At 59.7% G+C, this 54,537-nt stretch carries 59 protein-coding genes (2 of these 59 running past the window's edge); 23 read left to right on the plus strand and 36 right to left on the minus strand.

The features are described from left to right. From ACQZ5Y_RS01415 to ACQZ5Y_RS01430, 4 genes are all read right to left on the minus strand, one after another. A protein-coding gene (locus tag ACQZ5Y_RS01415) for a Dabb family protein (RefSeq protein WP_236762836.1) crosses the window boundary here: on the minus strand, nucleotides 1–67 show its beginning. It extends 257 nt beyond the left edge of the window; only the first 67 of its 324 coding nucleotides appear in the window; it begins with the start codon at nucleotides 65–67; its stop codon lies beyond the left edge, outside the window. A 43-nt stretch (nucleotides 68–110) separates the two neighbouring features. Next, the gene (locus ACQZ5Y_RS01420; protein ID WP_113157955.1) at nucleotides 111–749 is read right to left on the minus strand and encodes a hypothetical protein; all 639 of its coding nucleotides are present in this window, start codon (nucleotides 747–749) and stop codon (nucleotides 111–113) included. Nucleotides 750–1,199: 450 nt separating this feature from the next. Then, nucleotides 1,200–2,459, minus strand: coding sequence for a DNA-packaging protein (locus ACQZ5Y_RS01425; RefSeq protein ID WP_162760775.1), 1,260 nt, complete (start codon nucleotides 2,457–2,459; stop codon nucleotides 1,200–1,202). Further along, on the minus strand, nucleotides 2,456–2,983 hold the full coding sequence (locus ACQZ5Y_RS01430; RefSeq protein ID WP_038490345.1) for a hypothetical protein: 528 nt from the start codon (nucleotides 2,981–2,983) through the stop codon (nucleotides 2,456–2,458). The genes ACQZ5Y_RS01425 and ACQZ5Y_RS01430 overlap by 4 nt, the downstream gene beginning before the upstream one ends. A gap of 253 nt (nucleotides 2,984–3,236) precedes the next feature. On the opposite strand from ACQZ5Y_RS01430, the gene ACQZ5Y_RS01435 reads away from it, so the two are divergent. Further along, a complete protein-coding gene (locus ACQZ5Y_RS01435) occupies nucleotides 3,237–4,877 on the plus strand; it encodes an alpha/beta hydrolase (protein ID WP_174049366.1) in 1,641 nt (546 codons plus the stop codon). Between the two features lie 26 nt (nucleotides 4,878–4,903). Here ACQZ5Y_RS01435 and ACQZ5Y_RS01440 read toward each other — a convergent pair whose 3' ends face one another. Next, on the minus strand, nucleotides 4,904–5,743 hold the full coding sequence (locus tag ACQZ5Y_RS01440) for an SDR family oxidoreductase (RefSeq protein ID WP_065688129.1): 840 nt from the start codon (nucleotides 5,741–5,743) through the stop codon (nucleotides 4,904–4,906). A gap of 143 nt (nucleotides 5,744–5,886) precedes the next feature. On the opposite strand from ACQZ5Y_RS01440, the gene ACQZ5Y_RS01445 reads away from it, so the two are divergent. Next, the gene (locus ACQZ5Y_RS01445; protein WP_019564087.1) at nucleotides 5,887–6,258 is read left to right on the plus strand and encodes a winged helix-turn-helix transcriptional regulator; all 372 of its coding nucleotides are present in this window, start codon (nucleotides 5,887–5,889) and stop codon (nucleotides 6,256–6,258) included. Nucleotides 6,259–6,361: 103 nt separating this feature from the next. Here the strand turns inward: ACQZ5Y_RS01445 and ACQZ5Y_RS01450 are convergent, their stop codons facing one another. Further along, on the minus strand, nucleotides 6,362–6,793 hold the full coding sequence (locus tag ACQZ5Y_RS01450) for an Lrp/AsnC family transcriptional regulator (protein WP_003512084.1): 432 nt from the start codon (nucleotides 6,791–6,793) through the stop codon (nucleotides 6,362–6,364). 147 nt (nucleotides 6,794–6,940) lie between these two features. Between ACQZ5Y_RS01450 and ACQZ5Y_RS01455 the strand changes: the two genes are divergently transcribed. After that, entirely contained in the window at nucleotides 6,941–8,041 is a 1,101-nt protein-coding gene (locus ACQZ5Y_RS01455) for a saccharopine dehydrogenase family protein (RefSeq protein WP_003512083.1), read from the plus strand. Between the two features lie 137 nt (nucleotides 8,042–8,178). Here the strand turns inward: ACQZ5Y_RS01455 and ACQZ5Y_RS01460 are convergent, their stop codons facing one another. After that, complete coding sequence (locus ACQZ5Y_RS01460) at nucleotides 8,179–9,639, minus strand: protein adenylyltransferase SelO (RefSeq protein WP_174049365.1); 1,461 nt, start codon at nucleotides 9,637–9,639, stop codon at nucleotides 8,179–8,181. Nucleotides 9,640–9,816: 177 nt separating this feature from the next. Here ACQZ5Y_RS01460 and ACQZ5Y_RS01465 point away from each other — a divergent pair, with 177 nt between their 5' ends. From ACQZ5Y_RS01465 to ACQZ5Y_RS01475, 3 genes are all read left to right on the plus strand, one after another. Beyond that, complete coding sequence (locus ACQZ5Y_RS01465) at nucleotides 9,817–10,887, plus strand: sensor histidine kinase (protein WP_233283638.1); 1,071 nt, start codon at nucleotides 9,817–9,819, stop codon at nucleotides 10,885–10,887. Nucleotides 10,888–10,950: 63 nt separating this feature from the next. After that, nucleotides 10,951–12,669, plus strand: coding sequence for a glycoside hydrolase family 32 protein (locus ACQZ5Y_RS01470; RefSeq protein WP_038490330.1), 1,719 nt, complete (start codon nucleotides 10,951–10,953; stop codon nucleotides 12,667–12,669). Between the two features lie 57 nt (nucleotides 12,670–12,726). Beyond that, a complete protein-coding gene (locus ACQZ5Y_RS01475) occupies nucleotides 12,727–12,900 on the plus strand; it encodes a hypothetical protein (RefSeq protein WP_003512077.1) in 174 nt (57 codons plus the stop codon). Between the two features lie 22 nt (nucleotides 12,901–12,922). On the opposite strand, the gene ACQZ5Y_RS01480 is transcribed toward ACQZ5Y_RS01475, so the two are convergent. Beyond that, nucleotides 12,923–14,311: an MFS transporter gene (locus ACQZ5Y_RS01480; RefSeq protein ID WP_174049364.1), complete on the minus strand. Its 1,389-nt coding sequence runs from the start codon at nucleotides 14,309–14,311 to the stop codon at nucleotides 12,923–12,925. Nucleotides 14,312–14,486: 175 nt separating this feature from the next. On the opposite strand from ACQZ5Y_RS01480, the gene ACQZ5Y_RS01485 reads away from it, so the two are divergent. After that, nucleotides 14,487–14,735 carry a hypothetical protein gene (locus ACQZ5Y_RS01485; protein ID WP_003512073.1) on the plus strand — a complete coding sequence of 83 codons (249 nt, stop codon included), beginning with the start codon at nucleotides 14,487–14,489 and terminating at the stop codon, nucleotides 14,733–14,735. A gap of 28 nt (nucleotides 14,736–14,763) precedes the next feature. On the opposite strand, the gene cueR is transcribed toward ACQZ5Y_RS01485, so the two are convergent. From cueR to ACQZ5Y_RS01505, 4 genes are all read right to left on the minus strand, one after another. Beyond that, nucleotides 14,764–15,189, minus strand: coding sequence for a Cu(I)-responsive transcriptional regulator (cueR, locus tag ACQZ5Y_RS01490; RefSeq protein ID WP_003512071.1), 426 nt, complete (start codon nucleotides 15,187–15,189; stop codon nucleotides 14,764–14,766). 138 nt (nucleotides 15,190–15,327) lie between these two features. Beyond that, nucleotides 15,328–15,936 carry a class I SAM-dependent DNA methyltransferase gene (locus ACQZ5Y_RS01495; RefSeq protein WP_115063899.1) on the minus strand — a complete coding sequence of 203 codons (609 nt, stop codon included), beginning with the start codon at nucleotides 15,934–15,936 and terminating at the stop codon, nucleotides 15,328–15,330. Between the two features lie 34 nt (nucleotides 15,937–15,970). Continuing rightward, nucleotides 15,971–16,792, minus strand: a complete 822-nt coding sequence (gene blaOXA / locus ACQZ5Y_RS01500) for a class D beta-lactamase (protein WP_111798936.1) — start codon at nucleotides 16,790–16,792, stop codon at nucleotides 15,971–15,973. Between the two features lie 150 nt (nucleotides 16,793–16,942). After that, on the minus strand, nucleotides 16,943–17,422 hold the full coding sequence (locus tag ACQZ5Y_RS01505; RefSeq protein ID WP_019564095.1) for a YcgN family cysteine cluster protein: 480 nt from the start codon (nucleotides 17,420–17,422) through the stop codon (nucleotides 16,943–16,945). A gap of 255 nt (nucleotides 17,423–17,677) precedes the next feature. Here ACQZ5Y_RS01505 and ACQZ5Y_RS01510 point away from each other — a divergent pair, with 255 nt between their 5' ends. Beyond that, nucleotides 17,678–19,873 carry a transglycosylase domain-containing protein gene (locus ACQZ5Y_RS01510; protein WP_013635720.1) on the plus strand — a complete coding sequence of 732 codons (2,196 nt, stop codon included), beginning with the start codon at nucleotides 17,678–17,680 and terminating at the stop codon, nucleotides 19,871–19,873. Nucleotides 19,874–20,054: 181 nt separating this feature from the next. Continuing rightward, entirely contained in the window at nucleotides 20,055–20,513 is a 459-nt protein-coding gene (locus ACQZ5Y_RS01515) for a VOC family protein (RefSeq protein ID WP_097101941.1), read from the plus strand. A 6-nt stretch (nucleotides 20,514–20,519) separates the two neighbouring features. Here the strand turns inward: ACQZ5Y_RS01515 and ACQZ5Y_RS01520 are convergent, their stop codons facing one another. Next, complete coding sequence (locus ACQZ5Y_RS01520; protein ID WP_174049272.1) at nucleotides 20,520–21,419, minus strand: LysR family transcriptional regulator ArgP; 900 nt, start codon at nucleotides 21,417–21,419, stop codon at nucleotides 20,520–20,522. Between the two features lie 294 nt (nucleotides 21,420–21,713). Here ACQZ5Y_RS01520 and ACQZ5Y_RS01525 point away from each other — a divergent pair, with 294 nt between their 5' ends. Further along, nucleotides 21,714–22,322, plus strand: a complete 609-nt coding sequence (locus tag ACQZ5Y_RS01525; RefSeq protein ID WP_003512058.1) for a LysE/ArgO family amino acid transporter — start codon at nucleotides 21,714–21,716, stop codon at nucleotides 22,320–22,322. On the opposite strand, the gene ACQZ5Y_RS01530 is transcribed toward ACQZ5Y_RS01525, so the two are convergent. Then, nucleotides 22,319–23,707 carry a M20 family metallopeptidase gene (locus ACQZ5Y_RS01530; RefSeq protein ID WP_174049270.1) on the minus strand — a complete coding sequence of 463 codons (1,389 nt, stop codon included), beginning with the start codon at nucleotides 23,705–23,707 and terminating at the stop codon, nucleotides 22,319–22,321. The genes ACQZ5Y_RS01525 and ACQZ5Y_RS01530 overlap by 4 nt on opposite strands. 108 nt (nucleotides 23,708–23,815) lie before the next feature. Here ACQZ5Y_RS01530 and ACQZ5Y_RS01535 point away from each other — a divergent pair, with 108 nt between their 5' ends. Both ACQZ5Y_RS01535 and ACQZ5Y_RS01540 read left to right on the plus strand, forming a co-directional pair. Continuing rightward, on the plus strand, nucleotides 23,816–24,403 hold the full coding sequence (locus ACQZ5Y_RS01535; RefSeq protein ID WP_003512054.1) for a DUF1214 domain-containing protein: 588 nt from the start codon (nucleotides 23,816–23,818) through the stop codon (nucleotides 24,401–24,403). Then, complete coding sequence (locus tag ACQZ5Y_RS01540) at nucleotides 24,396–24,944, plus strand: DUF1254 domain-containing protein (protein WP_013635715.1); 549 nt, start codon at nucleotides 24,396–24,398, stop codon at nucleotides 24,942–24,944. Before ACQZ5Y_RS01535 ends, ACQZ5Y_RS01540 begins: the two co-directional genes overlap by 8 nt. A gap of 20 nt (nucleotides 24,945–24,964) precedes the next feature. On the opposite strand, the gene ACQZ5Y_RS01545 is transcribed toward ACQZ5Y_RS01540, so the two are convergent. Further along, nucleotides 24,965–25,153 (minus strand): hypothetical protein, encoded by a 189-nt coding sequence (locus ACQZ5Y_RS01545; RefSeq protein WP_013635714.1) that lies wholly within the window; start codon nucleotides 25,151–25,153, stop codon nucleotides 24,965–24,967. Between the two features lie 555 nt (nucleotides 25,154–25,708). Here ACQZ5Y_RS01545 and ACQZ5Y_RS01550 point away from each other — a divergent pair. Further along, the gene (locus tag ACQZ5Y_RS01550) at nucleotides 25,709–26,617 is read left to right on the plus strand and encodes a DUF2336 domain-containing protein (protein ID WP_174049269.1); all 909 of its coding nucleotides are present in this window, start codon (nucleotides 25,709–25,711) and stop codon (nucleotides 26,615–26,617) included. A gap of 58 nt (nucleotides 26,618–26,675) precedes the next feature. On the opposite strand, the gene ACQZ5Y_RS01555 is transcribed toward ACQZ5Y_RS01550, so the two are convergent. The 3 genes from ACQZ5Y_RS01555 to ACQZ5Y_RS01565 form a co-directional block, all read right to left on the minus strand. After that, nucleotides 26,676–27,029, minus strand: coding sequence for a DUF1491 family protein (locus ACQZ5Y_RS01555; protein ID WP_003512046.1), 354 nt, complete (start codon nucleotides 27,027–27,029; stop codon nucleotides 26,676–26,678). A 112-nt stretch (nucleotides 27,030–27,141) separates the two neighbouring features. Further along, entirely contained in the window at nucleotides 27,142–28,065 is a 924-nt protein-coding gene (locus ACQZ5Y_RS01560) for a peptidoglycan-binding domain-containing protein (protein WP_174049268.1), read from the minus strand. Further along, the gene (locus ACQZ5Y_RS01565; RefSeq protein WP_003512044.1) at nucleotides 28,037–29,566 is read right to left on the minus strand and encodes a sensor histidine kinase; all 1,530 of its coding nucleotides are present in this window, start codon (nucleotides 29,564–29,566) and stop codon (nucleotides 28,037–28,039) included. Before ACQZ5Y_RS01565 ends, ACQZ5Y_RS01560 begins: the two co-directional genes overlap by 29 nt. Before the next feature lie 485 nt (nucleotides 29,567–30,051). Between ACQZ5Y_RS01565 and ACQZ5Y_RS01570 the strand changes: the two genes are divergently transcribed. Then, nucleotides 30,052–30,477 (plus strand): DUF5330 domain-containing protein, encoded by a 426-nt coding sequence (locus tag ACQZ5Y_RS01570; protein WP_174049363.1) that lies wholly within the window; start codon nucleotides 30,052–30,054, stop codon nucleotides 30,475–30,477. Nucleotides 30,478–30,673: 196 nt separating this feature from the next. Then, nucleotides 30,674–31,090, plus strand: a complete 417-nt coding sequence (locus ACQZ5Y_RS01575; RefSeq protein WP_025592801.1) for a SufE family protein — start codon at nucleotides 30,674–30,676, stop codon at nucleotides 31,088–31,090. Between the two features lie 4 nt (nucleotides 31,091–31,094). Here the strand turns inward: ACQZ5Y_RS01575 and ACQZ5Y_RS01580 are convergent, their stop codons facing one another. The 10 genes from ACQZ5Y_RS01580 to ACQZ5Y_RS01625 all read right to left on the minus strand — a co-directional run bounded on the left by ACQZ5Y_RS01580 (nucleotide 31,095) and on the right by ACQZ5Y_RS01625 (nucleotide 39,567). Then, a complete protein-coding gene (locus ACQZ5Y_RS01580) occupies nucleotides 31,095–31,952 on the minus strand; it encodes a DUF6456 domain-containing protein (protein WP_174049267.1) in 858 nt (285 codons plus the stop codon). Next, nucleotides 31,945–32,367, minus strand: coding sequence for a helix-turn-helix domain-containing protein (locus ACQZ5Y_RS01585; RefSeq protein ID WP_003512040.1), 423 nt, complete (start codon nucleotides 32,365–32,367; stop codon nucleotides 31,945–31,947). The genes ACQZ5Y_RS01580 and ACQZ5Y_RS01585 overlap by 8 nt, the downstream gene beginning before the upstream one ends. A 391-nt stretch (nucleotides 32,368–32,758) precedes the next feature. Beyond that, nucleotides 32,759–33,187 (minus strand): MucR family transcriptional regulator Ros, encoded by a 429-nt coding sequence (gene ros, locus ACQZ5Y_RS01590; RefSeq protein WP_003512037.1) that lies wholly within the window; start codon nucleotides 33,185–33,187, stop codon nucleotides 32,759–32,761. A 431-nt stretch (nucleotides 33,188–33,618) separates the two neighbouring features. After that, nucleotides 33,619–33,951, minus strand: coding sequence for a monovalent cation/H(+) antiporter subunit G (gene mnhG, locus ACQZ5Y_RS01595; protein ID WP_003512029.1), 333 nt, complete (start codon nucleotides 33,949–33,951; stop codon nucleotides 33,619–33,621). Then, nucleotides 33,948–34,334 carry a cation:proton antiporter gene (locus ACQZ5Y_RS01600; RefSeq protein ID WP_003512027.1) on the minus strand — a complete coding sequence of 129 codons (387 nt, stop codon included), beginning with the start codon at nucleotides 34,332–34,334 and terminating at the stop codon, nucleotides 33,948–33,950. The genes mnhG and ACQZ5Y_RS01600 overlap by 4 nt, the downstream gene beginning before the upstream one ends. Beyond that, on the minus strand, nucleotides 34,331–34,810 hold the full coding sequence (locus tag ACQZ5Y_RS01605; protein WP_112681502.1) for a Na+/H+ antiporter subunit E: 480 nt from the start codon (nucleotides 34,808–34,810) through the stop codon (nucleotides 34,331–34,333). Before ACQZ5Y_RS01605 ends, ACQZ5Y_RS01600 begins: the two co-directional genes overlap by 4 nt. Further along, nucleotides 34,807–36,384: a Na+/H+ antiporter subunit D gene (locus ACQZ5Y_RS01610; RefSeq protein ID WP_174049266.1), complete on the minus strand. Its 1,578-nt coding sequence runs from the start codon at nucleotides 36,382–36,384 to the stop codon at nucleotides 34,807–34,809. The genes ACQZ5Y_RS01605 and ACQZ5Y_RS01610 overlap by 4 nt, the downstream gene beginning before the upstream one ends. Nucleotides 36,385–36,404: 20 nt before the next feature. Beyond that, entirely contained in the window at nucleotides 36,405–36,782 is a 378-nt protein-coding gene (locus tag ACQZ5Y_RS01615; protein ID WP_003509263.1) for a Na+/H+ antiporter subunit C, read from the minus strand. Beyond that, nucleotides 36,782–37,201 (minus strand): Na(+)/H(+) antiporter subunit B, encoded by a 420-nt coding sequence (locus ACQZ5Y_RS01620; protein WP_003512013.1) that lies wholly within the window; start codon nucleotides 37,199–37,201, stop codon nucleotides 36,782–36,784. The genes ACQZ5Y_RS01615 and ACQZ5Y_RS01620 overlap by 1 nt, the downstream gene beginning before the upstream one ends. Beyond that, on the minus strand, nucleotides 37,198–39,567 hold the full coding sequence (locus tag ACQZ5Y_RS01625; protein ID WP_080799103.1) for a putative monovalent cation/H+ antiporter subunit A: 2,370 nt from the start codon (nucleotides 39,565–39,567) through the stop codon (nucleotides 37,198–37,200). The genes ACQZ5Y_RS01620 and ACQZ5Y_RS01625 overlap by 4 nt, the downstream gene beginning before the upstream one ends. A 205-nt stretch (nucleotides 39,568–39,772) precedes the next feature. Between ACQZ5Y_RS01625 and msrB the strand changes: the two genes are divergently transcribed. Then, on the plus strand, nucleotides 39,773–40,180 hold the full coding sequence (msrB, locus tag ACQZ5Y_RS01630; RefSeq protein ID WP_003512009.1) for a peptide-methionine (R)-S-oxide reductase MsrB: 408 nt from the start codon (nucleotides 39,773–39,775) through the stop codon (nucleotides 40,178–40,180). Nucleotides 40,181–40,296: 116 nt separating this feature from the next. Continuing rightward, the gene (locus tag ACQZ5Y_RS01635; RefSeq protein WP_019564107.1) at nucleotides 40,297–40,923 is read left to right on the plus strand and encodes a LysE family translocator; all 627 of its coding nucleotides are present in this window, start codon (nucleotides 40,297–40,299) and stop codon (nucleotides 40,921–40,923) included. 20 nt (nucleotides 40,924–40,943) lie between these two features. Here the strand turns inward: ACQZ5Y_RS01635 and ACQZ5Y_RS01640 are convergent, their stop codons facing one another. The 4 genes from ACQZ5Y_RS01640 to ACQZ5Y_RS01655 form a co-directional block, all read right to left on the minus strand. After that, entirely contained in the window at nucleotides 40,944–41,441 is a 498-nt protein-coding gene (locus ACQZ5Y_RS01640) for a GNAT family N-acetyltransferase (RefSeq protein WP_003512007.1), read from the minus strand. A 107-nt stretch (nucleotides 41,442–41,548) separates the two neighbouring features. Beyond that, nucleotides 41,549–42,217, minus strand: a complete 669-nt coding sequence (trhA, locus tag ACQZ5Y_RS01645; protein WP_174049265.1) for a PAQR family membrane homeostasis protein TrhA — start codon at nucleotides 42,215–42,217, stop codon at nucleotides 41,549–41,551. A 188-nt stretch (nucleotides 42,218–42,405) separates the two neighbouring features. Beyond that, nucleotides 42,406–42,726 carry a TraR/DksA family transcriptional regulator gene (locus tag ACQZ5Y_RS01650; protein ID WP_003512004.1) on the minus strand — a complete coding sequence of 107 codons (321 nt, stop codon included), beginning with the start codon at nucleotides 42,724–42,726 and terminating at the stop codon, nucleotides 42,406–42,408. A gap of 61 nt (nucleotides 42,727–42,787) precedes the next feature. After that, entirely contained in the window at nucleotides 42,788–43,198 is a 411-nt protein-coding gene (locus ACQZ5Y_RS01655; protein ID WP_174049264.1) for a universal stress protein, read from the minus strand. Between the two features lie 272 nt (nucleotides 43,199–43,470). Between ACQZ5Y_RS01655 and ACQZ5Y_RS01660 the strand changes: the two genes are divergently transcribed. Both ACQZ5Y_RS01660 and ACQZ5Y_RS01665 read left to right on the plus strand, forming a co-directional pair. Then, nucleotides 43,471–44,331 (plus strand): VOC family protein, encoded by an 861-nt coding sequence (locus ACQZ5Y_RS01660; protein ID WP_174049263.1) that lies wholly within the window; start codon nucleotides 43,471–43,473, stop codon nucleotides 44,329–44,331. Between the two features lie 83 nt (nucleotides 44,332–44,414). Then, on the plus strand, nucleotides 44,415–45,599 hold the full coding sequence (locus ACQZ5Y_RS01665) for an AI-2E family transporter (RefSeq protein WP_035197996.1): 1,185 nt from the start codon (nucleotides 44,415–44,417) through the stop codon (nucleotides 45,597–45,599). A 7-nt stretch (nucleotides 45,600–45,606) separates the two neighbouring features. Here the strand turns inward: ACQZ5Y_RS01665 and ACQZ5Y_RS01670 are convergent, their stop codons facing one another. The 4 genes from ACQZ5Y_RS01670 to ACQZ5Y_RS01685 form a co-directional block, all read right to left on the minus strand. Further along, entirely contained in the window at nucleotides 45,607–46,683 is a 1,077-nt protein-coding gene (locus tag ACQZ5Y_RS01670) for a bifunctional transcriptional activator/DNA repair enzyme AdaA (protein WP_174049262.1), read from the minus strand. Between the two features lie 116 nt (nucleotides 46,684–46,799). After that, entirely contained in the window at nucleotides 46,800–47,525 is a 726-nt protein-coding gene (locus ACQZ5Y_RS01675) for a polysaccharide deacetylase family protein (protein WP_013635693.1), read from the minus strand. Between the two features lie 52 nt (nucleotides 47,526–47,577). After that, nucleotides 47,578–48,486 carry a dihydrodipicolinate synthase family protein gene (locus tag ACQZ5Y_RS01680; protein ID WP_174049261.1) on the minus strand — a complete coding sequence of 303 codons (909 nt, stop codon included), beginning with the start codon at nucleotides 48,484–48,486 and terminating at the stop codon, nucleotides 47,578–47,580. Nucleotides 48,487–48,591: 105 nt separating this feature from the next. After that, on the minus strand, nucleotides 48,592–48,993 hold the full coding sequence (locus ACQZ5Y_RS01685) for a DUF930 domain-containing protein (RefSeq protein WP_003511997.1): 402 nt from the start codon (nucleotides 48,991–48,993) through the stop codon (nucleotides 48,592–48,594). Between the two features lie 223 nt (nucleotides 48,994–49,216). Between ACQZ5Y_RS01685 and ACQZ5Y_RS01690 the strand changes: the two genes are divergently transcribed. The 4 genes from ACQZ5Y_RS01690 to ACQZ5Y_RS01705 form a co-directional block, all read left to right on the plus strand. After that, nucleotides 49,217–51,316: a S9 family peptidase gene (locus tag ACQZ5Y_RS01690; protein ID WP_174049260.1), complete on the plus strand. Its 2,100-nt coding sequence runs from the start codon at nucleotides 49,217–49,219 to the stop codon at nucleotides 51,314–51,316. Between the two features lie 495 nt (nucleotides 51,317–51,811). Next, nucleotides 51,812–52,822, plus strand: a complete 1,011-nt coding sequence (locus ACQZ5Y_RS01695; protein WP_019564115.1) for an ABC transporter substrate-binding protein — start codon at nucleotides 51,812–51,814, stop codon at nucleotides 52,820–52,822. 263 nt (nucleotides 52,823–53,085) lie between these two features. Further along, complete coding sequence (locus tag ACQZ5Y_RS01700; protein ID WP_003511991.1) at nucleotides 53,086–53,994, plus strand: ABC transporter permease; 909 nt, start codon at nucleotides 53,086–53,088, stop codon at nucleotides 53,992–53,994. Next, nucleotides 53,987–54,537, plus strand: the 5' end (the start) of a protein-coding gene (locus ACQZ5Y_RS01705) for a quaternary amine ABC transporter ATP-binding protein (RefSeq protein WP_174049259.1). 556 nt of this gene lie beyond the right edge of the window; the window shows 551 of its 1,107 coding nt (coding positions 1–551); the start codon lies at nucleotides 53,987–53,989; the stop codon falls past the right edge of the window. Before ACQZ5Y_RS01700 ends, ACQZ5Y_RS01705 begins: the two co-directional genes overlap by 8 nt.

Consider the following 54,537-nt stretch of genomic DNA (forward strand, 5'->3'; position numbering starts at 1 on the left):
CGGCGTCGCGGTTTTCCTCGGGAACGGTGAAAAAAACGATATGGCGGATCACGGTGTCACCTGTCATGCAAAATTCGAATATGGCCCTTGCGGCGCTTGCTAACGGGTTATCATCTGGCCCGCGCCGGTTCAATCCGCGCCGCCAAAAGTGCGCGATGAAATGCCCGGCCGTAGTCCCCTACAAGCCGCGCCCGGTCGCGGCCATTGATGATGGCGCGCGCACCCTCCCAATCCTCACGCTTACCCTCGAAGACATCGGCAAGCTTCCGGCCGGTAAAGCTGCCGGCTACCATGCCGTGGATCAGGATCGCGGTTGCCACATCCGGTTCCATGGCGCGTTCTGGGCGCGCCAGAAGGTCCACACCGGTCAGCTGCGACATGGCCTCGTAATTGCGGCGATGCGTCAGTTGCACGAAACCGCGCCCGAGCCAGCTTTTGCCCTCGGCGTCTGGCCGCCAATAGGGTTTGCGCACCATGGGCAGCCTGCCTGCCGCAAAGGCCCGGTCCAGCCTTGCGATCGCCTCGGCATCGTTTGCCGCCAATGTCTCGCGCACCGGCTGCATGGTCGCAGCCGTCTCGTGAAAAGTCGTGGCCAGCATGTAGGCGAGCCAGCGGGGATCACCGCCCGGCAGGGCCTTGCCGAAGCCGGCCAGGATCGTCTTCGTCCCGTCAAGCTGTGTAGCTCGCAGGCGACCACCGTAGATGGAAATTCGCACCGACGCGAAGAATCGCGCCTCGTCATAGGCCACAGCCGGCTCCTGAAAATCGGGGGCGATATCACCCTTTGTTTTTTCCACATGACGGCCATCAGAACTAAATCGATTTGAAAAAATCCTAATCGATTTTAATCCGCTGACCGGGGTTTTGAGGTAAAAAATTCCTTGAGTTGCGGAACCTTAGCGCGCTAACTCCATTCACCGCGCACTTCCGCAGCGTTGACCATTCAAGGAGGAATGCCACCATGACAGCGACAATCCCCCAGACCGTTTATGACCGGCTCGAAAACGAGTGGCGCCAGATGCGCGAAACCGGTTCTCAGCCGAAACCCGCGCAGTCTCCGAAGAAGTAGGATCTGCCAGACGTCCGATTTTGGGCGTTAACGGCGACCCGGATTTCTTCTCCCCGCCGGGGAGAAGAACCAATATGCATCGGCTAGATAGGCAATTGGCTCTCATTCATGGGGCCAATTAGCGCCTATATCACATCCCGCGCACCCTCGGCTCACTCGCAACACTCGTCGTCAACGCCGTTATTGCCCAGACCAGCGCATCCAGCCGGTCGGGCGAGCGTCGGGATGAAAGACCGTCGGGTCCGAAATCCGCCATCTGGTCGGTTAGTTTTTCAAACCGTGCGGCGTGGCGTACCCTGCCCTGTTCGTACAGTGCCGCCACCGGCTCGGCGCGGGTGAACTTGCCCCGGCTTGCCCGCACCAGGGTCAGCGGCAGATTGGCGTCTATGCTCTGCAACATTGCCCGCACCATCTCGCCGCCCTGATTGACTTCCGCCACCACCCGGTCGGCCTCATGACGGCGAACGGCAGCGACAACGGCCCGCGCCCAGCCGGCCGGTGTTTCACCTTCCACCGAACAATCCGCAAGCACGACCAACTTGCCTGATATGCCAAGCCCGGCCGCCACGATGCCGCAGCAGGAATTTTCACCGATACCGGCGGGCGGGTCTACCGCGACCACGATCCGCGCCAGCGGCTCATGGTCGGTTTCCACAATTGCTTCCAGATCGGCACGTTTCCACAGCGCGCCTTCGCGCTCATCAATCAGTTCGCCGCCGATTTCCTGACGCCCCAGCCGCGTGCCGCCGTAACGGTCGTGCATGGCTTTCAGGAAACCGGGTGAGAGATTTAGCGCATTCATCGCCGTCGGCATTTTGGCCACCCGGCTCGAAGGGTCGGCGAGAAGCGCCTTCAGGAGCGGAATGGGCCGTGGCGTCGTCGTCACCAATTGCCGTGGGGCCTCACCCAGACGCAGGCCAAATTGCAGCATGTCCCAGGTTTCCTGCGGATATTTCCATTTTCCAAGTTCATCGGCCCAAGCCATGTGAAATTGCGGGCCGCGCAGGCTTTCTGGGTCTTCCGAGGAAAACACCTGCGCCATGGCCCCGTTTGGCCAGATGAGCCGGCGGCGCGATACCTCGAAGGCGGGGCGGCAACGGCGGGCGATACGGCAGATGCCGGAAATGCCGTCGATCATCACCTCACGGGCATCCCCCAGGGTTTCCGCAACAAGCGCGATGCGCAGATCAGATTGCTTGCCGGCGGACGCAATCCTGTGCACCCATTCGGCCCCGGCGCGGGTCTTGCCGGATCCGCGCCCGCCGATCAGAAGCCACGTCCGCCAGTCACCCTCGGGCGGCTGTTGCGGCAGGTTGCCGATGAAACGCCAGTCGCGCAGAAGGGTGAAGACCTGCTTTTGCAGTTGGGGTTCGCTCGAAACATCCGTCATGTGTCAGCTTCTGTAGATGCACTACGAGCCAGATCGGCCTCCAGCCTCGCGTGGCATTTCTGTTCCGCCAGTTCGTCGATGCGTTTGAGGAAATGCGCCACCGCCATTTCGTAATCTTCGGTATCGGCTTCGTCCTCGCCGGCAAGAGCCTGCCTCTCTTCTGCCAGCACCCGTTGCAGGGCATCGATCCGTTCCAGTGTGCGCACAATCAGCGAAAGCTGATCCGTTGCGGCCTTCACGTCGGCGCGCGCCTGTTTGCCCGAGGCATCCTCCACCGTTGATAAAAATGCCGCTTCGCTTGTCTGCCGCAGGTTGCGGTACATGCAGAACTGTTCGCGCATCTCCACCGTCAGCTCGTTCAGCAATTGCCGCAGATTGCCATTGCGCGCCGCATCTTCGGCAGCCAGCTTGTCGGCCCGCGATTTTATCTCGGGTGCGGCCTCCAGCCTGCCCTCGCCGCCATAGGCGCAGCTTTCCTGCCAGACGCCGTGGAGCGCCAGATCGCAATTGCAGATATTTGCCATGAGGTGGACCTGCGAGAGAAATGACGTGTCGCGGAAAGAGCATCGGCTAAACCGACCTTTGCCGCTCAGCCGCAAATCTCCGACTGTGACCTAAACCTATCAAACCACCGTCACGCTGTAAAGGATTATTTTCCTATGATTGTGATTTTTATCCTTCGAACAGGGTTTGCACCCTCGCCGGCCGCATACTACACTCGTGCCAGACGGCGGGAAAAAGGGGCAAGTCAAGTTGTTGAAACAATGGGTTGGGCGGTTGTTTGCGGGTCTTTCGGCAACCGGCATCGTCTTTGGCACTATTCTGTTCTGCGCTTCGCTCACGCCGTCTCTTCTGCCGCGCACATGGCTGATGCAGGGTGTGCTGTGCGGATTTTCCTTTGCCATCGGTTATCTGATCGGCGTGGCGCTCACCGCCATCTGGACCTATCTGGAATTGCCCCACCCCTCGCGCCATAACCGGCGCAGCATCCGCTTTCTCATCGCCCTTGCCAGCGCGATAACGGCGATCGCGTTTCTTTGGCAGGCGAAAGACTGGCAGAATTCCATCCGTATCCTGATGGAGCTAGATCCGTTGCCCAGCGCCCACCCCACCAAGACCGGCGGCGTTGCGGTGCTGGTCTCCGCCCTCCTCATCGGCGCTGGACGGCTTTTCCAGCTCATCCGGCGATTCTTCTCGGTGCGCAGCCGTCACTTCCTGCCGCGCCGCCTCGCCAATGTGCTCGGTATAGCCGCCGCCATCGTGCTGTCATGGATGCTGCTGAACGGTCTGATCTTCGATATCGGCCTGAAGTTTGCCGATTCCTCGCTGAAACAGGTGGATGCGCTGATCGAGCCGGATGTACCGCGCCCTTCCGATGCGCTCAAAACCGGCAGCAGCGCTTCCCTGATGACATGGGAATCGCTTGGCCGCAGAGGCCGCGAATTCGTGGCCGGCGGGCCGGAGGCACAAGAGATTTCCGCCTTCACCCACCGCTCGGCCAGGGAACCGCTCAGGGTCTATGCAGGCCTGAATTCTGCGGCAACGCCCGAGGAAAGGGCAGCACTTGCGCTGGAGGAGCTGAAGCGGGTTGGCGGGTTCGAGCGCAAGGTGTTGCTGGTCGTCATTCCCACCGGCACCGGCTGGATCGATCCGGAAGCGCTTGATACGGTCGAATATCTGCATGACGGCGATATCGCCAGCGTTGCCGTGCAATATTCCTATCTTTCCAGCTGGATCGCGCTTCTGACCGAACCGGATTACGGTGTGGAAACGGCGCGCGCGCTGTTTCAGGCCGTCTACGGTTACTGGACCACCCTGCCGAAGGAGACGCGCCCGAAACTCTATCTGCACGGGCTGAGCCTCGGTTCGCTGAACTCGCAGAAATCATCCGATCTTTACGACGTGCTCTCGGACCCGTTCCAGGGTGCGCTGTGGAGCGGTCCGCCCTTTTCCAGCCCCACATGGCGTATGGCCACCAATGGGCGCGTGGCGGGTACGCCGGAATGGCTGCCGCGTTTCCGCGATTCCTCGGTCATCCGCTTCGCCAACCAATATACCACTGCGCATATGCCTGATGCGAAGTGGGGGCCGATGCGCATCGTCTATCTGCAATATGCCAGCGACCCGATCACCTTCTTCGAGGCCGCATCGCTTTACCGGCGACCGCAATGGATGGTTCATCACGGCCCTGACGTCTCCACATCCTTCCGTTGGTTCCCCGTCGTGACCCTGCTGCAGCTCGGTCTTGATGTTGCCGCCGCCACCACGGCGCCGATCGGTTACGGCCATGTCTACGCGCCGGAGCACTATATCGATGCGTGGATGGAGGTAACCGCACCGCAGGGCTGGAATGCGGATGATATCCAGCGGCTCAAGATGTTGTTCAAGGCCCGCCGCGGCTCCACCGATCCGGCGTGACGCGACGGGCGTGTCGTTTCTGAGCGTCAGTCCTTCAGCGCGGCCACATGGTCGGCCACATAGGTTTCCAGCGAGCGCGGTGCGTGGCCGGTCAAAGTCTCGACATCACCGGTGACCGCCGACGTCCAGCCTTCGCGCACCGGATAGAAGATCGACGCGAGGAAGGCGGCGTAATCCTTCGGAACGCCAGCGCCGGTCAGAATGCCGATGAAAACATCGTCCGAAACCGCGCTATAGCCGACCGGCTTGCCGATGGCCTGCGAGATGATCGCGGCCGCCTCGCCGTAACTCAAAGCCTTCGGCCCGGTCAGGTTGAACGCCTTATTGTCGAAAGCCGTCGAGGTCAGCGCTGCCGCTGCACTGTCGGCGATATCGCGCACGTCGATGAAGCTCGACTTGCCTTCGCCTGCCGGAACGGCGATCTGGCCGTGTTCGATGCCGGCCTTCCAGTAGGTGTGGAAATTATCGGCAAACCAGTTGGGGCGCAGAATGACGTAAGGCGCGCCGGAAGCGATGATCTTCAGTTCCACCTGGCGATAGGGAATGGAATCGTCGGCATCGACGCCGAAGACGCTGAGGAACACGATCTTCACATTGCGGCGGGCAGCTTCCTCGACAACCGGCGTCAGCGCGTCGATTGCATCCAGACGCCCGCCAGCCAGGATCAGAAACAGACGATCGACGCCATCGAAGGCATCCGTGTAGGTCGAGGCATCGGTATAATCGAAGCGCACCCCTTCCGCGCCTTCGGCTGCCTTGCCGGTGCGCGAGGCCGCTTTCACGCTTTCGCCCCTGGCCAGAAGCGCTTTTACCAGCGGCGTGCCGATGGTGCCGGTGGAGCCGATTACGAGTATCTTGCCAGTCATCTCAAATCTCCGTAGTATCTAGTAGAAACCATGTTTCGAAAACATACGTACTGCGTATTCGAAATCAGGAAAAGAGAGCACTTTCCGGTTATCTGGTATCCTCAAGGAAACCGACCCGGGCTTTTCAGAGCGGGATGAGACCCATGGAACATGTCTATGACGTTTACGAGGATCGCTGCCCCACACGCATGGTGCTGGACAGGATCGCTGACAAATGGGCGCTGCTGATCCTCGACAAGCTTCGGGTGGACGCGGTGCGCTTCAACCTGCTGCGGCGGGAAATCAAGGGCATTTCGCAGAAGGTTCTGTCTCAGACGCTGAAAAAGCTCGAGCGCGACGGCCTGATTTCGCGGCAGGCCTTTCCGACTGTGCCGGTCACGGTCGAATATTCCCTGACGCCGCTCGGGCGCACGCTGACCGACACGGTTGCGGCACTGGCCCACTGGGCGGAGGGCAACATGGACGCGGTGCTGGCGGCGCAGAAGGCTTATGACGAGAGGGGTGGGTTAGGGTAAGGCAGACCCCCGCCTTCCTGATTTCTGTGCTTGTCAAAGGGATGAGGGAGACGAGAGCATTGCGCGCACTCGTCCACCTTTTACCTGCCAAACCCTCCAACACCTACCGAGAAATCCGCGTGGAAAGAATGATCGACGATAGCGTGCGTTCCACGCCGTCCAGCGCGCCGATCCTGTCGATCAACCGGTCAAGGTCGAGAATGGAAGGTGCTGCCAGAATGGCGATCAGGTCGAAAGTGCCGCTGACCGAATGCAGCGTTGTCACCTCCTTGATGGCGGTGAGCGCCGCCGTCACGCCGGGCAGCGCCTTTGGCCCGATGGTGATCAGCACATGGGCGCGCACCAGCCCGGAAAGATAGCTTTCCGAAAGTCTCAGGCCATAACCGGCGATCACCCCTTCGGCCTCGAGCCGCTCGATGCGAGCCTGCACGGTGGTGCGCGAAAGGCCGAGTTTGCGGGCCAGTTCCGCCACCGGCATGCGGGCGTTTTCGGAAAGCAGGGCGAGCAGCGCCCGGTCCTTGTCGGCAATCGTCATAGTGACCAATCCTGTCGTCTAATTGTCCAATATTAACCCACTATCCGCACATAGTGAAGCTGCGAATCGTCCAAAAAAGCTGGCATTCTGTCTATGAAGCGCATCCGGTGCGCAGAGGCATATAAATTTACTGCGGGGAACAAAAACATGAAAAACATCGTCGTCATCGGCGCGGGCAATATCGGTTCAGCCATCGCCTGGATGCTGGCTGTCACCGGCGATTATCGCATCACGGTTGCCGATCGCTCGGCAGACCAGCTGACGAATGTGCCGGCGCATGAGCGTGTCGACACTGAAATCGTCGACATTGGCGACCGTCCGGCGCTGGAAGCGCTGTTGAAAGGCAAGTTTGCCGTGCTTTCCGCTGCCCCCTTCCACCTGACGGCGGGCATTGCGGAAGCTGCGGTTACAGTCGGCACGCATTATCTCGATCTGACTGAAGACGTCGAATCCACCCGCAAGGTCAAGGCACTGGCGGAAACGGCTGAGACCGCGCTCATTCCACAATGCGGCCTTGCCCCCGGTTTCATCTCCATCGTCGCCGCAGATCTTGCCGCCCGGTTCGACAAGCTGGACAGCGTGCGCATGCGTGTCGGCGCGCTGCCGCAATATCCGTCCAATGCGCTCAACTACAACCTTACCTGGAGCACGGACGGGCTGATCAACGAGTATATCGAGCCCTGCGAAGCCATCGTCGAAGGCCGCCTCACCGCCGTTCCGGCGCTGGAAGAGCGCGAAGAGTTCTCGCTCGACGGCGTGACTTATGAGGCCTTCAATACCTCGGGCGGCCTCGGCACGCTATGTGCGACGCTGGAAGGCAAGGTGCGGACGATGAATTACCGCACCATCCGTTATCCCGGCCATGTCGCAATCATGAAGGCGCTTTTGAACGACCTCAACCTGCGCAACCGCCGCGATGTGCTGAAGGACCTGTTCGAAAACGCCCTGCCCGGCACCATGCAGGACGTGGTCATTGTCTTCGTCACCGTCTGCGGCACCCGCAACGGCCGTTTCCTGCAGGAAACCTATGCCAACAAGGTCTATGCCGGCCCCGTTTCCGGCCGGATGATGAGCGCAATCCAGATCACCACCGCAGCCGGTATCTGCACGGTTCTCGACCTGCTTGCGGAAGGCGCCCTGCCTCAGAAGGGGTTTGTCCGGCAGGAAGAAGTGGCCCTGCCGAAATTCCTGGAAAACCGGTTTGGAAGATATTACGGCGCGCATGAGCCGCTGGCCCGGGTTGGGTGAGTTAAGGGGAGCAATCGGCCCCGACACTGTCATCCTCGGGCTTGTCCCGAGGATCTAACGTCTCACGAAATCGATAGGTCGCAGATGCTCGGGACAGGCCCGAGCATGACGACGAGCGGCGGAATGCCTATCCCAAATCACGTCCCGCAAAAGGTCCGAAACACCTTCTCATCGCTCATCGGCGGCTGCATGTAGACGAAATTGTCCGGCCGTTCCTCAAATGGCGTGGCAATCGCCGCCAGCATGGCGTGGAACGGTTCGAAATCGCCGTCTTCCACCGCCGCCTCGATCAGTTCCTCGATGCGGTGGTTGCGGGGAATGATGGCCGGGTTGACGGCGAGCATCGCCCGCGACCTCTCGGAGGCAGAAACTTCTTCCCGCCCGGCCCGCTCCTGCCAGCGCGCCAGCCATGCATCCGCCGCCGCGATATCGATGAACATGCCGCGAAACGGCTCGGCATCGACCTCTACCGCGTGAGAAAGACGCCGGAAGGTCAGCGTATAATCGGCTTCCGATGCCTGCATCAGCGAAAGAAGCGCCTGCACCAGCTCGATATCGCCCTCCTCTTCGCCCGTCAGCCCAAGCTTTTCGCGCATGCCGGCAAGCCAGCGCTTGGGAAACGCGGCGGCGAAATCAGCGAGCACGGCGTTTGCGAGTTCGGCTGCTTTCTCCACTTGAGGGTCAAGCAGCGGCAACAGGCATTCCGCCAGCCTTGCAATGTTCCATTGGGCGATGCCCGGCTGGTTATTGAAGGCGTAGCGCCCCTGTGCGTCGATGGAGGAGAACACCTTGTTCGAATTGTATTCGTCAAGGAAGGCGCATGGACCGAAGTCTATCGTCTCGCCGGAGATCGCCATATTGTCGGTATTCATCACGCCGTGGATGAAGCCAACCATCATCCAGCGGGCGATGAGTTCGCACTGCCTCTGAGCGATGCCCTGCAACAGGGCGAGATAGGGATTGTCCGCGTTTTTCACTTCGGGATAGTGGCGGTCGATCACATAATCCGCGAGATTTCTGATCCCCTCATCATCCTCGCGCGCGGCGAAGAACTGGAAGGTGCCGACCCTGATATGGCTTGCCGCAACACGGGTGAAAACCCCGCCCGGCAGCCCCACCTCGCGCTGCACCCTGTCACCGGACAGGACGGCGGCGAGCGCCCTTGTCGCGGGAACGCCGAGCGCGAACATTGCCTCGGAGACGATATATTCGCGTAGCACCGGGCCGAGCGCCGCGCGCCCGTCGCCCCTTCGCGAAAACGGCGTCGGGCCGGAACCCTTCAGCTGGATATCCCGACGTTTGCCGTGTTTGTCGATGACTTCACCGAGAAGAATGGCACGACCATCGCCGAGCTGCGGCACGAAACCGCCGAACTGGTGGCCGGCATAGGCCATCGCCAGCGGCTCGGCCCCTTGCGGTACCACATTGCCGGAAAAGATCGCCGCCAGCCTGTCGTCGTCGAGGCCTGAGACGTCGAGAAGAAGCTCGTCTGCCAGCGCCCGATTGAAGGCGATGAGGCGTGGCGCCTTCACCGGCGTTGGCAAGACGGCGGCGCTGAACCTTTCCGGCAGGCGGGCATAGGAATTGTCGAATCTGATCACGGGTAAACTCCCTGCTTTTACCTGATATGGCCCTTTTTCCGCCCGGTTGCGAGGGGTGAATAGCCACAATTACGGGAAGCCGCAGCGGAGTTTGGAAAAATCAATTTGAACTTCAGGTATATTTGAACATACAAACATCCAATGAATGAGCCGCAATGCAAGCAGGATAAATTCGTGCCAGAGTTCCCCTATGACGACAGTGAAATGGGCGAGGCCATCCGCCGCTTCGACTGGGCGTCGACAAGCACGGGGCCGATAGAGACATGGCCGGTATCACTCAAAACCACCGTGCAGATGATCCTCAAGCAAGGCCATGCAATCTGTCTGTTCTGGGGGCCTGACCTCAACATCGTCTACAACGACGCCTACCGCCCGTTTCTTGGGCTGAAGGAAGAGGGTGCGCTCGGCAAGCCGTTTCACATCATCTGGTCCGATGTCTGGAACGATGTGAAACCCTTCGTTGATCAGGCACTCTCCGGCAAGGGCACGTTCGCCGAGGACATGCATCTCGTCATGGACCGCAACGGCTACCCCGAAGACACCTACTGGACCTTTTCCTACAGCCCGCTTTACGACGACCAGGGCAAGATCGCAGGGCTGATAGACATAGCCGTCGACACGACCGGAGCGGTGCAGAGCCGCAGCCGGGAGGATCTTCTGCGGCGCGAACTCGTCCACCGGGTCAAGAATACGATGGCGATCACCACGGCGGTCGTCAGCGCCACCCTCCGCCATTCGCAGACGCTTGAGGATGCGCGCGACACCATCAAAAGACGTATCGCAGCACTCGGCAACGCCCAGAACCTCATTCATGCTTCGGGAAAGGGTGCCAGCATCTCTGCGCTTGTCCGCGAGTCCGTTTATCCGCATCTCGACGACAAGGCGCGCGTAACGATTTCCGGACCGGACATGGAAATCGCGCCGCAACAGGCGCTGGGCCTGTCTCTGGCCATTTATGAACTGGCCACCAACGCGATGAAATATGGCGCACTTTCCAACGAGAGCGGCAAAATCGAAATCTTTTGGACGCTGGACGAGGATGACCGCTTCGAACTGCGCTGGCGCGAGACGGACGGACCTGCGGTCAGGACGCCGACGCGTACGGGTTTCGGCTCGCGGCTGACCAACCAGATCGTTGCGGCTTACTTCTCCGGCGAAGGCCGCACCTTCTATCATCCAGACGGGCTGCTGTTCGAGCTGGATGGCAAATACGAGGCTGGCGACGGCGAAACCTCTGGCGGTTGAACTTTCTTTCGTCCCATTCGTTGCGTTTCCTGAACCAAAGTAGCCGCAACGAAAGGAACGGGAATGACCGTCGTTGAAGCCGTAGCCGCCGAGCCGGAAAGCGCAATCCGCATCCTGCACACCGATCTGCCTGTTAACGCCACTTTCCATGTATGGCTGAAGGCGAAAAAACCGGCGGAACCCGGCGCCGTCTCCTTTTCCAATGCGAATGGAAAATTCGCTGAGGTTTCAAGCCTCAACACGGAAGAGTTCGGATTTAGAATCTATCAGGTCTTCGGCGGCGGCCATGTGGAACTGAGCTACGATACTGTCACGACCGCCGTTTCCGTCATCTACTGGTTCACCGCCGCCGACGTGCTGGAAACCGGCATAACCGTCGTCCATACCAAGCCGGACAATGCCGCACCGGAACTGCCTGACAGCTACCACTTCCGCCCGCCCTTCGGCTGGATGAACGATCCGAACGGCTTTGGCCGGTTCGAAGGACGGCCGCATCTGTTCTACCAGCATTATTCACACGGGCTGCGCTGGAACACCATGCATTGGGGCCACGCGGTTTCCTCCGATTACCTGCGCTGGAGACATCTGCCGATCTTCCTCTTCCCTTCCGAGGACCTGACGACGCGGCCGGACAAGCGCGGCGGCGCTTATTCCGGCTCGACAATTCCTTTGGTCGAAGGTTCGGGCATCCGCGTGTTCTTCACCGAGCAGGTGCAGGATCGCATTCCTGAACAGCAGATCCAGCTCACCGCCACTTCTTCCGATCTCATCATGGCCGGACAGGCCGAAGTCATTCTCGGCCATCGCCCGGACGGACAGGGGCTGACGCCGGACTTCCGCGATCCTTACGTCTTTCGCGGCCCGGATGGACTTTGGAAAATGCTGCTCGGAAGTCAGAGCGACGGTGGCGGCGTCATCCTGCTTTACGAGACGCTGGACCCGACGGCGGCGTCAGGCTGGACCTATGTGGGCAAGCTTTGGGTGGAAACGCGCTACAAGACCACTGCCATTGAATGCCCCTGCCTTCTGCCGCTCGACGGCCCGGCCAATGCCCGATCCACGCGCTGGGTTCTGGTCTATGGGCTGATGCATTCCGAAGACCCTGAAACCGGCCGCAAGAACCTGACCATGGCTGATGTCGGCTGGTTCGACGGCAAGGTCTTCACCAAGGAATTCGGGCAGGAGCTGGATTTCGGCACCGACAATTACGCCTTCCAGGCGTTTCTGGATGGCGACAGCATCATCGGCATCGGCTGGCTCGCCAATTGGGCGGATGCCAATCCGGAGATCGATTTCCCGACATCCATGACGCTGCCGCGCCGGATCCACTATTCGAACGGCGAGCTACTGACCCCGCCCATCGGTGCGGCGGAAAGCCTGCGAAGCCATATTGTCGATCGCACGCGGCTGGCGGCCGGGGAGCGCGTCACTTTCATCAACGGTGCGGTGGAGATGCTGATCGAGCTTGCTTCGCCCGGCACACCGTTCGAGTTGGTGCTCGATCATCCCGTGGTCACACTGGGCCTCATCGCCGATGAAACGGGCCTGTGGATCCGCCATGATGACGGGCGCGATGGCCCCTCGCCGCACTATATCGCCAGAGGAGCAAGGGCCTCGCACATCCGCGTCTTTCTGGACTACGGATCCATCGAAGTGTTCGCCAACCGGGGCCGGTATGTGGGGACAAAACGCATAGAGGGTTTCGAGCCCGTGCGTTCAGCGCTCCTCAAGGCAGCGCCGGGGGCTGTAGTGCACGCCACCAGCTGGGCGCTGCGTCCGTGAGGAACCTTTTGGCGGATCTGCTGTTGATAAGCAGCAACCGCTCAAAGGAGAAACGGCATGACAAAAATCAGCGATTCCCGCGATCCCATCCTGTTTCCGACAGAAGCCAACGAAAACAAGACCGAGAAAAAACGCGCGGGCAAGGGTGTCGTCATCATTATTGGCGCAGTCGCGATCATGGCTTTCGTGGTGTATCTGGCGGCGATCACCATCGCCACCACGCAGTCTTAACCGCACACACGCCGCAGAGGCGTCAGCGCTGTCCGCTTCGCAACCCGCGGGTTGTCAGGATCGCCAGAAGCGAGACGATGACACCCAGCCCATAGAGATAGAGCATCGGCATCGTCACATCCGCACGATCGATCTGCAGAACTAGATCGCTCGCGGCAGCGACGGTGCCGCTTGCACCCGCACCGGCGGCGGCACCCAGCGTCGCGACCGTAGGCAGCAGCGCGCCCGTCATCTTGCGTTCCTCTTCCGGCGCGGCTTCCATGGCTGCCTGGCTGATGCCTGCCCAGGACATGCCGAAAGCTGAACCGATCAATATCTGCCCGATCAGCATTTCCGGCCAGTTCCCCGTCGCCAGCCCAAGCCCGAGCAGCGCACAGCCCGGCACCATCTGGTAGGGTCCGTAATGCAGGCAAACCTGCCGCAGGCGGCCCGAACGCAGGCTGCCAATAAGCATTGCCACGAAGCTCCAGGCAAGCGGCATCGTCACGACGATAAAACCGGCGAAGGTCGGCTCATGGTGCCAGAGATTGATGGCGACATAAGCGAGATAGACGCTGCCGAGTGCATGGGCATAGGACATCAGGAACAGCACCCAGAAACCGCTGCCAAGTACCGTTTTCAACCGGAAGGAATCCCTGGGGAACAGGCCGGTGGAAGGCCGGATGCCCGCCTTCAGCGACGCCCACAACAGTGCCGCACCAACCAGCAGCGACATGATGCGCAGACCGGCATCCTCAAAGGCGGAGGGTGCGGAGAAAGCCAATGCGCCAACAAGGCAAAGGAGCAGCGGCACCATCGGCTTGCGCGAGGTCGCGACCGACCGTTCTGCCGAGACCGCAATCGCCGTATAGGCCAGCAGCAGCACGATCAGCGGCGCAGACAAGAGGAATGTGGCGCGCCAGGAGATGTGCTCCGTGGCAAAACCGCCGGTGAGCGGCCCAACGAAGGACGCTACCGCCCAGATGGCCGCCTCAATGGCAAAGACCTTCGGCAGTAGAGCCGAGCGAAAGCCGGCAGGTATGAGGCTGTAACACACGGCCACGATCAGGCCATCGGCAAGTCCCTGCAATGCCCGGCCGATGACGACCCATAAAAAGCTGTCGGCGAGCGCCGACATGACGGAGCCGAAGGAAAAGATAAGGCAGCACAGGAATAGAACGCTGCGTGCGCCAAAACGCTCGCGAAACAGAACGGCGGTGACACCGCCTGCCACGGAACCGACGAAATAGAGGCTGTAGGCCCAGCTATAGAAGGCCGCGCCGCCAATCTCGCGCACCGCGACCGGCAGGGCCGTGACTACTGCAAACTGGTTGAAGGCATGCAGGCCGATACCGGAGGAAATGACGGTCAGAAGCGAGAGGTTCGCCCCACCAAGCAATTCCGACCAGCTATTTTTCTCCGTCATTTCCATACTCGTCAAAGCCGTATCCTTTCCATTCTTGCGATACGGCGGGCAAACTAGAACCTCAAGCACCATTGAGGTCAAGGCGCCTTTTCACCTATTCCGCTCGAGCGAACTTGCAGGCATCAGGAACCCTCTGCCCCCCCGGTCGTTTGCGCAATGACCAGACAGAAAGGATACCACCATGGACCGCAAGAAAATCACACCTCTCAACGAAGACGCCATGGACGAGGAACTGCTCGATCTCGATATCGACGCCCTTCCGGCAAAGGGAGAAATTCCGCAGTCCATCGAACATGAAATCGAGGAAGAAGAGGCCGAGAGCGAGGACGACCCCTATCAGGAAAGCGACGAGGCCCTTCCCGATGACGCGGAAGAGCGCGTGATCGACCGCAATCCCTCGCGCGAAGGCGGTGCGTTCGACGAGGTTTAGGGACTGGCGGCGGGGCGGGATGCGGCCGTCAGTGGGCCTTCGCAGGCTTGTGGGCGGCCTTTTCGACGCCTGCCGCTAGATCATCGAGGATCGGGCAATCCGGCCGGTGGTCGCCGCCGCAGCAATGGGCAAGGTGGGACAGCGTCTTCACCATGCCCTTCATCTCGGCAATCTTCTGTTCGAGATCGGCGATATGGCCGAGCGCAATGTCCTTCACCGCCGAACTCTCGCGGCTCTTGTCCTGCCAGAGTTTCAGGAGCGTTTCCGTCTCCTCCAGCGAGAAGCCAAGCGTGCGCGCCCGCTTGATAAAGCGAAGATTATGCACGTCCTGCTCGCCATAGACCCGGTAGTTGTTGCCGGTGCGGGCGGCGGGGGTGATGAGGCCGATCTGTTCGTAATAACGGATCATCTTGGCGGAAACGCCGGATGCATCCGAAGCCTGTCCGATATTCATAATGCCACTTCCCTCGGGGCGACTTTCGCCCGTTATGGCTACTATGTAAGGATTCCCATCATGGGAAGGTCAAGGGATAAGGACATTTTTTATCGCACACACAATCGTGAGTGCCTGGCAGGGCTCTGAATTCGATGGTTACGCCGCCACACGTCTGGCGAGATAAATCGTCGCCCCACCGCAATCGGGATCGTTGACGATGTGGTCGAGAAGTCGAAACCCGTGCGTGGCAAGCAGGCTTTCATATTCTTCGCGAGCGAGGCTGGCATGGTAAAGCGGCTTTCCCTGAAGGGTCCCCGTCGCTTCCCCGTGTCCCGGCCCGGCCGTGAACATCAGTGCGGCGCCGTCATTGGCGTGCTGCCGGAAAATACCGAACATGCGGCGCTGATCGTCGGCCTTCAGATGGAAAAAACTATGCCAGGCAATCAACCCGTCGAAGCGGCAACTCAACACGAGTTCACGCATATCGGCGACCACCCAGCGCTTTTCCGGAAATCTGGTGCGGCAAATTTCTATCAGGGGATATGACGTATCGATGCCGGTCACGTCATATCCGTTGCCGATGAAGTAGCCGGCGATCGGCTCGCCTGAACCGCAGCCGATATCGAGGATGGATCCGCCCTGCGGCAAAAGCGACGTGAACCGATCCAGCCAGGGTTTTTCGGCGAGGGAGCGACCGCGCAGCCTGTCGAAATCGGCCCCATGGTCGGTGTAGAGCTTGATCACATCGTTGGAGGCATCCGCCATGTCCGCTTTTCCTTGGGGCTGGCCGGCTGTGTAATCATCTGTGCACCGCCAGCCGGGCAATATCGCGCAGGAAGGCGTCGCGCACTGCGGGGCCGAGCGGTTCATTCGACGGCTTGTCGGCAACGCGAAGCCTTGCGAAGACGATGTGCTGGCCTTCGCGCTCCGCCCAGCCAACGAACCAGCCGAAGGGGCGGCTGCGGTCGGGGTTGCCTTTTTCGTCGCGCATGAAGCCCGTGCCCGTCTTGCCGTGCACGCTCCAGCTCTCCGGCGCATCGAACACCGGCACGATCGCCCGCGTCTTTGCCTGCGCGTCGCGCGAAACCGGCAGATTTCCGGCCAGAAGGCGGCGGATGAAGCCCACCTGCTCGACCGGGGAAACGGTCAGGGAAGCGCCGAGCCAGGAATGGGTGAGACCGTTATTCTTGCCGGGCTCACCGGAGACATCGGCATTACCGTAACCCAGACGTTTGACATAGGCGGCGAATTTTTCCGGGCCGAGGCGGCGGGTGAGTTCGCGCGAATACCACAGCACCGAATCCTGCTCCCATATGGTCGGATCAACCGTCTTGCGGTCCTGCGCGCGGGCCTCCGTGCCGGGTTTCCAGTCCCATGCGGGGGTCTTGTCATCCAGCAGGATGCCGGCGTCATAACCGATCAGCGCCAACGGCACCTTGAAGGTGGAGGCCGGCGCCACGCGCTGATCGCAGGCGCCCTGCTGGTTGATGACAGCGCCGGTCTCGATGGAGGTGACCAGCGTGCATTCAAAAGCCTGCGATTGCTGGGCGGAGGCGGAAAGCGGCAGAATACCCTGAAGGGCAATGCACGAAAGAACGATGGCGGGCAGCCGATAGCGCATGCGTTTTGATGTCCCTCGTCCGCATTCTGCGGATCATATGCCGGAATGGATGAACGGCGGCCCTTGTTTCAGGCATGCCGTGCTTCCGAAACATGCCTTAAGAAAACGATGGGGCAGGAATAGGACCAACACGAAAATTGGCGACTTCCGTCAGCTATTCTCTTTTTCGCCCGCCGTCTCACCCACTGTGAGCGGCCAGTCCACCACATAATCCTCGAAATCGTCAACCTCCACATCCAGCTCGTTGACGGTGCGGCCGCGCGCGGAAATGCCGGCCTGATGCACCGTGTTCACGTCGCCGGAGACGAGATAGTGCCACCAGTACAGATCCTTGCCATCGCGCACCAGCGCGTAGGCACAGGTGGGCGGCAGCCAGCCGATTTCGTGCACCTTTTTCAAATCCAGCTGGATACAGTCCGGCACGGTTGCGCGGCGGTTCTCATAGTCGGAGCACCGACAGCTTTCACCGTCAAGCAGCTGACAGCGGACCGACGTGAACACCACTTCGCCGGTGTCCCAATCTTCCAGCTTGTTCAGACAGCACAGGCCGCAGCCGTCGCACAGGCTTTCCCATTCCTGGCCACTCATCTCTTCCAGTGATTTGGTTTTCCAGAACGGCGCGTCATTCATCGTTAACATTTCCGTTCCATTTTGATCTCTTGGAGGGCAAGGTTTAACCGATCCCTAATCCTTAATATCGTATCGCCAAGGGCTGGTTTGTACGATATTTTAGCATTTTGGCGAGTGGCAAAGGGTCATTGACCCGCGAGAGGCCGCCGCGTCAAGCAATTCCAGCAGAACCATGTCATGGTTTTGCGTCCGGAATTGGATGAAGCGCAGAAACATCGACAATCCGCGTTGCGTTGAACAGGAAAACATCGCCAGGTGCAGGAAGAAAAAGACGATAAAAACGGTCGCAAAAAGCGGCACATCCTGCTGAGAATCGATAGCTTTATCGACTCCGGCCTGTGGACGGCTGCGGCAAGGCTGGTGGATTTCTGGGAAGACGTCACCATTGCCTCGCGCAAACTGCATGTGCGCGGCTGGAAGAAGCTTCTCGTCAACCTGACATGCGACGCGCTGACTTTCGGAACGGCCGGCTGTGTCGTTCTTCTGGCGCTTGCCATGCCCGCCTTCGAGGAGACCAAGAAGGACTGGCGTTATCGCGGTGATTTTGCCGTGACCTTCCTTGACCGTTACGGCAACACCATCGGCCATCGCGGCATCATCCATGAGGATTCCGTCCCGATCGACCAGATGCCGGATCATTTCATCAAGGCGGTTCTGGCCACCGAAGACAGGCGCTTCTTCGACCATTTCGGCATCGATTTCATTGGCCTTGCACGCGCCATGAGCGAGAATGCCCGCGCCGGCGGCGTGGTGCAGGGCGGCTCGACGCTGACGCAGCAGCTTGCCAAGAACCTGTTCCTTACCAATGAGCGCTCGCTGGAGCGCAAGATCAAGGAAGCCTTTCTCGCGCTGTGGCTCGAGGCCAACATGTCGAAGAAGGAAATCCTCAGCCTTTATCTCGACCGCGCCTATATGGGCGGCGGCACGTTCGGGGCGGCAGCGGCGGCGCAATTTTACTTCGGCAAGAACCTGACCGATGTCACGCTTGCCGAATCCGCCATCCTCGCCGGCCTGTTCAAGGCGCCGGCCAAATACGCACCGCATGTCAACCTGCCCGCCGCACGTGCGCGCGCCAACACCGTGCTTTCCAACCTGGTGCAGAGCGGGCTGATGACCGAGGGTCAGGTGATCGGCGCGCGGCGCAATCCGGCCACCGTCATTGACCGCGCCGATGTGAAGGCCCCGGATTATTTCCTCGACTGGGCGTTTGACGAGGTACAGCGGCTGGCGGCGCAGGGCAGGTTCAAGGACCATACCGTCGTCGTGCGCACCACCATCGATACCGGGCTGCAACAGGCAGCCGAGCAGGCGATGGAAATGGAGCTGCGCGAGTATGGCGAGGGCTACCGCGTCAAGCAGGGCGCGATGGTGATGATCGAAAACGGCGGCGCGTTGCGCGCCATGGTCGGCGGGCGTGACTACGGCGAAAGCCAGTTCAACCGCGCGACGGCGGCGCTGCGCCAGCCGGGATCCTCCTTCAAGGTCTATACCTACTCGGCCGCCATGGAAAAGGGCATGAAGCCGGAGACGCTGATTTCCGACGCGCCCGTGACCTGGCGCGGCTGGTCTCCGCAGAATTATGGCCGCTCCTACGCCGGCAAGGTGACGTTGCAGGTGGCGCTTGCCAAATCCTACAACACCGTGCCGGTGCGTCTCGCCAAAGACGTCCTCGGCACGCAGGTGATCGTCGACACCGCAAAGGCGATGGGCGTCGCCACGCCACTGCGCAGCGACAAGACCATTCCGCTCGGCACATCGGAACTGACGGTTCTCGACCAGGCGACGGCCTATGCCGTGTTCCCGGCCGATGGCATGCAATCGCGCCGCCACGGCATCGAGCAGGTGCTGGATTACGAGGGCAAGGTTCTCTACGATTTCGGCCGTGACGAGGAACCCGCCAAGCGGGTGCTTTCCGAAGAGGCCAATTCGAAGATGAACCAGATGCTTGTCACCATTCCCGTGATGGGAACGGCCCGGCGCGGCGCGCTTGAAAACGGCATCGTTTCCGGCGGCAAGACCGGCACATCGCAGGCTTACCGCGACGCCTGGTATGTGGGCTTCACCGGCAATTACACCACGGCGGTCTGGTTCGGAAACGACGATTTCACGCCGATGAACAACATGACCGGCGGCGCGCTTCCCGCCATGACCTTCAAGCGGCTTATGGACTACGCCCATCAAGGCATGGAGCTGCGCCCCATTCCCGGCATCCAGAACCCGCTGCCGACAGGCGCGCGCCCGCAGCCTTCGGCCCAGGTCGCTGCCGCATCCGCCACCGCTGCACCCGCCATGCCGGCACTCACCCGCCCACGCTCGCTCTCAGCCGAAGCAACCCGCGTCATCCGTTCCATCGCCAAGAAGATGAAGGAAGCCGCGCCTTTGACCGTCACGACGCAAAAGGTTGCGGATGCGTCGTTGCGGGATGGCCCGGGGGATGCGGCCCGGCGGTGACGGCTTGGCAACCTTGGCTCATAATGCTGAAGGCGTTTTTCCCTCCAAATTGCTGCCTGAACTAGGCTTTAGAAAAATCCACATTTGGTGCTTGACCTCAATCATGGTTGAGGTTGCACAGTCCGGTTGCAAGAAAGCGAATGCCCGAAAGGCGCAGCGCTAAGGCAATTGAGGACAGGAAATGGTGAAAGTAAAAGCATTGTTCGAGACGCATTTGACGGTTTCGAACCTGGAACGCTCGGTTGAGTTTTATCGTAATGTTGTCGGTCTGGAGCTGGCACAACGATTCCCTGAACGGAATGTGGCGTTCTTCTGGACCGGCGAACGTGGGCATTCGATGCTTGGCCTATGGTCCATCCATTCCGCACCCATCAATATGAGACTGCACATCGCCTTCAGCGTCGATTTTGATCAGCTTCTCGCCGCACCGGACTATCTACGCCGGAACGGTGTAACGCCGCTCGGTTTTGACGGCGAAAAGGAGATCGACGAGCCCGTCGTCTTTCCATGGATGCCGGCAGCCAGCGTCTATTTCAAGGATCCCGATGGCCACTCGCTGGAATATATCGCGTTTCTTGGCGGCGAAGCAAAACCGCAGATTCCGCGCGTGTTGAACTGGAGCGAATGGCAGACTATTTGATCTGCCTCAGGAAAGAAGCGCCGCCAGTGCTGTTTCCACCACATGGGCGGTGAGCGTGCCGAGGCGTTCAGCGGCGAGCCGATTGACCTGCCAGTAAAGCGGGATATCGAGCGGCGTGCCGGGAACGATTTCCACAAGCCGCCCCGCCTCAAGGTGCTCTCCCACCAGCTGCACCGGGTTGAGGCCCCAGCCCATGCCGGCAAGACTTGCCTTCACGAAACCGTCGGTCGAGGGCAGCCAGTGGGTGGGATAGGATATATCCTCACCCAGCGCTTTTTTGATCCAGCTGGCCTGCAGCCTGTCCTTCTGGTTAAAGGTGAGCCCCGGCGCGCGGGCAAGCGTGGCGGGCGTGACGCCATCGGAGAAATAGCCCGCCATGAAAGCCGGGCTGGCGGTTGCGTGATATCTGAGCACACCGAGAGCCAAGACCCGGCAGCCCTGCACAGGCTTGGCATGGGCGGTGACGGCGGCGAGCACCCTGCCGCCGCGCAGCCATTCCACCGTATGGTCCTGATCGTCCACCGCAATGTTGACGAGATAGTCGCTGCCACCGGTGAATTTCGAAACCGCGTCGAGAAACCATGTGCCGAGACTATCGGCATTGGTGGCAATGTTGAGTGTGACACGCTCTGCCGCCGCGCCCGCTTCCGAAAGAACCGGAAGCTGCCGGAACAGTTCGGTTTCCAGCATGCCGACATGGTCCATGTGCCGGCAGAGCCATTCGCCCTTTTCCGTCGCCACGCAAGGATTACCGCGCACGATCAGCACCACGCCGAGGCGCTCCTCCAGCTGCTTGATACGCTGGGAAACGGCCGAGGGCGTGACACACAGCACCTGTGCCGCCTTCTCAAAGCTGCCAGTCTGGGCCACGAGCGCCACGGCGCGCATGGAAGGATAGTCCAGCATCAAAGGCCTCCTTGTAAAGATTGATATGGGCGTGGTTGGCGGGAAGCGTCCGGGCAGTAGCAGTAGCACTCTCCTCTTCCCTCATTCCTGTCCTTGTCACAGGAAAAAGGGTCAGGCGAGGTGCCCGCACATGAAATCGCCCTGTCGCATCGTTTTTGCCCGTCATTAGTTTTACTTACTTGAACTGAGTTTGTTTAATTTGATTAAACCATGGGAGGGAAATATCAAAGCACTCGGTCTGGAAGCGGTGGCATCATCCATCTGCACAGGCAGAGAAAAAAGGCAGCAGCCAGCATGGACATTCAGATCTTCTTCACCGGCCTGACGATGGGTCTCAGCCTCATCGTTGCCATCGGCGCGCAGAATGCTTTCGTTCTAAAGCAGGGGCTGGCGCGCTCCCATGTCTTTGCCGTCTGTGCCACCTGCGCGATTTCCGATGCGCTGCTGATCACCGTCGGCGTCTTCGGTTTTCAGCGGATAAGCGCCGTCATGCCGGCGCTCGATCCCATCATGCGGTACGCCGGTGCGGCGTTTCTCATCTGGTATGGCGCGAAAAGCCTACATTCGGCCCTGCGTTCGTCGGAGGTGCTTTCGGTGGCGGAAAGGCGGGAGGCGAGCCTGTGGCAGACGCTTGCCATTTGCCTGGCGCTGACCTTTCTCAACCCGCATGTCTATCTCGATACCGTCGTGTTGCTCGGCACCATCTCCACGCAATTTCCCGGCTTTGAAAAAACCTTCGCGGCGGGTGCCGCCACCGGCTCCCTGCTGTTCTTCTTTTCGCTGGGTTACGGCGCGCGCTGGCTGCGCCCGATCTTCGAAAAGCCGTCCGCCTGGCGCATCCTCGAAGGGGTTATCGCCTTCACCATGTGGGCCATCGCCTTCAAGCTGGTCATGGGCGCTTAAAACGGAGGGGTATCTCCCTCTCCAAGGTCCCAGTAAAGCCCGGCCATGATGGCAAGCGCCTCGCGGGCAATCTCTTTCGGCAGATGTTCGTTCGGCGCATGCTGCGAGCAGCCGGGATAAGAATGCGGCACCCAGATGGTGCGCAGTTTCAGTATATCGGCAAAGATATCGTTGGGCAGCGAGCCACCCAGATTGGGAAGAAGTGCCGGTTTCTTGCCCGTCGTGCGGGCCATGGAACTCAGCGTGAAGCCGACCCATGGGTCCTGCGGATCAAGCCGCGTGGCGCGGAAAATCTCGTCGCCGGCGGGTACGATCCGAACCATGCTGAACCCCTGCCGGTCGAGATGGCGGCGGATGGCGGGCAGCACCGCTTCCGGATCGATGCCGACAACGAAGCGCAATTGCAGCCGCGCCCATGCCCGTGGCGGAATGGCATTGACCGGCGCGCGCGGATTGCCGGTCTCGAAGGCCAGCACCTCCAGCGCACACCAGCCGAACACACGCTCGGCGGTGGAAAGGCCGGGCTCGCCCCAGTCAGGATCGATTTTCGGACCATCCGGGCCGCCATCGATCTCGCAATCGGCAAGCGCGTCACGCACCGCCTGCGGCAGTTCTTCGGGCACCAGTTCGGGCACGCGGATCTGCCCGGATGGGCCAACGAGGCTTGCCATGGCATGGGCCAGCTGGACGCCGGGATTGGACAGCGCCCCGCCCCAATTGCCGGAATGATGGCCGCCTTCCCGCGCCTCGATCACCAGATCGAAGGTAATGCCGCCGCGCGCACCGAGAAAAACGGTCGGCCGCTCCGCATTCAGGCGCGGGCCGTCGGAGGCTATCAGAAGATCGGCTTTCAGCCGCTCGCTATAGTCCCGGCAAACTTCCCTCAAGCCGGGAGAACCCCTCTCCTCGCCCATCTCGATCAGATATTTGGCGTTGAACCCAAGTCTTCCACGCGTCTCCAGCACCGCTTTCAGCGCCGCCATGTTGACCGAATGCTGCCCCTTGTTGTCGGCGGTGCCGCGCCCGTACCACCTGCCATTGCGCTCGGACATCACGAAAGGCGAAAGGCCTTCTGCCCAGCCGTCATCAAGACCACGCACCACATCGCCGTGGCCATAACCCAGCACGGTCGGCAGATCTTCATCCTCGAAACGTTCGGCGATCAGAAACGGCAAATCCGCCGCCGGGTCGCGCAGGATCGTGCAGGAAAACCCCATGGCGGTGAAAGCGGGCTGCATTTCGCGCTCCAGATATAGCGCCAGCTCGGCACCGCGCGCCTTATCCTGGCTTTCGGTGCGCAGCGAAACGCGCCGCGCCAAGTCTTGCTCGAACCTGCCATCGTCGAAAAAGCGGGTGGCGTGGTCGATGGCGGCTTGTCGCGACATGGTGGAATCCCTCTTCTGGTCATTTCCATCAAGACTAAACAAGGCGTACCATTTTCCAAACAGGGAATCAGTGATAGTCCTCGACCTGTTCAAAAACGGGAAAACAGCGTGTTTCGAGTTCCATTCCTTGTCGGCATCGCCTTATTGATCGCCTTTGGCGGCGGCATTGCCGCGACGCTGGCAGCACTTGAGGCGACATCCGGCTTCGGCTCGATCCGCATCGGCTCATGGGATGCCTTTCCGGAAGCGCAGACGATCGAGGCCGATCCCTACGCCAAGTCGCACCGCGCAGATGCCGGCAAGCTGCTTTATGGAACGGCCGAGGGGCTGGCCTTCACCGCCTCCGTCGACAGCGACGGCCAGCGCCTGACCGGCGAATGCCGTTACCAGCTGGCGGGCGCCGTGCCGCCCTCACGGTTCTGGACGCTCTATACCGCAGACCAGCAGGGCAATGTTCTGGCGGAAGATGCCGGACGACCCTTTGCGCTCAATTCGCGCACGCTGTTGCGCAGCGCCGATGGCGGCATCGACATCACCATTGCACCCGATGCCCAGACCTATAACTGGCTGGCTGTGCCGCAGGGGCAGACATTCAAGCTGGTCATGACGCTGCTCGACACGCCGGTTGCCGGCAGTTCCGGCCTTATCGACATCGCCATGCCGCAAATCCGCAAGCTGGGGTGTGGCAATGCTTAGGACCCTGCTCGCCATCCTCACCGGCCTTGTCGCCGCCGCCGTGCTGCATGTCGTCATTCTTCTGGCGATACCGCATTTCAGCAATCGCGACGCCTATACCCGCGCCTTGGCGGAAGGTAAGCCGCATCAGTTTCATCTTCTCGAAGAAACGACGGAGAAAAAGACACTGGGAAGCGGCGATCCCTTCATGCGGGTTGCCGTCTGCACCTTCAATATCGAGGAAAAGCCCGTCAGGCTGACGGCCATCGGCGCGGTGCCCTTCTGGTCGGTCGCGGTTTACGACAAGGCGTCGAACGAGGTGTTCAGCATGAACGACCGCACGTCCGCAGGCGGAGTGATGGATATTCTGGTGGCGGATTCGGTGCAGATCGCGGCCATTCGCAAGGCGCAGCCGCCATCGCTCTCACAGGCCATTCTGGCGGAATCGGATCAGACGGAAGGGTATGTGGTGTTGCGGACCATGGTGCCGCAGCCGAGCTTCGGGGAAGAAGCGGAACGGTTCCTGAACGAGGCGAAATGCCAGCCGACACCCTGGAAATAGCGCCGGTCAACCAAGCATAATCAGGATTTGAAGGCGGTTTCCGGTGCGGGCTTGCGCTTGCGCGCATCCTTGCCAGCCGGTTCCGTATCGCGTTTTTCATAACGCACGCCGGTAAACAGCACGACCTTTGCCGGGCCCATAACCTTGCCGGACATTCCGGCCGGGCGCAGGCTTCGTCGGGCTTCGGCGATTGGAATAATAACTGCCATGCTCGTCTCCTCTTCGGGAGTCAATGTTGCCCATGGGAACCGCGCAAGCCTCGTCTTGCGTCGGGAATTTCATCACCATCACATTGCGCATAATCCAGCCCACAGACTGGTTTTCGCACGACCCAAAAATCGATGGCGATTTTGCAAGGTGTCGTGCGCATATCAAGGCTTCGGCATGCCATTTTCGAAATTATTCTATCAATCAGAATAACATGGAATCCTAATACTGCCCATGAAATTAGAAACAGACAGAGGTTAATGATCCGTTAACCCTAATCGCCGGGCGCCAACTTATCCTTCATAAAGCTGCACCCGTTGAAAACAAAGGCGAGACGGCAAGGTTCCATGACGTTTTGTCCGTCACGAAGGTTTTAAAATTTCCTTGTTGATAAACGCACAATAACGCTTGCCACCCCCCATAGTTAACAGGGTGTCAACGGATTTGCTCTAATTTGAACCGATATTGTGTTTGCGTTTTTGTTGGGTAGTGCGTTGACCGACCGGTTTCGAGAACTTGAGAGGCCAAGAGCCGTGAGGAAGAAAGATGTGGTGCTAATGGCCACTGTCACGAATTTTGAGACTGTTCCCCATCCGTCAAAAACGGACCTTCGGCAGTTTGCCGAGCTTTTCATGCCGCTTTTCAACGCTTCCACCGAAGAGGCCAAGCGGGAAGCCATTGCAGCGCTTTCCCAGCATCCAAACGTGCCTTCGGCGGTTGCCTTCTTCATCGCCTGCCAGCCGATTTCCATTGCCGCCCCCTTCCTGATTTCGTCGAAGTGCCTTGATGACGACACGCTGATCACCATTGCCCGCACGCAAGGGGCCGCCCATGCCCGCGCCATCGTGCGGCGCGAGGACCTGTCGCCGACCGTCATCGACGCGCTAGTCGGCCTGCGGCACATGGAAGACCTGAAGCGACCCGATGACGCGACGCCTCCCGCCATGCCGGAGCCCGCCATTGCGCAGCCGGCAGACGCCCAGATCAAATCCACCGCCGTGGAAGAAGAAATGCGCCAGCGCATCAAACGGATGGCGCATCAGCTCAGCCGCCCGGAAAGCGACGTTCTTGGCCTGCGCCGCCTGAGTGACGTGCAGGAAGCGCTGCTCGTGCGGTTCGCGCGCGAGCGTGATGCGCGGCAGTTTGCGGTGACGCTGGCGGATTCGCTGTCGTCCAGCTACTGGCTGTCGGAGCGCATCATGCTCGACATATCAGGCACGCAGCTCGCCACCACCCTGATCGGGCTCGGCATGGAATTTTCCGAAGCCGCCTTCATATTGCAATGCTTCTATCCGCATCTTGCCGCCGCCGAAGGCGATATGAGCCGCGCCGAGGCCATGCTCGACCGCCTCGAAATCATTGAATGCGAAGAGCGGGTGGAAAGCTGGCGGCGCGCCGACAGCTACACCCACGGCCGCGAACGATCGAACCACAGCGCACCTGTCATTCACAGAACGGGGACGTGAGAGTTAAGGCGGCCACCCCTCGCCCGGAGCAATTCCGGGCGCAAAGCTGCTGCACGCTTTAAATCTTCGGTTGGTCCACCAGCGTCAGGAGAGTGCCAATCTCGTCCGTTTCGATCTCGACGACCCACAGATCGCTGTCGAAGCGCCGCTCCCTTTCGAGAAGAGCAGCACTTTCCTCCCCCTCCACACCTGCAAGACGCGTCTCGAAACGGCGTTCGGCCCGGACTTCCTCGTCCTCGGCAAAACTCTGCGGCGCGGGTCCATAGAGGTTTTCGCGGCCATCACGAAGGCGCTGGCGGATGAAGATCGCACCTGCCTCTTCGGCACCCTTCTTTTCGACAGCGGCAAAGCCACCAGCGGAAAACACGCGGCGGATAAGGGCTGATACGAAGATTTCGGATTTGAGGCGCATTGGGGTGCTTTCGATGGAGGCGGCAGGCCGCTGCCTGTCCGTGTTGTTACGCTCTCTTCTTTCCTCGTTCCTGCGCTTGTCACAGGAATGGGGAGAGTTGAGACCCAGTCCCCTAAAGCGCCCCGATCGATTTCAGCTTCTTCAGCACGGCTTCGCTCGGTTCACCGGTCTCCGGCAGGCGGTAGTGTTTTTCGAAATGGCGGATGGCGTTGCGGGTCTGCTCGCCGGCCACACCGTCCACCTTCACATCGGCATAGGCGATATTGATCAGTCCCTGCTGGATCTTTGCAATCAGATCGCGGCTCACCGGCTTTGAAGCGGCGGCAGCGCTGTTCAAGGAGACCGGTTCGGCCTTGGGACGAGGCGCTTCAGCCTTGCGGATTGCGGCCGCGACCGGGTCGATCTCAACGCCGCCGCTGGTGTTGGCGTCGGAAGGCCGATCCTTCGGGATTGCGGCGACGGTTGCGCCGTCGATCCTGAGCGCCGCCAGCACCCGTGTCGTCGGTTCGCCGGTCTGTTCCATGCCGAGTGTTTCTTCGAAGAACATGATGGCGGCAGCCGTGCGCGGTCCCATCTTGCCGTCCGCCTCGCCTTCGTAAAGCCCGCGTTTTTTAAGTTCGGCCTGAATATCGGCAACGATCTGCTGCGGCTTCTGGTTTTCCGCCGCAACCGATGTCGCAGGCGTCGCCGTTGCGGCCGCCGGTTGCTGTGCCGTTTCGGTTTCGCTGGGGCGTTCTATGCGGAAGGTCGTGACATGACCCTGCGTGCCGAGCGGCTCTGCCGCGCGATAACCGGCAATGCCGTTCGGGTTTGCCGCATCGCGGGTACGCAGAAAAGGAGACGGATGAACGCCCGGCTGGTACCAGAGCGCGTTTGCGGCGACAAAACCGAAAACGACCACGAAGGCGCCTGAGCCGCCCACCAGTTTCGGACGGCGCAGGAGTTCGCGCCCGATGGCCGAAACCACCAAGGAAACAATCCCGGCGCCAATCTGGGCCGTTGTTTTCTTAGGCGATTTTCGCTTTCGCGGGGCCATCGTCACCATCCTTCTTCATAATCGCGGCCATTTCGCCGAGCCGTTTGATGCGCGGCGGAAACTCCACCATGCATTCGGTTTCAGCGTTTTCGCCACCTGCCATGCCGGAACCGTCGGCAGGCAACATGATCGTTACGACCGTTCCCGCGCCGGGCTGGCTGGTGATGGCGAAAGTGCCGCCATGCAGTGCTACCAGACCCTTGACCAGGGACAATCCCAGACCCGTGCCCTCATAGCGACGGGTATATTCGTTCTGGACCTGCATGAAAGGCTGGCCCAGGAGTTCAATCTTGTCGGATGCGATGCCGATGCCGGTATCGCTGACCGTCAGTTTCAGCATCCTGCCTTCACGCGCAGCATCGATCGACACTACACCGCCGGCATCGGTGAACTTGATGGCGTTACCGGCCAGATTGATGAGAACCTGGCGGATGGCGCGCTGGTCGGCGGAGATTTCGCCGATACCGCGCTGGATGCGGCTGGTCAATGTCAGACCTTTTTCCTTCGCCTGCAAGCCGAGCATGGCCTCGCAGGACGAGATGGTTTCGCCGATCGGGAAGCTTTCCATCATCAGCTCGTAACGGCCTGCTTCCAGCTTGCTCATATCCAGCATGGTGTTGACCACCGACAGGAGATGCGCGCCGGACTGGCGGATCAAGCCGACATATTCCCGCTGGCGGTCGTTTTCCAGCCGGCCGAAATATTCGCCCGCCAGAATGTCGGAAAAGCCGAGGACGGCGTTGAGCGGGGTGCGCAGCTCGTGGCTGACGGCAGCGAGGAACCGCGACTTGGCGTCGTTGGCCGATTCCGCCTCCGCCGCCTTGCGGGCGACATCGCGGCGCAGAAGCTCCATCTCGGTGACGTCGGAGAGCTGGGCGACGACGCGGCGCAGCCTGCCGGCCGCATTGCGGATCGCCGTCATTTCCATACGCGCGTGGATGAACTGCGCCTGGCGCGATTTCGCGCCGGTTTCGAACCGCAGTTCCACGCTGGACTTTTCCTCGCCCTGCCGCAGAAGGTCGAAAGCCTGCATCAGCTCGATGCGATCAGAAACATAGACATATTCGGCAAAGACATGGCCCTTGCAGGCCTGAAGATCGGCTGGAAACGTTTCAAGGTCGCGGCCGGAGACGCGCTCGACGAGGCCGTTTTCATTGATGGTGAGTACGAGGCCGGGCACCTGCGATGCCGCAACGAGGTCATCGTCGCCGGCTTGAGCGGACAGGGACGCTGCGCCACGGGCGGGACGCGAAAAGGCGATCAACAGGGCGGCTGCGGCCAGATAGAGCGCCAGCACCAGAGCGGCGCCGATGGGCAGCGCGATGGCGGGGCTGAAGACGAGGCTGAACAGGGCGGGAACGACCAGAAAGCCGACGGCGCTGAAGGCAAACAGGCGGCGCAGGCGCGCAACGGTGCCGGCGCGCCTTTCGGCGTCCTCCTCCATACGCGCAAGCCATCTGCCTGCGGCATGGTCGACCAATGCGACCGCTTTTTTTCTCATATTACGCAATACCAAACCTGAATCCCTGAGACGGATCTAACGGCTCCGACAATAGAAGCCCGCGGCTTAAGGAATGGATAAAAAGAACGGCACCAAACAGCCTCGAAATGCGCCGCAGTCCCATTACGGAGCATTTCAACCAAGCTTTGCCAATCATGGTTAATGACGGGTAAGCGACGGATTTCGCTTTATTTTTGCCATCGCGTTAACCTTTGTGGCGGCACGGGTGACCGCTTTTGCCCGGAACAGACGGCATCTGTCGCAATTATGCTTAACATGGACTGTTAAAATGCGACGGAATTGCTGGAGCCGGTCCCGATGCGAGGAGAATAGATACAATTTGAATTAAATTGCGCGGCTTTTTGCAATTGGCTGTTCGCCGGTCGCCTGTAGCTTCTCTCCAAGCCCGAAAAACGGGACAAAGGCCGATGACCCAAAACGGGCGGGGCTTCAAAACAAAGATCATCTGGCAGGGTAGTCTGACAATGTGGTTTCTGATCAAAGGAACATTCTGGTTTTCGCTGGTGCTGGTCGCGCTGTCCTATTTCGGCAGCAGCAACGATCCGACCAAGGAACCTTCGGCATTCGATATTCCCAGCGCCGTTTCGGCAGCCGGTGAGGCCTATCGTTATGTCAGCGCCATCTGCATCGAAAAACCCGACGTCTGCGTCAAGGGCGCCGAAACCTTCCACGCGCTCGGTGAACGGGCAAAGGAAGGCGCCAAGGTCGCCTATGAATTGCTCGACGCGCAGCTTGCATCCGGTGATAAAACGGCACCCGCAGCCGAACTCGCCAGCGAGAGCGAAAAACTGGCCGCAGCACCGGCGATCAGCGTCGAATTCTCTGGGAATGCCGACATGCTGAAGACCGGCACCATCATTCCCCTGCCGCAGAAGCGCCCCACCCCCTGATATTTTGCGCCGCCGCCTAACGCCGCGCCGCCCCTTCTCTGCAGCCGGATATGTCCGCCTGCGTGACTGCCTGCCAAACTTGCCCACGGAAACCTGTTTTCCGTGGGCTTTTTCATGGTCCGCATGGTTCAAAACCGTCTGCACTTGCCCTATATCGTAGCAAAGCATGGCAATAACGAACGGTACGGCGCGCAACATGGCCTCTCTCGATACGATCCTTGACGATTTCGCCTTCCTCGACGACTGGGAGGATCGCTATCGTTACGTCATCGAACTCGGCAAGGCGCTTCCCGACCTTGCGGAAGACAAGCGCACGCCTGAGAACAAGGTACAGGGCTGCGCAAGCCAGGTCTGGCTCGTCAGCCACAGCGATGGTGCCGAAGATCCTCTCATGACCTTCGAGGGCGATTCCGATGCGCATATCGTGCGCGGCCTCGTCGCCATCGTTCTTGCCGTCTATTCCGGTAAAAAAGCTTCCGAAATCGCCGGTCTGGACGCCATTGAGGTGTTCGACAAGATCGGGCTGGTGGAACATTTGTCCTCGCAGCGCGCCAATGGCCTGCGTTCCATGGTCAAACGTATCCGCGAGGAAGCGAGACTTCTGACCGCCTGAGCCTTCATTCTGTTGCCATCGTTGGCGCCATCGGCGGGCGATAATCTTCGTCGCCCCAATGGTGGCTTGTCCTTCTGCTGCGTTGCGCTTGCGGCGCATAATGCCGGGCAAGCGATAGCAGAGCGGCCCGCAGCAGCAGTTTTGCCGAACGCGCCGGCCATTGCCGCTCGCGCTCCACGGCTTCCAGCCCCTTTTCAAAGCAGCAGATATCGATGGCGACACCTGAAAGTTCAGGCCCCATAGCATCGGCTGCACGGGAAAACCGCGTCCGGGCGGAAATCGCCGCATCGGTAAGATCGAGCTTGCCACCCGCCTCCCCCTTCGTGCGGCTTGCAATTTTCGGCTCCCATGTTGCCGTTACCTTCGGGTTCAATTGCGCGCGGTGAAAATCGGCGGCGAGGCGTTCGCCCGCCTGCAAGGCGTCGCTGGGGAAGAATGCCGTGCCATCCTTTTCCTTCAGCCGTGAAAGGCCTGTCAGTGGCGAGCTATTGAGGTTGCGCCGGGCCGGCTGCCTGTCCTTGCCGACATCCAGAACCACCGTCTGCAAATCCCAGTGCTGTTGCTGAAAAATCTCGTCGCGATCCCTGGCTATAGCGCGCTTCAAATAGGAGGCGAGCGGCGGCGCGGCGGAGAGCGTGTTTTCACGTCTCTCGATCAGCCCCGAAGAGAGGGCGAGCTGCACCGTGGCGGCCGGAAACCGCAACGCCGGACGCCCTTTCCTGCCGTTCCCGGCCTCCGGTCGCTGCAATACCATATCGCCGCGATCCCCCGATATCTCAGCCGTGCCCGCAGCAATGCAGCGCAGGAGCCGCAACAGGTCAGGATCGGGAAGTATCGATGGAGCGCTTTTTGTCTCACTCATCCCGAACACCCTTCATCACGTTGAAAATGCTGCCGGAAAGCCGCTCCAGTGTGGCGACGAACTCGTCAAAGGCGGGTTCGTCGCGACGATCCTCAACCACTTGGCAGGCATGGCCGACTGTCGTTCTGTCCCTGCCGAAACACGGGCCGATATCCGACATGGGAATACCGAGCTGCACATGGCACACATACATGGCGATCTGGCGGATATGGCATTCGGTGCGCCGCCTGTCCCGGCGCGCAGCCACACGATCGCCGGTCAATTGCACCATTTCCCCGGCCAGTTGCCGGACCAGCCGGCAAATCCGGGAAATCTCATCCCGCCCGGCAGCAGGCGGAAAACGGCGGAAATTGCTATCGGCAACCTGCACACAGGGCCGAAAGGGGGCAGGCAAAGACGATATGTCCGAAGGCATATGCAACTCCTTTACGAATAGGAATTAATTCATACACCTGAGGATGGACGCGGGGAAGGGCAAATTTGGCGTCGAAAAACATGCAGTTGATTTCGCTTTGTTTTTGAATAAAGGTGACGCCTAGACAAGGATTTTTTTCCTCTGTCGAAATTGCGCGCGGCAATAAAAAAGCCGGTCTAAGGACCAGCTGGACATAACACTATGGTGCAAGATGTGTATGGAGCGGGCATGTGCGCCCTGCCGCCATCTCCTGCTAAGGGAAAAGGTCACGGCGGCGAGTTAAGGGGCAAGGCCAGCAATATGCTGCCAAGGTCCCCTTTATCCGGCGCTTCGGGCCATCTTTCCCCGGACGGGGAGAAAATACAGCCGCGACACAATCCGTCTTAGAAAATCAACGGTTCGCCTTGCGGCGCTGACCGAGACCCATTTCCTTGGCGAGCCGCGAACGGGCTTCGGCATAGGCGGGAGCAACCATCGGATAATCGACCGGCAGATCCCATTTTTCGCGATATTCTTCCGGCGTCATGCTGTGATGCGTCGTCAGGTGGCGTTTGAGCGACTTGAACGAGCCACCACATTCCAAACAGACGATATGATCGTCCTGAACCGACTTGCGAACCGACACAGCAGGCTTCTGCTTTTCAACATTGACCGCCACCGATGCCGGTGCCGATGTTCCGCTGAGTGCCGTATGAACATCCGAAATAAGGCCGGGAAGCTCAGTTACCGGAACGACGTGGTTGCTAACATAGGCAGCCACAATATCCGCCGTCAGTTCGACCAGCAGATCCTGGGCGTTACCGTATGCAGTTTCCGTCATTTAAGTATCTCCTGTTATTTATCTCCAGACACGGATGAACGCCGCATCGAGCGATGTGAAGTTACCCGGTGCCCCTCCTTCGCCCTGTTGAAACCAACGTGAAATCTACCCCTAGATTTCAAGCGAAACCGGAAACGAATTGATCCGAGATTCAACTTGTAGCCCGCGACATGGCCAACAAAGGTCTGATCAACCATAGATTAGACATTAATAAAATGCCTAAGCCGACCATGAAGAGGCTAGATGCAAATCGCAATAAGCAATTTTACACTTAATTTGGATAGCATCAAAACAGCAAAAGTCAAATTCCTATTATGATTTTTTCAGTTCAAAACAGTCTAATTGGAATACAAAAAATCACGGGTAATAAAATACTATGCCAAGTAGTAATGCAAAACGAAGACCCCCCATTATTCGGGGGTAATTCAACTTCAAATTTTCTTTAGGTCATCAACTACCGATTTATCAGCAAGTGGATAACCTGCCTTGTGTGCAGCCATTGCAAGAAGATGTGCGGAGACCGGTGCTGTCAGAACAAAGAAAAAGAAACCGGCAAGTGCCCGTGCCAGCGTCGATATTTCCGTGGAATGAATGCCGACAGCCAGCAGCAACAGGCCTGAGCCCACCGTTCCCGCCTTGGAAGCCGCATGCATGCGGGTGTAGACATCCGGCAGGCGATTAAGCCCGATTGCCGCAATCAGCGAGAAGGCGGCACCTGAGACCGTCAATGCCGCAACCAGAATAGCCACGATCCAGCCCATCATCGCCCGCCCCTTCTTTTTCCACGCCTGGATACTTGTTTTTCAGGCTTTTCAACAACTTCCGATGCCCGCTCGCCGTCGAGAACAGCCTTTGTCCTGCGCCTGCCATCTGCACCGCGCGACAGGACGAAGCGGGCAAAAGCCACCGTTGCGAGAAAACCCACCAGTCCGAGCGCAATGGCGATATCGACATAAAGATCGACGCCGGTGCGGATGGCGATAACCGCAATGAAGCCGATGGCGATACCGACCAGCATGTCGAGCGCGACGATTCGGTCCGGCAAGGTCGGACCGACGACGACGCGATATACTGTCAGCAAAAAGGCAGCGGACAGTACAACCGTGGCAAGTACAGTTGCAAATGAAACTATGAGTTCCGGCGTCATCCCTGAAACGCCTCCATGATCTTTTTTTCGAAGCCGTTTCGGATGTCATTCTTTGCGGCTTCGATATTGCTGCAATCGATCGCGTGGACGTAGAGCGTTGTTTTATCCTCGGAAACATCGACCGAAAGTGTGCCGGGGGTCAGCGTGATGAGATTGGCAAGCAGCGTGATCTCGAAATCCGTCGTCAGCCTGAGCGGATAGGCGAAGATACCGGGCTGCACATCGAGCTTCGGCCGCGTCACCATCACCGCCACCTTCCAGGCCGATAGCGCCAGCTCCTTGAAGAACAGCAGCAGCAGCGACAGCACGCGGACGGGACGCAGCCGATGACGGCCGCCCTTGGGGATCTGGTGACGGATAAGGCCCAGCGCCAGCGCCGAGACGATAAGGCCGAAGAGAATGTTCGCCGGGGTGATGCTGCCACTTACGGCGAGCCATACGCCAACGAAGAGCAGTAACAGGATGTAGCGGCTCATGGTCTGCTCCCCTCGGAAAACACCGACTGGATATAGGCTTCGGGGTTGCCAAGCCCCGCCGCCGCCTGCTGGCTGAGATTGAGCAGGCTTTCCGGAAACAGGCCGAAGAACACCACCAGCAATGTCAGCCCGACCAGCGGGACGAAAGAAGGGGCCGCCAGAGGCGACGCAGGCAGCGACGGCGCCTGGCCGGTTGAGGCCACTGCCGGGCGCCAGAAACATAAGAGGAAGACCCGCCCGAAGGCGATGGTGGCGATGAAGCCGGACAGGAGAAGGGCGGCGGCAAGCCACCAGGCGCCGATATCGATCGCCGATTTGACGAGAACCACCTTCGGCCAGAAGCCGGAAAACGGCGGCAGTCCGGAACCGGCGAAAAACAAGGCGAGCGCGAGGCCCGAAAACCACGGCGCCTGCCGATAAAGGCCACCGAGCGAAATCAGGGTAAAACTGCCGCCAAGGCGGGCGGCGTGGCCGGCGGCGAGATAAAGCGCCGTCATCAGCACCATGGAGTGCAGCGCGTAAAAGATCGCGCCAGCAACGCCGGAGGGCGTGCCGATGGCGATGCCCGCCATCATGTAACCGATGCCCGATATGACGATGTAACCGAGCATGCGGCGGATATCGTTCTGTGCGAGCGCACCCATGGCGCCGAGCACCATTGTCAGCGCCGCAGAGATGGCGATGACGATACTCAGCTCCTCTCGCTCGACCGGAAACAGCATGACCATGACGCGCAGCAGCGCGTAGATGCCGACCTTGGTAAGCAGGCCGCCGAACAGGGCGGAAACGACGATGCGCGGCGTGTGATAGGAGGCGGGCAGCCAGAAATTCACCGGAAAGGCCGCCGCCTTCATGGCGAAGGCGAGAGCAAACAGGCTGGCAAGCGTCATCAGCGGAGCTGTGCCGCGCAGCTGCGTCGCCTTCAGCGCGATATCGGCCATATTGAGCGTGCCGAAGATGGCATAGAGATAACCGACCGTGATCAGGAACAGCGTCGTGCCGATGAGGTTGAGGATGGCGTATTTCAGCGCGCCATCGATCTGCTCGCGCGTGGAGCCCAGCACGATGAGGCCGAAGGACGAGATCAGCAGCACCTCGAACCAGACATAGAGGTTGAAGAGGTCGCCGGTCAGGAACGCACCGGTGACACCCGCCATCAACAGCATCAGGAATGGATAAAAACCGTATCGCCTGCCGCTGGCGTCGATATCGGCGCTGGCATGGATGGCACCGGCCAGCGCTACGATGGCGGCGGCGAGCGACAGCAGCGTTCCGGTCAGATCTGCCGTAAAGGCAATGCCGAAGGGTGGCAGCCAGCGGCCCATGACCATGGTGAACGGCCCTTGGGTCACGACCTTCCACAGAAGCGCAGCATCGAGCAGTACCAGCAGAACAAGTGCCGTGATTGCAATGGGCGCATGCAGACGCATGGTGTGGCGCAGCATCATCAGCACCGCACCTGCGCCTATTGAGAGCGCGACGGGAAGGATGATCAGCCAGTCGGCTAGCGGCACGGGTGCCGTGACAAGCGCCGCGGAAAGATCTGATATTGCGGAAGTGGTGGATGAAGCCATGTGTCTTTGCCCCGCCCCGCTCAATAACCGAGCGGCGGCAAAGGCTCGCCTGCCGGTTCTGCGGTGCGCATTTCGTCGGTGTCGTCGGTCTGCAATTCCTGGAACGCGCGCCAGGTCAGCACCAGCAGGAAACAGAAGAAGGAAAAGGAAATGACGATTGCCGTGAGGATAAGCGCCTGCGGCAGCGGATTGGCGGCACCCGCCGGCAGCGTGTCCATGCCGGGTGGAATGATCGGCGGCACTTCGCGCGTCAGCCTTCCCGCCGTGAACAGCAGGAGGTTGACTGCGTTGCCGAGAATGGCGATGCCGAGCAGCATGCGGATGCTGTGACGCGAGAGCATGAGATAGATCGCCACCGAAAAAAAGATGCCGACGAGAATGGAGAAAACAGCTTCCATCAGTCGCTATCCCTTTCTTCCAGAGCCAGCGCAATGGAGGTGATGGCACCGACCACGACGAGATAAACGCCGATGTCGAAGGACATGACGGTGGAGAGTGGCACTTCCACACCGAGCAGGCTCGGATAGACCCACAGCCCGGTCATGAAGGGCACGCCGGCTGCAATCGAGACGAGACCAGACAACATCGCCAACAGCAGCCCCGCGCCGGCAATGGACAGCGGATGGTACACGATGGCGCGCCGGACTGCGGCCACACCATAAGCGATGCCGTAGATCGCCAGCGCCGAGACCGCGATCAACCCGCCGATGAAACCGCCGCCCGGCTCGTTATGGCCGCGCAGCAATACAAAGATGGAAAACAGCACCATGAGGCTGGTGACTACGGGGGCGACGGTGCGCAGGATAAGCGTGTTCAAGCCCGCGCTCCCTTCTTCTTCGCTATTTTTGCTGGGCCCTTGATGGCAGCAGCCGGGCGGATGCGGATGAGCGCGAGAATGGCCAGGCCTGTTATCATCACCACCGCAATCTCGCCCAGCGTATCCGTGCCGCGGAAATCGACGATGATGACGTTCACCACATTCGCCCCGTGGGCGATGACCTTGGAATAGGTGTTGTAGAAATCGGTGAGGCGATTATCGAACGACGCTTCCGTCGCCCGCATCAGGAACAGGGCAAAGCCGGTTCCGCAGGCAATGGCGATGGTGCTGTCCAGAAGCTTCTGGCCAGGGCCGCGATGGTCTGACGGCGACAGGCGAAGCCTTGTCATCACCAGCGTCAGAATGACCACGGAAAGGGTTTCGACCATGAATTGCGTAAACGACAGATCGGGCGCGCCGAACAGCAGGAAGATGACCGCCACCGCAAACCCCTGAATGCCGAGCGCGATGATGGCCGTAAGCCGGCTGGACGCCGTGAGGACAGCGACAAGGCCCGCAACCGCGATGCCAATGAAGGTCAGCTCATGGATTTTCATGTCGTGCGGCCACGCCGGCATGGACGGCAGTTCGCCATAGAGAAACAGCGGCGCAAGCAGCACGACGGCAATGACGGCGAAAGTGGCGGTGACGTAAAATTCCAGCCTGCCGGGCTGGATAAGCCTGACAACGTGGAACGAGATTTTGACCAGCGTTTCGATGAAAAAATCGAAGCCCCTGTCCGGCCCTGCACCCAGCGCCTTGAAGGTGCGCACCATCAGGCCGCGAACGGCGGAAAGCTGCATATAGAGGACGATGCCGAGCGCGATCGTCAGCAGCGACAGGCCGAGCGGCACGCCGATATGGGGAATGAGCGAGATTTCCACCGGGCGCGCCTCACCCGCGATCGCGCTTGCCATCGGCGTCGAAATGTAAAAATGCGAAAGGCCAGCGAAGAGAGCGATGGTCAGCCCCTTTATCGCCAGCAGCGCCGGGCCGAGCCACAGCAGCAGTGGTCCCTCATGCGCGTGTTTCGGGGTTTTCACGGGCTTGCCGAGGAAAGGTTTCAGCGCCACGGCAAAAGCGACGGCAAACATCAGCGCATTGCCGAGAATGGCGATGCCGGTGAACAGCACGGCACGCGGATTGCCATGCGCCAGCGCATAATAAATCTCTTCCTTGGCGAGAAAGCCGAAAAAGGGCGGCAGGCCGGCCATGGAGATGGCCGCGGCAAGTGCTGCCGCGAAGGTGATCGGCATGGCTTTTCGCAAGCCGCCGAGCTTCGTCACATCGCGGGTTCCGGTCTCGTGGTCGATGATGCCGGCGACCATGAACAGTGCGCCCTTGAAAAGCGAATGCGCCACCAGATAAAGCACAGCCGCCTCAATCGCGTGGTCCGAGCCGAAGCCGGTCAGCATCACCAGCAGACCGAGCGAGGACATGGTGGTATAGGCCAGCATCAGCTTCAGGTCGGTCTGGCGCACGGCCAGCAGCGCGCCGGTCAGCATGGTCAACCCGCCGAAGAACGGCAGCAGGATCTGCCAGGCAGCGGTATCGCCGAGAACGGGGTTGAGGCGCATCAGAAGATAGACGCCGGCCTTCACCATGGTTGCCGAGTGCAGATAGGCCGAAACCGGTGTCGGTGCCTCCATCGCGTTGGGCAGCCAGAAATGGAACGGAAACTGCGCCGATTTGGTGAACGCGCCGCCGAGAACCAGCAGTAGCGCAGCCAGATAGAACGGGCTGTCGCGCAATATATCGCCGCCACGCACCAGCATGGACAATTGCGTCATGCCGCTCATGTCCCAGATGAAGATCAACCCGGCGAGCAGCAGCAGACCGCCGCCGCCCGTTACCACCAGCGCCTGTAAGGCGGCACGGCGTGCGGCCGGGCGCGCATGGTCGAATCCGATCAGCAGGAACGAGGTTATCGAGGTCAGTTCCCAATAAACGAATAGCATCAACAGGCTGTCCGAAACCACGACGCCCAGCATCGCGCCCATGAACAGAAGCAGGAAAGACAGGAAGCGGCCCTGCTGCGGATGCACCTTCATGTAACCGCCGGCATAAAGCACGATCAGCAGACCGATACCGGTGATCAGAAGTGCAAAGGTCAGCGACAGGCCGTCAATGAACCACGAAAAGCTGAGGTTGAAACTTGGAACCCAGACGTAACCGCCCGTGACCACGCCGCCAGCCGCCACCTGCGGCAGCATCAGTGCGAAGTGGACAAAAGCCAGCGCGGGCGCGATCGCCAATATCCAGACGGCATTGTGACCTAATCTTTTCACCAGCATCGGTGCGGCAAGCGCTGCCAGAAACGGCAAAAACAGCGACAGGAATGTCAGCTGCGTGACATCTGATGTCATTCACATCTCCCAGGGCTTCCCCTACCCCTGTACGCCCATGAATGGCGTTCTTTTCAAATCGTATTTTTCAGTTAAGGCATAGACACCGCCATCTCAACCCAAATCGACTCTCATACCTGCCCATAACGTACTCGTTATGACAGCTGCCCTCTTTCAATCTGCAGCGCCGATGCCTATTTCTGGCAGGAACAGAAAGGATCATTCCATGAGCGATCTGACATCCCCGAAAGTGAACAAGAGCGATGCCGACTGGCGCGAGCAGCTCACGCCGGAGCAATATCGCATCCTGCGTGAACACGGCACCGAGCGCCCATTTACCGGTCCCTACTGGGACACGTTCCAGAAAGGCCTCTATCGCTGCGCCGCCTGCGACGAGCCGCTGTTCCTGTCCGATACCAAATTCGATGCAGGTTGCGGCTGGCCGAGCTATTTCGAACCGGTGAAACCGGGTGCTGTGACGGAACATCGCGATGCGACGCTTGGCATGGTGCGCACCGAAATCCGCTGCGCCAATTGCGGCGGCCACCTCGGCCACGTCTTTCCGGACGGCCCACCGCCCACCGGCCTGCGTTATTGCATCAACGGCCATTCGATGGTGTTCGAACCGATCTGATGGGAGACAGGTAACGGCCGGTTGCCTGCCGGCCGTTTTTGCGAAGAAAATGACCGTCTCGACAGCCGGACCGGAGAGTGAGACTATCGCGATCTCACTCCTTCCGGATCACCATCATGGCGCTCGAAACCATCCTCATATTCATTCCCGCCTGCTTTGCCCTGAACATGGCGTTCGGGCCAAACAATCTCCTGTCGATGACGGTTGGTGCGCGATACGGCATGGCAACGGCAGTGATGGCCGCGAGCGGTCGGCTGGTTGCGTTTGCGGGCATGATCGCGATCGCCGCTTTGGGCCTCGGCGCACTTTTGATGGCTTCCGAAATGATGTTTTCGCTGATCAAATGGATCGGCGTTCTCTACCTGCTGTGGATCGGCTTCAAGCTCATCCGCTCAAGGGCGGATGTCACCGCTCCCGATATCTCCTCGGGCAACGGAAATATTCTCAAGACCTATCTGCGGCAGGAGTTTTTTGTCGCCTCCGGCAATCCGAAGGCCATCCTGATCTTCACGGCCTTTTTCCCGCAATTCATCCAGCAGGACGCCTATTGGCAGAGCTTCGCCACGCTCGGGGCAATTTTCCTGCTGCTCGAGGTGGTGGCAATCACCGTTTATGCCTTTGTCGGTTCGCGACTGTCCGGTCTTATGCGCAATGCGCGCGCCCTGAAGCGCGTCAACCGGATCAGCGGCTCGATGATGATGGCTTTCGGCGTCATGCTGGCCTTCGCCCGGCGCCCCGCCTGAGAGAAATCCCGGCCCGCGTACTAGTTCAGTTTAAGCTCCATGCAAGTCAGGTCCAGCCAGCGGCCAAACTTGGTGCCCACTTCCGAAAACCGGCCGGCAACGGTGAAACCGAGGCTTTCGTGCAGGCGGATGGAGGCGGCGTTTTCCGATTCGATCGCGGCGATCAGCACATGCACATCGTTGCCGGAGGCGTGGTCGATAAGCGCCTGCATCAGCCGCTTGCCGATGCCGTGGCCGCGCGCGTCCTTGTGGACATAAACCGAATGTTCGCGGGTGTGGCGATAGCCGTCGAAGGCGCGCCAGTCGCCATAGGAAGCATAGCCGGCAACCTTGCCGTCAAGAATCGCGACTATCACAGGAAAGCCGCGTGACTTGCGGGCGGAAAACCATTCCTTGCGGTTTTCCAGATCGACCAGCACTTCGTTCCAGATCGCCGTCGTGTTCAGGACCGCGTCGTTGTAAATCTCCATGATGCCGGAAAGATCGTCCACGGTGGCATCGCGCAGTTCCAAACTCATTATCGTTCGCCCTCATTCTTGTCTGCATCGCGCGCCCAACGTTCCGGGGCACGACCTTCAGGCGAGCATTAGGCGATGACGCGGATGGCTGTCCAGTGCTCTCTAGCTCAGGAAGACATGGGAACGAGGCTGAAGGAAGTGACCACGGCAAAATAGTGGACAACGGCGGCGGCAACGACGAAACCGTGCCAGATGGCGTTCTGGAATCGCAGCTTTTCCCAGACGTGGAAGACCACGCCGAGCGAATAGATGACACCGCCAGCGACAATCAGCCAGAGCGTGACGGGGGCCAGATGCGTTGAGAGCGGCTGCACAACCATGATGCCGCTCCAGCCCATGGCGAGATAAAGGCCTATGGCGACCCGGTCGTAACGGCCGGGAAACAGGCATTTGAGCAAGATGCCGCAGATGGCGGCAAGCCAGATCAGCCCCAGCATGGTGGCAATCAGCGGCTCGTGGATACCGCGCATCAGGAGCGGCGTGTAGGTGGCGGCGATCAGGATGAAGATCGCCGAGTGGTCCAGCCGGCGCAGGAACCATTTTACGTTGGAATGCGGCCAGATATTATAGGTGAAGGACACGGAAAGGCAGGCGACAAGGCCGAGTCCGTAAATCCAGGCGGCCGCGATGGCGCTGAGGCTGCCCCAGACGGTCGCGTAAAAAATCAGCGCCGTGGCGCCCACCAGCGCAAAAACGATACCCACGCCGTGGACGATACCATCGGCGACAATCTCGTGAAAATCATACTGGCGACCAAACCGCCACACGTTACTCATAGTCCATTCCCGTTTGCCTGCTTGTGGCCAAGCATGACGGCAATATTAGACAGGAACAAGACAGCAGCCGGTTAACGGCGATCAAATTGCGTTCCGGGCTGTTGCGAAAGGAGAGGTTGAGCGGTGGCCTCGCCGTTTCTCTCATTCCTGCGCTTGTCACAGGAATGAGGAGGGAAAAAGGAGCGCCCTCACAAGGCCGCAGCGCATTCCTGGCAGAACGGCGTATAGGGCACGGCTTTCAGGCGGTCTTCCGAAATTTTCTTGCCGCATTTGACGCAGGTGCCGTAGGTACCGTTCGCGATGCGGTCGAGTGCGGCGTCGATGGCGCGCAACTCGTCCTGGCCCACCTGCCCAATTTCATCCAGCACCTCGTCATTGCTGCGTTCAGCGGCGCGGTCGTCATCATCGGGGTTGCGCGGTTCTTCGAAATCCGCCTCGATTTTGTGCAGGCGGCTGTAAAGCTCGCGCTGGCGGTCGCGCAGGATTTTCTCGTAACTTTCGACATTCATGGTCTTCTCCTCCAGCCGGTGCGGGCGAAAATCGCCCGCAACCCCAAGATTTCAACTCACTTTACCTGTCAATCAGCACCGAGCACTTGGCATGGCGCACCACGCGGTCGGCGGTGGCGCCGATGAAATAATTGGTAAAATCAGGCATATGCGATGCGATGATGATGAGATCGGCCTTGTGCTCTTCGGCAGCGGCAATGATTTCACGCGCCGGCGCGCCGCTTCTGATTTCGTGCTTGCCCTTGAAGCCGGCCTTCACCTGAATATCCGCAAGTTTCGTCTTGGCATCCTTGATGGCATTTTCGATGAGATCTACCGGCAGGTCGATCGCCATATAGCCGGGCAGTTCCTCAACCACATTGATGAGGACGATCTCGCCATCGGCATCCAGCAGCGCCTTGGCCTTGGCGAGAATCTTCTCTCCCTTGTCGATGGCGCTGAGGTCTACCGGTACGATGATTTTCTTGTACATGGCTATCTCCTTTGGCGTAATCTGCCGTTCACGTGTCGGGCTCATATTTCCCTACCGATGCGCCCTTCGCCTTGATTGAAGTCAAAGCTGCGTCGGAGCAGCAACAGGGGCATTGTCAACGAATAGTGGACGGTCAATCGCCAGATGGCGATCTTTGCTGAACGACAAAACCCGCCCATATTCACCACAAATGAACGCCGCAAAGCGGCGTCGGCTGATGCAGACGCGCAAATCCGCGCCGTCAGCACGCCGGATTCAATATGGAGATTATGATGAGTGAAATCAAACAATTCGCCCTGACGCGGCCGGCTTATGTCGGTCAGGCTCATCTTGTCGTTCACGATCTGCCGCGCATTTCGGAATTCTATCAGAAAATCATCGGCCTCTCCGTCATCGAGAAAAGCCCGAGCGGCGAGGTTCTTGGTGTCAACGGCCAGCCGCTGCTCACACTTTCCACCTCCGGTACGGTTGAACGCGCGCCGCGCAATGCCGCAGGCTTGTTCCACACCGCCTTCCTGATGCCACGCCGCGAGGATCTGGCCCATTGGCTGGCCCATGCCGCGCACAATAATATCCAGCTTCAGGGCGCATCCGACCATCTGGTGAGTGAAGCGATCTATCTGGCCGACCCCGAAGGCAACGGCATCGAGGTCTATCGCGACCGGTCGCCCTCGGAATGGACCTACCAGCAGGACGGCACGGTGGAGATGGCTACGCTCCGCCTCGACCTACAGGCGCTGTATGACAGTGCGCCGAAAACGGCGTTCGAGGCCGCCGCCGATGGAACGGCCATCGGCCACATGCATCTGCAGGTCGGCAATATTCCGCAGGCAGATGAGTTTTATCAGGATGTACTGGGGTTGAAGATCATGGCGCGTTATCCGGGTGCCAGCTTCTTCGGCTCGGGCGCTTATCATCACCATGTGGCCGCCAATATCTGGAACAGCCGCGGCGCCACGGCCCGCAAGGACAACATGACGGGCCTTTCGGGCTACTCGCTGAAGTTCAACGACAGTGCGGCGCTCGATACTGCAATGGCTGCTCTCGACCGGCTGGAAATAGCTACGGAACGGCAGAGCGACGGTATTGTTCTCAAAGATCCGTGGGGCATAGGCCTGAAGCTTTCCGCGTAAAGACCACGGGGCGGCAGAAATTTTTGCCGCTCCGGAACCGCCTCATTTTTCGAACGTTTGATGTCTTATTGGGGGACAGTTCGATGAATGAGAATGCCAGGCCGGAAAAAACCGGCATATTGGGCAATATCGGGCGGCGCGCCGCAAACGCTCCGTCGACGAGGGCCGACCCTTTCGAGGGTCTGGCGTCCGGGTCGCACCGTGACGACGCGCGCAGCCAGCAACCGCTTGGCCGAGAAGCGCTCGATGTGGCCGTTGCATGGTCGGTTATCGGCATTTTTCTCGTCGTCATGATGGCGGTCATTCATGAATTGTCTCTGATCCTCATACCGGTGGTGCTGGCGATTGTCGTGGGCATGATCCTCGGCATCGCGGCGGAAAAGCTCAGTTCCTATGGCATTCCCGGTGCCGGTGTGGCGGTCATTCTCTCCGGCCTTGTCGCGGCCGTGATGTTTTTCGTGATCAATTCCCTGATCGACCCTTTGTCGCAGCTCGCCTCCGAAGGACCAGCGCTGATCGAACGCAGTATGGACCGCTTCCTGCCCTATCTTCAAAGCATCCGATGGCTGAACATTTCGGCAGCGACCTTCAGCATGGGGTCGATTTCAATGGAGTCGCTCATTTCGCGCAGCGGCGAGATAATTTCCCTGCTCGGTTCCAACGTCACCCCCGCAGTCGTTCAGGGCATGATCTTCCTCGCCGCGCTTTTGATGTTCCTCTACAGCCGCCTGCGGCTGCGCAAGGCGATCATCATGGCCTTTCCGGCCCGGCACCAGCGGCTGAGGGCCATTCGGATCATCGCTTCGGTGGAAGAAGTGCTCGGCACCTATTTTGCCACGGCAGCGCTGATCTATGCGGCGCTGGGCGTGACGATGGTGGCGATCGCCTATTTCGGCGGGCTGGCCATGCCGCTTCTGTGGGGGCTCTTCGCCTTCCTCTCCAGCTTCGTGCCGTTTCTCGGCATCACCGCCATGACGGTGTCGCTGGCGGTGGCAGGCATCATCACGCATGACAACATGGTGCTGGCGTTGCTGCCATCCGCGATCTTCTTCACCATTCACCTGTTGATGGAAAACCTGGCCTTTCCGGCAGTGGTGGGCCGCAACATGGAGATCAACCCCTTCCTCGTCTTCGTGATGATCATCTTCTGGACGTGGATGTGGGGTGCTGCGGGCGCCATGCTGGCACTGCCGCTGTCGCTGATCGCCATGACAGTAACGCGCGAGCTGTTTCCTTCACGCCGCATCGTTCCAAACCTGCCGGCCTGATGGCCGGTCAAGAGGCGAGAGGAATGCGGAGCTTATCGGCTATGCGCCGCTCGTGCTCGATCAGCCATTTCTTGCGCCACAGCCCACCGCCATACCCGGTCAGGCTGCCATCTGCGCCCAGCACCCGGTGGCAGGGAACGACGATGGCAATCTGGTTGGCGCCATTGGCGCGGGCGACGGCACGCACGGCGGATGGCCGTTGCATGGACGTCGCAAGCGAAGAATAGCTGACGATCTCTCCCGCCGGTATCTCCCGCAATGCGTGCCAGACATCGCGCTCGAAGGGTGTGCCGTGTCCGGCGAGCCGGGTTTCGAAGTCAGCCGAATGCCCGGCGAAATAGGCCGCGAGTTCTGCTGCGATCTGGCCGGTGACCGGCGTCCTGCCCAGCACCATATCCGCGCCGGTGCGGGCCTTCAGCCGCTTCAATTCGGCCGGAAGCGCTGGCCGGTCAGCAAATTCGAGAAGATGCAGGGCGTGATCATCGGCAACGACCAACATCGGACCGATCGGCGTGTCGATCCAGTCGCCCTTCAGGAACCCCTTGCCTTTCATGGCGGTGGGAGAGGTGCCGAAGAACTGGTTGATGGCCGAGCGGAAACCGCTGCCGGATTCATATCCGGCATCGATCTGCGCGCCGATCACGGCTTCTCCTGATGCGAGGCTTGTCGCCGCATCTCCCAGCCGCCGCAACCTTGCGATTTCCAGAAAACTCATGCCGAAACGGCGTTTGAAGGTGCGACGCACCGTGGAAGGGTCATGGCCCATCGCCACCACATCCTCCTCACGCCAGCGCCGCGCCGGTTCGCTTTCCAGCGCCGTCAGAAGGGTGGTGACGGTTTCATCCGCCGTGCCATAGGAAAGCATCGGCTTGCAGCGCTTGCAGGGGCGGAAGCCAGCTTCCAGACATTCGGCGATGGTTTCGCGAAACCGGCAGTTTTCGATCTTCGGCTTTCGCGCCGTACAGGTAAAGCGACAGAAAATCTTCGTCGAGGTCACGCACACATAGGCCACGCCCTCATAGGCGGGGTCCTTGTTCACAAGGGCGGAATATAGGGTTTCGGTGTCGGGGCGTTTGAACAGCATGGGAGGATGCTAGCGCAAATTTGAGCGGTATGCCGCCGAAAAACGGGCGTGGATGTGGGATGCTCATTTCCCTCGTTCCCGTGCTTGTTACAGGAATGAGGAGAGAGTCGCCCCGCTCAATTACCCGGCGGCGTAAACGACGGGTCGTCCAGCCTTGTGAACACCACGCCGCGGGCCTTCAGCGCCAGAAGTCCCCTCACCACGCCCTCACCCGCTTCGTGGGTAGGCTGATTGATGTGGGAGATGATGACGTCGCCGTCCTTGGCCGAAGCGATGTGCTTTGCCGTGGCGGCCGCGCCCAGAAGCGAGCCGCCATCGCCATTGACGGAATAACCCGCCACCCGCATGCCGAGCCTGTTGATGGTGGCCATGGACGAGGTGGTATATTTCGCCGTCGCACCGCGAAACCATTGCGGTTGAAGACCGGTCATGGCGACAATTGCCTGCCTGCCGCCCTCGACCTCCTGCTCGACTGCCGCTTCCGAACCGGCAGCGGCAATGCCGTAGATGGCAACGGGCTTGTCCACCGCTGGCACATGGTTTTCGCCGTGGTTTTCAATCTCGAACAGATCCGGATGCGCCATCATTACGGCAAGCGCTTCGCTATTGTGCTTCAGCCAGCGGGCAGTGACGAAGATCGTCGCCGGTATCTTTTCCTGCACCAGCGTATCGAGAATGCGATGGTCGGTCTTGCCCATGCAGGCGTCCAGAGTCATCGCCACCCGCACCCTGCCGTCATGCCTCGGCGTCATTTTCAGCGTCGGCTCGACGAGACCCGTCCCCGCGAAGGCGGCAGTGGAGAGCGACAGGAAGAGAGCGGCAAAGGGCAGGCTACGCAGCATTTTTCAGTTTCCGAAGGGTAAGATGTGGCAATCCGCCTGCAAAACGCCCGAATTATGGCGCGGCTTCCAGCGTTGACAGAGCGTTCAGCACCTCTTCCACCCGCTGGCGCTCCGCGCTGGTGAGCGACAGGATTGGCCGGGGCGGCTCGCATGCCGTTACCGACAAAGCATTGGCGGCGGCGTAGATCACGCGGATACTGCCGAATTCCTTGAAGAGCGCCCAGAGCGGCTGGAAGGCCAGATCGAGCCTGCTCGTCTCCTCCGCATCCCCGGCCTGGGCGGCGCGCATCAACCGCAATGCCGGAACCGGCAGCAGGCCCGCAACGACGCTGTACCAGGCATCGCCACCGGCAAGCGTTGCTTCCGCACATCCCCAGTCGCCGCTGTAACCGATGGCGAAATCATCCGTCAGTTTCGGCCGCAGCCGCGCAAGCTCTCCCGCATAGTCGGAATCGGCCGGCAGCGGCATCTTTATGGCACGGATATTCGGGATATAGGCGAGCCTGACCAGAAGCTCATCGCTGAAGGAGAATCGCGTCGTCGTCGGGTTGTTGTAGATGGCGAGCGGCAAATCGGTTGCGCCGGCGACGGCGGCGAAATGGTGATAGGCCTCTTCCTGAGTCAGCGGCGTATAGGAAACGGGTGCCAGAAGCAGCGCATCGGCACCGGCAGCTTCGGCATCCTTCGCCAGCGCCACGGCCTCATCGGTACGCAATGCGCCGACGCCTGCCATCAGAGTGCGCCTGCCCTTGAGGACGGCATGGGCTGCCTCGACCGCGCGCCGCCTCTCGGCACGCGACAGATACATATAGGTTCCGGTGCTGCCGAGAATACCGATGGAATCGACCTCCGCCGCATCCAGCCGCTCGACGAGGGCGGAAAAGGCTTGGCTATCCACCTGCCCGGCCTCGTCAGCGGGCGTGATCGGAAAAGCCGAAAGTCCCTTGAATTGCTTCGCCATGTTCTCGCCCCTCAATTCGATCGAAGGACAGCGTTACAGACCCATTGGCAGGGCGGCAAGAAAAGCGGGGTTTAAACCGGCGACCGCGGACGAAGAATTCCCCGATCAGTCATAAAGATACAACTTCTTCCACTGCTCTTCGGGAATCTTGTCGCCGACACGGTAATCGAAGGACTGGATGGAGAGGCTGTCGCTTTTCAGCTGGCACTTGTATTTGAGCTTGTACCATTCACCGGCGCTTCTGAAGACTGCACCCGACGCCTTGATCGAATTCTTGCCAACCTCGGGATCACCGAAGGTATAGGCAATGACCTTATCCGGCTTCATGCCCTTCTGCTCCGTCGCGATCCGCTCCATCGCCTCTATGTCGCAACGCTGCTCCAGACGCTCCTCGGGGGCGAGCACGTTCAGCTGCCGCATGACGTTGGCGTCTATTGCGAAAGCGGGTGTAGATGCCTGCAAGGCAAGGAAAAACGCAGAAAGAGCAGCGGGAAGAAACTTTCGCATGGGATCCTGTCAGTTTTCGTTTGTTCTTATCGATGCACGGCAGGCCGGTGGCAGGCGCGTATCATCGCTGATTTGCCGGATATTGCCAAAATGTGATCGAAAACTGACGAAATTGTGCCCAAGCCTCATTTCACCTGTGGAGATTTGAAACTTGATCGGTGGTGAGGGGCACTCTACATCTTGGGTGCCGCCCACGCATTTTTCATACGAAAGCGAGTTTCCCTTGCCGATTTTCAAGAACCTGCCCGCCGCCCCGACCGCCGAAAAACGGCCTGTCCAGGATACGCATCACGGCATCACCCGCACCGATGACTACGCATGGTTCCGGGCCGATAACTGGCAGGCCATGTTCAAGGACCCTACCCTGCTCGACCCAGCCATCCGCGCCCATCTGGAGGCCGAGAACGCCTATATGGAAGCCGCAATGGGCGACACCAAGGCGCTTCAGGAAAAGCTGTTCGAGGAGATGAAAGGCCGGATCAAGCAGGATGATTCCTCTGTTCCGGTCAATGACGGGCCCTATGCCTATGGCACGCTGTTCGTGACCGGCGGCGAGCAACCGCATTATTTCCGCACCCCGCGTGATGGCGGCGAAAAGCACGTGCTGCTTGATGGCGACAGGGAAGCTGAAGGCAAGGATTATTTCCGTCTTGCCGGCCTCGACCAGTCTTCCGATCACAGTCACGGCATCTGGGGTTATGACGACAAGGGTTCGGAATATTTCACGCTGCGCATCCGTAATCTCGAAACCGGTGAAGACGTTGCCGATGTCGTGGAAAATACCGGCGGCGGCGGGGCATGGGCGCCTGACGGCAAGAGCTTCTTCTATACGCTGCAGGACGAAAACCACCGCCCCTCGAAGGTCTTCCACCACATCATCGGCGAGCCGCAGTCGGCCGACCGGCTGGTCTATGAGGAAAAGGACCCCGGCTTCTTCATGGGCGTTGGCGCGTCCGTGCTCGACGACTTCATCTTCATCGACATTCACGACCATGAGACCAGCGAATACCGCATTCTTTCCACCAAGGACCTGATGGCCGAGCCTGTCGTGGTTGCGGAGCGCGAGGAAGGTATCGAATATTCGATGTGCGAAGGCGGCGATGTCTTCTACATCCTCACCAATGACGGCGATGCCAAGGATTTCCGCATCATGGAAGCGCCGGTTACCGCGCCGGGCAAGGAAAACTGGAAGGAGGTCGTGCCGCATGAGCCGGGTCGCCTCATTCTCTCCGTCGATGCCTATGCCCGCCATCTGATCTGGCTGGAGCGCCGCGACGGCCTGCCGCGCATCGTTATCCGCGATCGCCGCACGGGCGAGGAACATTCCATCGCCTTTGCCGAGGAAGCCTATTCGCTTGGCCTGCATGGCGCTGCAGAGTACGACACCGATGTCATCCGCTTCTCCTACTCCTCGATGACGACGCCGAGCCAGTTGTTCGACTACAATATGGTGACGCGCGACCGCACGCTTCTGAAAACGCAGGAAGTGCCTTCCGGCCATAATCCCGACGATTACATTACCCGCCGCATCATGGCGCCTGCCCATGACGGCGAGTTGGTGCCGGTCTCGCTGCTTTACCGCAAGGATGTAGTGCTCGACGGTTCGGCCCCCTGCCTGCTTTATGGCTACGGCGCCTATGGCATCACCATCCCCGCTTCCTTCTCCACCACAACGCTGTCTTTGGCAGACCGTGGCTTCATCTATGCCATCGCCCACATTCGCGGCGGCAAGGACAAGGGTTTCGAGTGGTATGAAACCGGCAAGATGAAAGACAAACAGAACACGTTTAAGGATTTCATCGCGGCTGCCGATCATCTGGTCAAGGAAGGCTTTACCTCCTACGATCGCATTATCGCGGAAGGCGGTTCGGCAGGGGGAATGCTGATGGGCGCCGTCGCCAACATGGCCCCGGAAAAATTTGCCGGCATCATCGCTGCGGTTCCCTTCGTGGACGTGCTGACGACCATGCTTGATGACACGCTGCCGCTAACCCCGCCGGAATGGCCGGAATGGGGCAATCCGCTGGAATCGGAAGAGGAATATCAGTGGATCGCCGCCTACAGCCCCTATGACAATGTCGGGGAAAAGCCCTATCCGCCGCTGCTTGCGCTTTCCGGCCTCACCGACCCGCGCGTGACCTATTGGGAACCGACCAAATGGGTGGCGAAACTGCGCGAAAAGACGACGGGGGAAGCCCCGATCCTGCTCAAGACCAACATGGCGGCTGGCCATGGAGGCAAGTCGGGCCGTTTCCAGCGGCTGGAAGAAATTGCCTTCGAATATGCCTTCGCACTGAAGGTCGCGGGCAAGGACACCGTCTGACACGCTGAATGCAGAAACGGGCGGCGATCCAATCGTCGCCCGATCTTATTTTGGACGAAAATACCTGCAAAAATCTCGTTATTGAATATTTTTTCCACAAATTATCATACGCATCTTTTATTTAAATAACATCTTTATCGACATTGAATTTTTATTTCCAGTTGCTGCAACTCATAATATATCTTTCGCAAACGCAATTAATTCCCATGTATTACGCCACCGGAAAAAATGTTCCGGAAATCGAACGCATGGCTGCGTTGCGCCATTTCGCATTGCAATATCACTTTTCGGCCGTATTATCCGGGCCGTTGACATATTCATGCGCCTTTTCGCCGCCTTTCTCGCGGCAATCCTGCAGCACGTCTTGCGGATAATCTTATCGCCGGATTTTTTCGGCTTTTTCATGCGCCATGTCAGTTCGCCCTTGGCAATCCGGGCTTTGCAGTGCTCCCGCTTTGCCAACTGAAAACACTGCATCAGACTTGGAGGTCTCCCATGAAGAAACTCCTGGCCTCGACCATTCTCGTAACGGGCTTTACCATCGCTGCCGGTGCAGCAAATTCCGCCAACGCCGCAGAAACATGTGGCAGCGTCACCATCGCCGAAATGAACTGGGCGTCCGCCGGTGTTGCGGCTTACGTCGACAAGTTCATCATGGAAAACGGCTATGATTGCACGGTCAACGTCATCAGCGGCGACACCACTCCCACATTCACCTCCATGAATGAAAAGGGCCAGCCGGATATGGCGCCCGAAATGTGGGTGAATACCCTTGGCGCCCCCTATGAGGACGCCGTCAAGAAGGGCAACCTGATCCAGGAAAGCAAAATCCTGAGTGAAGGTGGCGTTGAAGGCTGGTGGATTCCCAAATATCTCGCCGACGAACACCCTGATATCAAGACAGTTGAGGACGCACTCAAGCATCCCGAGCTTTTCCCGGCGCCGGAAGACGCCAGCAAGGGTGCCGTGTTTGGCTGCCCGCCGGGCTGGGGCTGCCAGCCAACGACCGCCAACCTGTTCAAGGCACGCAAGGCCGATGAGAAGGGCTTCGCCCTGATCGATACCGGCTCCGCCGCGGGCCTCGATGGCTCGATCTCCAATGCCTATGAGAAAAAGCAGGGCTGGCTCGGCTATTACTGGTCCCCGACGGCCATTCTTGGCAAGTACGACATGGTGAAACTGGACGATGGCGTGGCACTCGACCGCGAGGCCTACGACAATTGCATCGCCAAGCCTGATTGCGCCGATCCCAAGCCAAACGCCTATCCGGTGGCAGAGGTATTCACTGTTGTCACCAAGGATTTCGCCGAGAAGGCCGGTCCTTCCATCGACTATATCCGCAAGCGGCAGTGGGACAACGAGACCGTCGCCAAGGTTCTGGCCTGGATGGATGAAAACCAGGGCACCAACGAAGACGGCGCGGAATATTTCCTCGAGAATAACGAGGATATCTGGACGAAGTGGGTTTCGCCCGAGGTGGCGGAGAAGATCAAGGCTTCGATGTAACGCATCCGCAGGAGGGAAAAGCTTGGGTTTGTATCCGTAGCTTACCCCCCTCTGCCCTGCCGGGCATCTCCCCCTCAAGGGGGGAGATCGACCTGCGGCAAGGCCTCGCTCCACTCCAACCTAGCGGATGAAGTGATGTGGCGCGTCTTGCCGATCTCCCCCCTTGAGGGGGAGATGTCCGGCAGGACAGAGGGGGGTGCCCGCACGCTCCAGCGACTCCATTGTCCCTCCCATTCATCCAAACCAAAGGGAAAACAAAAATAATGGCCCTCTGTAACTATCTGCCGGATATGCTGTGCAAGTTTCCGGCCATCGATAACGGCACGATGCGTGTGGCACGCAAGACCATCGATGACGGTTTTCGCGATATCGTGCGCAATTACGGCGATGCGATCGATGTGATCGTGCATCCGCTGCAGCTCTTTCTCAACTCCTCGGAGCGGCTGTTCATCCAGACCCCGTGGATCGTCACCATGCTGGTCATTCTGGCGATCGTGCATCTGGCCGGGCGCAGCTTCAAGATCACCGGTGGCACGGCCATCTCCCTGCTCATGATCGGCGCAGTCGGCCTCTGGCGCGACGCCATGACGACGCTTTCCATCGTCGCCATCGCCACGCTGATCGCCATCGTCATCGGCCTGCCGCTCGGCATTTTGATGGGACGCTCCGAACGGTTGCAGCGTATCATCAATCCCGTGCTCGACGTGATGCAGACCCTGCCAAGCTTCGTTTATCTCATCCCAGTGGTGGTGATTTTCGGCATCGGCAAGGTACCGGGCCTGATCGCAGTGGTGATCTACGCCATTCCGCCCGTCATCCGCCTGACCAGCCTCGGCATCCGCCTGGTAGACCGGGAAGTGCTGGAAGCCGCCGATGCCTTCGGCTCCTCCAACGGCCAGAAGCTGTTCAATGTGCAGCTGCCGCTGGCGTTGCCCACCATCATGACCGGCATCAACCAGACCATCATGATGGCACTCGCCATGGTCGTCGTCGCCTCCATGGTCGGCGTCGGCGGTCTCGGCAAGAATGTGCTGCAGGCCATCAACAACCAGTTTTTCACGGTGGGCTTCCTGAACGGTTTCGCTCTGGTCGCCATCGCCATCATGTTCGACCGGGCAAGCCAGGCTTTCGGCAAGCGCCTGCAGAAATACCGCGAGGTCTCCCATGGCTAAAAGCATCGAAATCAGGAATCTTTACAAGATCTTCGGCAAGCATCCCGAGAAGTACCTCGAAGCGGTGCGATCAGGCATGGACAAGGTCGAGCTGAACGACAAACACAACCATGTGCTTGGCCTCAACAACATCAACATCACCATGCCGGGCGGCAAGATCACCGTGGTCATGGGGCTTTCCGGTTCCGGCAAGTCGACGCTGATCCGCCACATCAACCGGCTGATCGACCCGACCGCAGGTGAAGTTCTCTACGACGGCGAGGACATTTGCGGCATGAGCACTTCGGCGCTGCGGAAATTCCGCCGTCACAAAACGGCGATGGTGTTCCAGAAATTCGGCCTCCTGCCGCATCGCACCGTGCTGGAAAACAGCGTCTACGGCCTCGATATTCAGGGCATGCCACGCAAGGACAGCGAAGAGAAAGGCCGTTACTGGCTGGATCGTGTCGGTCTTGCCGGCTATGAGGATTATTATCCGAACCAGCTTTCCGGCGGCATGCAGCAGCGTGTCGGCCTTGCCCGCGCGCTTGCCAACGATGCCGA

Source organism: Agrobacterium sp. A3-95, assembly GCF_053521785.1.

Bases quoted from the DNA above. Each gene is read 5' to 3' on its own strand.
- ACQZ5Y_RS01425 (WP_162760775.1), bottom strand. From the start codon at position 2,459: ATGACGGATGTTTCGAGCGAACCCCAACTGCAAAAGCAGGTCTTCACC.
- ACQZ5Y_RS01430 (WP_038490345.1), bottom strand. From the start codon at position 2,983: ATGGCAAATATCTGCAATTGCGATCTGGCGCTCCACGGCGTCTGGCAG.
- ACQZ5Y_RS01440 (WP_065688129.1), bottom strand. From the start codon at position 5,743: ATGACTGGCAAGATACTCGTAATCGGCTCCACCGGCACCATCGGCACG.
- ACQZ5Y_RS01445 (WP_019564087.1), top strand. From the start codon at position 5,887: ATGGAACATGTCTATGACGTTTACGAGGATCGCTGCCCCACACGCATG.
- ACQZ5Y_RS01450 (WP_003512084.1), bottom strand. From the start codon at position 6,793: ATGACGATTGCCGACAAGGACCGGGCGCTGCTCGCCCTGCTTTCCGAA.
- ACQZ5Y_RS01455 (WP_003512083.1), top strand. From the start codon at position 6,941: ATGAAAAACATCGTCGTCATCGGCGCGGGCAATATCGGTTCAGCCATC.
- ACQZ5Y_RS01470 (WP_038490330.1), top strand. From the start codon at position 10,951: ATGACCGTCGTTGAAGCCGTAGCCGCCGAGCCGGAAAGCGCAATCCGC.
- ACQZ5Y_RS01475 (WP_003512077.1), top strand. From the start codon at position 12,727: ATGACAAAAATCAGCGATTCCCGCGATCCCATCCTGTTTCCGACAGAA.
- ACQZ5Y_RS01480 (WP_174049364.1), bottom strand. From the start codon at position 14,311: ATGGAAATGACGGAGAAAAATAGCTGGTCGGAATTGCTTGGTGGGGCG.
- ACQZ5Y_RS01485 (WP_003512073.1), top strand. From the start codon at position 14,487: ATGGACCGCAAGAAAATCACACCTCTCAACGAAGACGCCATGGACGAG.
- cueR (WP_003512071.1), bottom strand. From the start codon at position 15,189: ATGAATATCGGACAGGCTTCGGATGCATCCGGCGTTTCCGCCAAGATG.
- ACQZ5Y_RS01495 (WP_115063899.1), bottom strand. From the start codon at position 15,936: ATGGCGGATGCCTCCAACGATGTGATCAAGCTCTACACCGACCATGGG.
- blaOXA (WP_111798936.1), bottom strand. From the start codon at position 16,792: ATGCGCTATCGGCTGCCCGCCATCGTTCTTTCGTGCATTGCCCTTCAG.
- ACQZ5Y_RS01505 (WP_019564095.1), bottom strand. From the start codon at position 17,422: ATGAATGACGCGCCGTTCTGGAAAACCAAATCACTGGAAGAGATGAGT.
- ACQZ5Y_RS01515 (WP_097101941.1), top strand. From the start codon at position 20,055: ATGGTGAAAGTAAAAGCATTGTTCGAGACGCATTTGACGGTTTCGAAC.
- ACQZ5Y_RS01520 (WP_174049272.1), bottom strand. From the start codon at position 21,419: ATGCTGGACTATCCTTCCATGCGCGCCGTGGCGCTCGTGGCCCAGACT.
- ACQZ5Y_RS01525 (WP_003512058.1), top strand. From the start codon at position 21,714: ATGGACATTCAGATCTTCTTCACCGGCCTGACGATGGGTCTCAGCCTC.
- ACQZ5Y_RS01530 (WP_174049270.1), bottom strand. From the start codon at position 23,707: ATGTCGCGACAAGCCGCCATCGACCACGCCACCCGCTTTTTCGACGAT.
- ACQZ5Y_RS01540 (WP_013635715.1), top strand. From the start codon at position 24,396: ATGCTTAGGACCCTGCTCGCCATCCTCACCGGCCTTGTCGCCGCCGCC.
- ACQZ5Y_RS01545 (WP_013635714.1), bottom strand. From the start codon at position 25,153: ATGGCAGTTATTATTCCAATCGCCGAAGCCCGACGAAGCCTGCGCCCG.
- ACQZ5Y_RS01550 (WP_174049269.1), top strand. From the start codon at position 25,709: ATGGCCACTGTCACGAATTTTGAGACTGTTCCCCATCCGTCAAAAACG.
- ACQZ5Y_RS01555 (WP_003512046.1), bottom strand. From the start codon at position 27,029: ATGCGCCTCAAATCCGAAATCTTCGTATCAGCCCTTATCCGCCGCGTG.
- ACQZ5Y_RS01560 (WP_174049268.1), bottom strand. From the start codon at position 28,065: ATGGCCCCGCGAAAGCGAAAATCGCCTAAGAAAACAACGGCCCAGATT.
- ACQZ5Y_RS01565 (WP_003512044.1), bottom strand. From the start codon at position 29,566: ATGAGAAAAAAAGCGGTCGCATTGGTCGACCATGCCGCAGGCAGATGG.
- ACQZ5Y_RS01570 (WP_174049363.1), top strand. From the start codon at position 30,052: ATGTGGTTTCTGATCAAAGGAACATTCTGGTTTTCGCTGGTGCTGGTC.
- ACQZ5Y_RS01575 (WP_025592801.1), top strand. From the start codon at position 30,674: ATGGCCTCTCTCGATACGATCCTTGACGATTTCGCCTTCCTCGACGAC.
- ACQZ5Y_RS01580 (WP_174049267.1), bottom strand. From the start codon at position 31,952: ATGAGTGAGACAAAAAGCGCTCCATCGATACTTCCCGATCCTGACCTG.
- ACQZ5Y_RS01585 (WP_003512040.1), bottom strand. From the start codon at position 32,367: ATGCCTTCGGACATATCGTCTTTGCCTGCCCCCTTTCGGCCCTGTGTG.
- ros (WP_003512037.1), bottom strand. From the start codon at position 33,187: ATGACGGAAACTGCATACGGTAACGCCCAGGATCTGCTGGTCGAACTG.
- mnhG (WP_003512029.1), bottom strand. From the start codon at position 33,951: ATGATGGGCTGGATCGTGGCTATTCTGGTTGCGGCATTGACGGTCTCA.
- ACQZ5Y_RS01600 (WP_003512027.1), bottom strand. From the start codon at position 34,334: ATGACGCCGGAACTCATAGTTTCATTTGCAACTGTACTTGCCACGGTT.
- ACQZ5Y_RS01605 (WP_112681502.1), bottom strand. From the start codon at position 34,810: ATGAGCCGCTACATCCTGTTACTGCTCTTCGTTGGCGTATGGCTCGCC.
- ACQZ5Y_RS01610 (WP_174049266.1), bottom strand. From the start codon at position 36,384: ATGGCTTCATCCACCACTTCCGCAATATCAGATCTTTCCGCGGCGCTT.
- ACQZ5Y_RS01615 (WP_003509263.1), bottom strand. From the start codon at position 36,782: ATGGAAGCTGTTTTCTCCATTCTCGTCGGCATCTTTTTTTCGGTGGCG.
- ACQZ5Y_RS01625 (WP_080799103.1), bottom strand. From the start codon at position 39,567: ATGACATCAGATGTCACGCAGCTGACATTCCTGTCGCTGTTTTTGCCG.
- msrB (WP_003512009.1), top strand. From the start codon at position 39,773: ATGAGCGATCTGACATCCCCGAAAGTGAACAAGAGCGATGCCGACTGG.
- ACQZ5Y_RS01635 (WP_019564107.1), top strand. From the start codon at position 40,297: ATGGCGCTCGAAACCATCCTCATATTCATTCCCGCCTGCTTTGCCCTG.
- ACQZ5Y_RS01640 (WP_003512007.1), bottom strand. From the start codon at position 41,441: ATGAGTTTGGAACTGCGCGATGCCACCGTGGACGATCTTTCCGGCATC.
- trhA (WP_174049265.1), bottom strand. From the start codon at position 42,217: ATGAGTAACGTGTGGCGGTTTGGTCGCCAGTATGATTTTCACGAGATT.
- ACQZ5Y_RS01650 (WP_003512004.1), bottom strand. From the start codon at position 42,726: ATGAATGTCGAAAGTTACGAGAAAATCCTGCGCGACCGCCAGCGCGAG.
- ACQZ5Y_RS01655 (WP_174049264.1), bottom strand. From the start codon at position 43,198: ATGTACAAGAAAATCATCGTACCGGTAGACCTCAGCGCCATCGACAAG.
- ACQZ5Y_RS01660 (WP_174049263.1), top strand. From the start codon at position 43,471: ATGAGTGAAATCAAACAATTCGCCCTGACGCGGCCGGCTTATGTCGGT.
- ACQZ5Y_RS01665 (WP_035197996.1), top strand. From the start codon at position 44,415: ATGAATGAGAATGCCAGGCCGGAAAAAACCGGCATATTGGGCAATATC.
- ACQZ5Y_RS01670 (WP_174049262.1), bottom strand. From the start codon at position 46,683: ATGCTGTTCAAACGCCCCGACACCGAAACCCTATATTCCGCCCTTGTG.
- ACQZ5Y_RS01675 (WP_013635693.1), bottom strand. From the start codon at position 47,525: ATGCTGCGTAGCCTGCCCTTTGCCGCTCTCTTCCTGTCGCTCTCCACT.
- ACQZ5Y_RS01680 (WP_174049261.1), bottom strand. From the start codon at position 48,486: ATGGCGAAGCAATTCAAGGGACTTTCGGCTTTTCCGATCACGCCCGCT.
- ACQZ5Y_RS01685 (WP_003511997.1), bottom strand. From the start codon at position 48,993: ATGCGAAAGTTTCTTCCCGCTGCTCTTTCTGCGTTTTTCCTTGCCTTG.
- ACQZ5Y_RS01695 (WP_019564115.1), top strand. From the start codon at position 51,812: ATGAAGAAACTCCTGGCCTCGACCATTCTCGTAACGGGCTTTACCATC.
- ACQZ5Y_RS01700 (WP_003511991.1), top strand. From the start codon at position 53,086: ATGGCCCTCTGTAACTATCTGCCGGATATGCTGTGCAAGTTTCCGGCC.